Origin of the sequence: Duganella sp. OV510 (assembly GCF_900100205.1) — a bacterium.
Taxonomy (GTDB): Bacteria; Pseudomonadota; Gammaproteobacteria; order Burkholderiales; family Burkholderiaceae_D; genus Rugamonas.
The window spans coordinates 284,010-340,768 of record NZ_FNEQ01000005.1; the positions used below are offsets into that span (position 1 = coordinate 284,010).

The following is a 56,759-nucleotide window of genomic DNA, read 5'->3' on the forward strand; positions in this document are numbered from 1 at the left end:
CGGCGATGCCCATCACGCCGGTGCGCTCGCGCAGGAACAGGAACGACAGCGCAATCGTCAGCACCGGCGACAGTGAAATCAGCGGGAAGATCAGGTAGGCCGGACCGGCCTTCACCGCATAGAACAGCACCATCTGCCCGCCCGCGCCCAGCACGCCGATGGCCAGCCCGTAGGCGATCGAGCGCCCGTCGCGCCGCACGCGCCAGCCATTGCGCGCGAGGACGAACAGCGCCGGCGGCAGCATGGTCAGCGCCCACACCACGTAGATCAGCGTTTCAGGAAAACCGTGCTGGCTGGGCAGGCCGGCAAACGCGCCCCACACGCCCCACAGCAGCGTGGTGGCCAGCGCATAAGCCAGCCAGGTGGCGCGGCGCGTGGAGGTGGTCGGCAAGGTAGTCGTCGTCATAGTCATCCGTTAAAACTTCATGCTGATGCCGGCGGCGTAGGTACGGCCCCAGGTTTCAAAGCCATACAGCGCATCGCTGCGGCCCAGGTTGGAGCGCATCACCGCATCGCCCAGGTTTTTGCCCTCGACGAACAGCGTGACATTCGGCGTGACATCCCACGAAGCCGACGCCGTGATCCAGGTCAGCGAGTCCACCTTGTTCGGGTAGCCGGCCAGCACATTGGTGCTTTGCGTGTAGTCGCCGGTGTAGTCGAACGAGATCGAGGCATTCACGCCGCTTTTCTCATACAGGAAGCCGATCGACGACGCGGTAGGCGCCACACCTTCCAGCTGGCCGACGTAGACGCCGCCCTGGTAGGCCTTGGTCAGCGTCTTGGCGAATTTGGCGTTGAAACCGAAGCCGTTGTCGAACAGGTGCTGGATGCCGAACTCGAAGCCGCGCACGCGCGCCTTGTCGCCATTCACCGGATGGGTCACGGTGTACAGGTAGCCCGGCACGCCGATGTCCACGTGTTCGTCGGTCTGGTAGGTGACGAAATTCTTGATCTGCTTGGCGAAGATGGCGGCGGTGATGGCCGACTTCGGACGGTAGTACCACTCCACCGACAGATCCTGCTGCACCGCTTCGGTCGGTTTCAGCTTGGCGTCGCCGACGATGTTGAGGATGTAGCTGCGGTCCAGCGTATTGTCGGTGCGGGTCGGCGCCAGCTTGTCCAGCGATGGACGGGCCATGACCTTGGCCACCGCGCCGCGCACGACAAAGTCGTCACGCGCCCACCAGCTCAGATTCGCCGATGGCAGGAATTTGGTGTAGCGACCGTCTTCGGACACCGGCACCGCTTCACTGTAGGTGATATTCGGGCTGCTGGTCGGGATGTTCGGCGTCGGATCGTCGATCGCGACGATCTGGTCGATGGCAGTGCGCGAGGTGGTGCGGGTGCGCACCACGCGCGCGCCGACATTGCCGTTCCAGTTATCGCCGGACAGTTCCAGCTGGCCGTACAGCGTATTGGTCTTTTCAGTCACCGCATACGAATCGGTCGGCACGAATACCGGCTGCGAGGCGCTGACGTCATACACGCCGCCATTCGGATTAGGCTGGCCGTCCAGCTTCTTCAGCGCCGCCAGGTAGGCCGGCACATCGAACTTGATGAAGCTGCCAGGGAAGCTGCCGCCAGCGTTGCGCATGTAGTTCGGCAGCGTCATCGGGCTGACCACGTTGGCGCCCAGCGAGGCAAAGGTGGTCGAGTACATATCGCAGTATTGGCAAGCGCCGCCGCTCTTCTCGTTGCCGATCGAATTGCGGTCCTTCTTGCGCGAGGTGGCGCTGGCGCCGAACTGCACGGCGTCGATATGCCAGGCGCCGCTCAGCGACAGGCGGCCATCCAGCGAGGCGCCGTCAATGGTGTCCTTGATGTCGGTACCGGTCAGGCCGGCGAAGTGCACGCCGTAGTCCTTGTTGCCCAGGCGGCCGGCGGCCAGTTCGGTGGCCAGGTCGCGGCCATCTTCCAGCGTCACGCGGATGTCCGGCAGGGCGCCGTTGTTGGCCTTGTAGTAGCCGGTGTTGTGACCGGCGATACCGGCCACCACGAAGGTGTCCTTGCCACCGGAATTACGTTCGGACGTCGAGCGGTACACATCGCCGGTCAGTTTCAGGTCGTTCGACGGACGCCATTCACCGCGCCAGCCGAGCTGCTTGGTATCGACCACACGGTCGGCTGTGACGTTGGACATTTCCGGCACCAGATCCGCAATCTTCATGCTGGTAATCAGGCCGTTCTTGACCACCACATCGGACCAGCGGTCCGGCGCATGCTCGACGTAGTAGGACTGCTGGTAGCCGACCTGCGGCGAATCGAGTCGCGTGGCCAGCGCATCGGCGGTCATCTTGAAGGTCGAAGACACCTTCCATTCAAAGGCGCCGGACAGCGCCGCGCGCTTCTTCTCTTCAAACACGGAACCGAAGGAAATGCAGCAGGGGGCCAGCAAGTTGCTTTCGCCGGCGCCGATCACGCCATCGCCGTTGACATCGAAGCTACCCGGCGAATCGGCATTGTAGGTCTGGTAGCCGAGCGAATCGGTGCGCACCTTGCGCTTGGACAGCACGGCGCCAACCAGCACGCCCATGGTGTTGTTATTGAAGGTGTTGCTGAACACGCCCGACAGCTTGCCGCCGTCCTTGCGCGACAAGTCGTTGTGGTCAGCCTCGAAACGCACCGACCCGTGACGGCCAGGATTATCCATCGGGCGCGCCGAACGCAGGTTGACGGAGCCGCCGATGCTGCCTTCCATTTGCGCCGCGTCGGCCGATTTCATCACGTCCGCGCCGCTGATGACTTCCGATGGCAGCACATCGAAAGCGAAGTCGCGGCCGTCGCCGTCGGTGGCCAGAATGCGCTTGTTCAGGGTGACGATGTTGTAGCCGGAGCCGAGGCCGCGCACATTGATGTACTGGCCTTCGCCGCCACGGGTACGGGATACTGACACGCCTGAAATGTGGGTCAGCGAATCGGCGACGTTATCGTCAGGGAAGCGGCCCAGTTCAGTAGCCGAGATCGAATCCTGGATCACATCCGCATTGCGCTTCAGTTCCAGCGACTTGGCCAGTGCGGCACGCGCGCCGGTCACCACCACTTTCGGCGCCTCGACTTCTTCCTGCACCTGCGGCTGGGCCTGGGCAAACGCCATGCCGCATACCGCCATTTCCACCGCCACCGCGATCAGGCTGCGACGCAGTCCCTTTTCCATTCTGCTACCACTCATGGCAAATCTCCCGTGTGTCCGTGTGTCGTATTGATTGTGTTATTTGCTTATGTTTAGGATAGTAATAAGCAAAGAATCAAAATACAAGTAGCTTTCGATTTATTTCGTTTCAATGTTGTTTTTACGTTTTCTTTCGTTTCAACACAAAACGTTTTTGCTTTTATTTCGAAAGAAAAATATCTGTAAAGCTTGCTTTCACTCGTCCGGCGATCTGTTAAGCTGGCATTTTGACCACAACCACAGCACAAGCCATGCGACTTACCAGTCAACGCCGCGCCGCGATTCTCCAGGCGCTCACCCAACACGGCTCGGTGCAAGTCAACGCGCTCGTAAGCCAGTTAGGCGTTTCTGCGGTGACCATCCGTTCCGACCTTAGCGCCCTCGAATCCCAGGGGCTGGCGACACGCAGCCACGGCGGCGCCACACTGGCGCGCACGCCGCCTCCCGAGCAAACCGTGCCGCAGAAGGACGCCATCAATCACGAACAGAAGGAACGCATCGGCGCCCGTGCGGCGCATCTGGTGCAGCCGGGCGATAACATCATCATCGACTCCGGCACCACCACCATTTCGCTGGCGCGCCATCTGCGCGAGGCGCAAGGCGTGACGGTGATGACCAACGGCCTGAATATCGCCTGGGAACTGGCCGACGCGCCGGGCGTGGACCTGATCCTGACCGGCGGCCTGCTGCGCAAGCAGTCGCTGTCGATCCAGGGGACGCAGGCGGAAGCCTGTTTGCAGGCCTACAGCTTCGACAAGCTGTTCCTCGGCGTCGACGGTTTCGACCTGCAGTTCGGCGTCACCACCCACCATGAGCCGGAGGCCAGCCTGAATCACAAGATGGTGGAACGGGCGAAGAAGATTATCGTGCTGGCCGACGCTTCCAAGTTCGGCCGCGTCAGCCTGCACCGCATCGTCCAGCTGGACCGCGTGGACACGGTGATTACCGACGGCGGCATCAGCCAGGAGTACCGCGACGGCCTGCTGGAAGCAGGCATCGAGCTGCTGGTTGCGGAGTAATGCTGTGCTGAGTGGACGTATCCTTACCCCGCAAGGCTGGATCAATGGCAGCATCAGCTTCGACCAGCGCATCCAGCACATCCGCGAAGACCATGGCGCCGACTCCACGCTGACCATCCTGCCAGGCTTTATCGACCTGCATGTGCACGGCGCGGCTGGCGTCGACATCATGCAGGGCGGCGACGCTGGCGCCACTGTGGCGCGCGCGCATGCGAAGCACGGCACCACCGCCATGCTGGGCACCACGATGACCGCCACCGACAACTCCATACGCCGCGCCTTGCGCGGGCTGGCGCCGACCATCGCGCAGCGTCCCACCGGTAGCGCGCGCATGCTGGGCGTGCACCTGGAGGGGCCGTTCCTCAGCATTCACCGCCTGGGCGCGCAGCCGGCCGACGCGGTAGTCATCGGCAGCATTGATCTGGTGCGCAGCTATCATGCGCTGGCGCCGGTGCGGGCGATCACGCTGGCCACCGAAGTCGATGGCCATCTGGCGCTGATTCCGCAGTTGAACGCGCTGGGCATCCGCGTGCAGATCGGCCATAGCAACGGCACGTATGAAGACGGCGTTGCGGCGTTACAGGCCGGCGCGGCCGGCTTCACGCATCTGTACAACGGCATGACCGGGCTGAATCACTACAAGCCCGGCATCGTCGGCGCGGCGCTGGCACATGCGGAGTATGCCGAGATCATCCCCGATTTGCAGCACGTCGCGCCGGGTGCGATGCGTGCGGCCCTGCGTGCCATTCCGCGCCTGTATGGCGTAACCGACGCCACCTCGGCCACCGGCATGCCGGACGGCGAGTATGGCCTGGGCAGCCAGCGCGTGTACAAATGCCTGGGCTGCGTGCGGCTGGCGACCGGCTCACTGGCCGGCAGCGTGCTGACCATGGATCAAGCCTTGCGCAATTTCGTCGGCCTGGGGCTGGAGCTGGCCGATGCGTCCAACCGCCTGTCGCTGTACCCGGCCGACTATCTGGGCGAGTCTGAACGCGGTCGCCTGGCGCCGGGGGCATGGGCGGATATCGTGGTATTGAACGCAGAATTACAACCGGTGGCCGTCTTCGTTGAAGGTGAAGCCATCGACCTGACCACCAACTAGACGGAGACTCGATGCAAGCACGCGCCATGGCATATCTATTGTTTATTGCGGGGCTGGGTGGCCTGCTGTACGGGATCGACGTCGGCATCATCGCCGGCGCCCTGCCGTATCTGGAGTCCACCGCCTCGGTGGCGTGGCGTTTGAGTGCGCAGCAGTTGAGTTTTATCGTGGCGGCGGTGTTGCTGGGCTCTGTGTTGTCGTCGCTGTTTGCTGGCGCACTGGCCGACTGGATCGGCCGCCGCTGGGCGATGATGTTGGCTGGCGTGCTGTTCACGCTGAGTATTCCGCTGATTGCGCTGTCGGATGGCTATGTGCCGCTGTTGCTGGGGCGCTTGCTGCAAGGCGTCAGCGGCGGATTGATTGGCGTGATCGTGCCGCTGTATCTGGCCGAGTGCCTGCATGCGCGCCAGCGTGGACGTGGTGCGGCGCTGTTCCAGCTGCTGCTGACGCTAGGCCTGGTGGCGGCGGCGCTGATTGGCTTGTTCCAGGCGCAGTCGGTGGAGACGGCGACGGTCGCCGCCCAGCAGTTGGGCGAGGCAGAGCGTGCGGCTGCGGTGTTTGCGGCCAAGGATCATGCCTGGCGCAGCATCTTCTGGTGGTGCCTGACGCCTGGCGTGGTGTTCACAGCGGGCTGCCTGATGCTGGCCGAGTCGCCGCGCTGGCTGGCGCAACGCGGCCGCATCGAAGACGCCCGCGCCGCGCTGCTGCGCACCCGCCCGGCCGATGAAGCCGAAGCCGAACTGCGCGACATCCAGCAAGCCCTCGCTCCCGCCACCGTTGACGCAGGCCGCGCAAGCCCAGTCGCGCACGGCGCGAGCGATGGCGCGGGCGCTGTGAACATGGGCGCCGTGAACGTGGCCCCAGGTGATAGCGTCGGCGCTGCGCGTGGAGCCGCCGCAGCGCGCACGGCGGCCGATCCCTTACTCAGCCGCCGCTATGTGCTGCCCTTCCTGCTGGCCTGCCTGATCCTGGCGCTGAACCAGGCCACCGGCATCAATTCGGTGCTGGCCTACGTGGTCAACATCCTCAATCAGGCCGGCCTGCCCGGCACCACCGCCAACGCTGGCGACGTGGTGCTGAAAGTGCTGAACGCGCTGATGACCATCGTGGCCGTCATCCTGGTCGACCGCAAGGGCCGCAAGTTCCTGCTGATGCTGGGCACCGCCGGCATCGTCATCGCACTGGTCGCCGCAGGCCTGCTGTTCCGCAGCGCCGAAGCCGACCAGCGCGACGTGCGCCCCGCGCTGCAAGCACGCATCCAGTCCGACAGCCTGTCGCTGCAACTGGACGCCGCCACGCTGCAATCCTTCGGCGGCACCGACGGCAAGCCAGTCCAGCTGACAGTCGCCTACTCCTACGGCCCGTTCACCAACGTGCAAACCCGCCGCAGCGACGACGCCGCGCTGCCGGTACTGCACATGAGCCGTGAAGACACTGTGCAGCCGGACAGCGTGATCGGCGTATTCTTCCGCAAGCTGCATCTGAATCCCTTCGCCGATCCCGCCGCAGGCATGAACGCCCCGCTGCACATCGAGCGCGCTGACGTGGCGCCCGTGCCCTCCACTGCGCATGGCTGGAAAGTGGCGCTGACCATGTGCCTGTTCGTCGCCGGCTTCGCGGTCGGCCCAGGCGTGTGTGTATGGCTGGCGCTATCGGAGCTGATGCCAACCCGCATCCGCTCCAACGGCATGAGCATCGCGCTGCTGATCAACCAGTTCGTCTCGACCATGATCGCCGCCACCTTCCTGCCCACTGTTGGGCAGTACGGCTACGCGACCATGTTCTTCTGGTGGGCCGGCGCCACGCTGATCTACTTCCTGGCCGCCGCCTTCCTGCTGCCCGAGACCAAGGGCAAAACGCTGGAAGAAATCGAAGCGCACTTCGCCGGCCGCTAGGATCAAGCCGGCGTGAGGCACGCCTCCAGGGTCAGTTCCAGCAATGGGAAATGGCCTGTCTCCACCTTGAAGAACGCCGCCTGTGGGAAGATCGCCTCCCACACGGCGCGATCCTGCCCGGCGTCGATCATCGGATCGTAAGCGCCAAACAGCACCGACACCGGGCCATCAAAAACACTGCGCACCGGCGAGTGGTCCAGCGCCGAGAAATCGTCCGACGTCGCCACCGACGTCGGACCATCGAAGGCGCCCGGCTGCTGGATCAGTTCCGCAAACGAACGCGCCGCCTCCGGCCCACCGTTCGGGCCGAAGTACAGCTCCGTCACATCCGGCAGCAGCGACAAGGCGCCAAACACATCCCAGAAACGCGGACGGCCCGGATCATCCTCATACATCGCCAACGCGGTGGCCAGCTTGCCGGCATGCTGGTGATCGGTATGCACGCGGAAGGCGCGGCGCGCCAGGCGCAACGCCGCCTGCTCCGGATTGAAGGTTGGCGCCAGCAGTACGATATCCTTGATCAGGGCCGGAACCTGTCGCGCCAGATACACAGCCAGATGCGCGCCGAAGGAACTGGCCATCACGGTCAGCGGCTGGCCGGCTTCGGCGGCCACGCGGCGGAATTCGGTCAGCGTGGCTTCCTGCAGGTCGAGATAGGGACGCGCCGCGCATGGCTTGGCCAGCGGCTGCTGCCACCAATGGACGTGCGTGGCGTCCGGATAGCGGGCGCGCTCGAACACCGGGCCGAGGCCGGGACCGCCGTGCAGATAAAAAACCGAAGGTGCTGCCATGTTCTCTCCTTTGCAAATGCAACGGGCATTATAATCGGTGCATGAAAAAATTCCTTGCCGCCCTTGCCCTGCTCATCGCAGCAGGCGCCCAGGCCCAGGTGCTGTCTGTCCGCGACCAGGCAACGGTCGTCAACGAGCTGCTGGCCGAACGCTTTGACACCATCCTGCCGGCTGCAATGCAGCAGACCGGCATCGATATGTGGATCGTGGTTTCGCGCGAATACAACGAAGACCCGGTCATCAAGACCATGCTGCCGGCGGAATGGCTCAATGCCCGCCGCCGCACCATCCTGGTCTTCCACCGCGACGCCAAAACAGGCAAGGTGGAGCGCCTGGCCGTGGCGCGCTACAGCGTCGGCAAGAGCATCGCGGCGGCGTGGGACATGAAGAAATTCCCCAAGCAATGGGACGCGCTGGTCGACATCGTCAAGACCCGCAATCCAGCGAAAATCGGGCTGAACACCTCCAACCACTTCGGCCACGCGGACGGCATTGACCATACCGACTACAGCGAACTGCTGGCCGCCCTGCCGGCGCAGCTGAAAAGCCGCGTAGTATCCGCCGAGCCGCTGGCGGTGCGCTGGCTGGAAACGCGCACCGCGCGCGAAATGCAGATCTATCCGCAACTGGTCAATGCCACCCACAAGATCATCGAGGAAGGTTTCTCCGAGCGCATCATCACGCCCGGCATCACCACCACCGATGACGTGGTGTGGTGGTTCCGCCAGAAGATCCGCGACCTTGGCTATGACACCTGGTTCCATCCATCGGTGGAAATCCAGCGCCAGGACCAGGGACGCGCCAATCCGGACGTCATCACCCAGGGCGACCTGCTACATGTCGACATCGGCATCACCTACCTGCGCCTGAACACCGACATCCAGCAGCACGCCTACGTGCTGAAGCCCGGCGAGACTGCCGCACCAGCGGCGCTGAACCAGGCCTTCGCCAGCGCCAACCGCCTGCAGGACATCCTGACCGCCAACTTCAAGTCTGGCAGCAGCGGCAACGCGGTGCTGGCGGCATCGCTGCAACAAGCCAAAGCGGAAGGCATCCGTCCGACCATCTACACCCATCCGATCGGCTACCACGGCCATGCGGCCGGCCCGGCAATCGGCATGTGGGATGCGCAAGGCGGCGTGCCCGGCACGGGCGACGATCTGCTGCGTCCAAAGACCGCCTATTCCATCGAACTGAACGCCGCCAGCGAGATCCCAGGCTGGCGCGAGCCGGTGCGCATCATGCTGGAGGAGGATGCCTATTTTGATGAAAGTGGCGTGCGCTACATCGACGGCCGCCAGAAACAGCTGCTGCTCCTGCCACGACGCAGCCCATCCGTTGAATAGGGAAAACAAATAGTTCCAGCAAGCTCTGGAGTGCCGCAATGCGGCGACATTTGCGATGATAGCGGGGCGGACGTCAGGCCAAAACGTCCGCCCCGCGTCATTTTGGCCCCCTACCCCAACAGGAGCACGCTCATGAACTCGTTTGTGGAAACGCTGTCGCCGGCAGCCCGAAACCATGCGGAAGCCCGCATCGACTACTACACCGATCTGTCCCAGGCGGTTCTGCACTCGCTGCGTCAGCTGTCGGAGCTGAACGTCCAGTTCGGCCGCGCGTGGCTGGAGGAATCCGCCAGCTCGCTGCAATACAACCTGCTGACGCCACCTTCCGAACGCCAGGCGCAGAACGCGCCACAGCAAGGCGGCGCGCTGCTACAAAAGCTGCAGCAATACCATCAGCAACTGGCGCAGGTGGCGACCGAATTCCAGTCGGAAATCAACAAGGTGGCGCAGGAGCATGTGCCGCAAGCGGCGCGCACCGCCACCGAACTGGCCGACGCCGGCCGCCAGGCAGCCGGCAAGCACTTTAGCGACGAAGCCAGCCGCTTTGCCAACGTCGCCGCGCAGAACCAGGCTTTCCCGCAAGCTGCCTCGGTGCAAAGCGCACCGGAAGGCAACAAGAACTGATGACAGCCCGCCGCTGCAATGGCGGCGAGGAATCGGGAATCCGATGATGGTCCTTTCTGCTTGGCGAAAGGCCATCATCCCCACATCGCCGCGCGGTTATCATGCGGCATTGCGCTTACAGGAAGCGTTCGGGTATTTCCTGCGCAAATGGATACATCGTGAAGTAAGGCTTGGCCTCCTCCAGCACCTGTTGCACTGAAGGCCGCGTCACCAGGCGCTCGAAGTAGCTCTGCAAATGATGGTACTCCTCCGGGAACGGCAGCAGCGTGACGGCGTAGAACAGCGCCGGCGCCGCCGCGCAATCGGCCAGGCTGAAGGCTTCACCACACAGCCAGCCGCGCGTCGCCATGCGCTTTTCGATCATCTTGTAGGCGGTTTTCAGCTTGGTGCGCTCCTTGGTCTGGTCGCAGCTCAGGCCGGTGAGGTGGGCGCTGACGATGGTTTGCACCGGCCCCTGCACGTAGTTGTCGAAAAAACGGTCCCACAGGCGCACGTCCAGCGCGGCGTCCCAGTCGGCCGGAATCATCGTTTGCGCGCCGGGATAATGGCGGTCCAGGTATTCGATGATGATCGAGGTTTCCGGCACATCGCGCCGCTGCGCGTGGTCGCGCAGCACCGGGAATTTGCACAGCGGCCAGATCGCCTCCAGCTCGGCGCGGTCGGCGTCATCGCCGAGGTTGATGATGCGCTTGTCGAAATCGGTGCCGTTCTCATACAGCGCAATCAGCACCTTGTGGCAGAACGAGGCCAGCGGATGGTAATACAGAGTCAGGGACATGACAGCTCCAGAGGGCGTGTGGCGATACCAAAGATTTCACCAAATGATACTTCAGCGGCAGCGATAGCGGCGGACCTTATTTATTGGGAAACTTCCGCCCGTCTAAAGCCGGGCAATCACGCACCGGCGGACCACTGAACGGGACCTCATACCATGCGCCACGCCATCACCCTGACCCTTCTTTCCCTATGCGCCTTCAGCGGCAAGGTTCTTGCCGAAGAAGCCGCGCCTGCCAACAAAGGCGATAGCCTGACGGCCGGCATCGGCCTGGCGTACGTGCCGGAATACGCCGGCTCCGACAAGAGCCGCGTGCTGCCGCTGCCCTTCCTGGAAAAAACCTATAGCAACGGTATCTTCCTCAGCACCCATCGCGGCATCGGCTACGCCACGGCGCTGGGCGACTTCAAGGTCAGCGCGGCGCTGGGCTATGATGGCGGCCGTGAAGACCACAAGAAAAATTACTTCTCCGGTTCCGATGATCTGAAAGGCATGGGCAAGATCAAGGGCTCGGCGCTAGCGGTGCTGAGCGTCGGCTACCAGCTCGGCAGCGTCGGCCTGAACCTGACCACCAAGCAAAACCTTTCGCACCGTGAATACGGCAACACCTACACGCTGGGCATGGAGACGCCGATCTACTCCACCGCCAGCGACAAGTTCAGCTTTGGCGCCGCAGCCGAGTATGCGGACCGCAAGCACATGCAGACCTACTTCGGCGTGACGCAGCAGCAAAGTACGCTTTATCGTGCAAGCTACACGCCGGGCGGCGGTGGTTTCACCAACGTCTCGGCCGGCGTCAACTGGATGCATGTCATCAATAGCGACTGGGTGGTGCGCAGTGCGCTGGGCGTCAACCACCTGACCGGCAAGGCCGCTGATAGCCCGCTGACACAACACACCAATACGCCGATGGTGATGACCGCCTTCATCTACAAGTTCTAAGCTGCCATGGGGTATCATTGCTGAAAACTCATCGTTAAAACAATGATACTTTCCGCTTTTCTTTTTCTGGCGCTGGCCATCGGCGCGGCCTGGCTGCGGCCGCTGTCGCTGTGGCTGCCGTTATTTGTCATGGCGCTGGCCTGGGGGCTGGTGGGCGGCGTGCTGGAGCCGGTGGCGATCGCCGTGCTGACGGTGCTCACGGCAACAGCCTATGGCTGCGCCAAGGCGCAGCACGCATGGCAGCGGCTGGTGCTGGGCCTGCTGGCCGGCGTGCTATCTCTGGCGCTGGCGATGCACAAGCTTCCCGGCTTTCACAATCCGCTGCTGATCGACCGCGTGGTGCTATCGGCCGGCGCCGCGCCATTCACGCAGTACGCCAACTTCGACAAGGGCGCGGTCGGGCTGATCCTGCTGGCTTTGCTGTGCCGCCGCGTGGCCTCGTGGGCCGAGCTGCGCGAGGTCCTGCGCCGCACGGCGCCGGTGCTGGCGATTACTCTGCTTGCGACGCTGGGCTTCGCCGTTGCCGCCGGTGTGGTCGGCGTCGACCTCAAGTTTCCGCCGCAGACCTGGCGCTTTATTGCGGTCAACCTGCTGTTCACTGTGGTGGCCGAAGAAGCCTTCTTCCGTGGCTTTTTACAGGCACGGCTGGCAGGTGCGCTGGCACGGTTCCACTGGGGCGCGTGGTTGGCCATGGCTGTCTCGGCGCTATTGTTTGGCGCCGCGCACCTGGGCGGCGGATTGCTCTATGGCATACTCGCTACCATTGCCGGCTTCGGCTACGCCTGGGCTTACCAGCGCACGCAACGCATCGAGGCCGCCATACTGGTCCACATCGCACTGAATGTGGTGCATTTTATTGCCTTTACTTATCCTGCCAGGTTACCCGGTGTCTGACTCCCTCACCTCCCGCACTTTGCCCGGCGCCGTCGCCGGCCTGGTCGGCACCGCTACGGTGCTTGCCCTGCTGTACTTTGGACGCGATGTGCTGATCCCCATCACGCTGGCGTTCATCTTCAGTTTCCTGATCGCGCCGTTTGTGCGCGCGCTGCGCCATCTGGGGCTGGGACAGACGCTGTCGGTCTGCACCGGCGTGCTGGTGGTGACCGTGAGTCTGCTGGCGATCGGCGCGGTCATCGTGCAGCAGGTCGGCGCCATGGGCGCCAGCTTGCCGCTGTACCAGGACACCATCGCCGACAAGGTCGAGAAGCTCGATGAGCTGACGCGCGGCACCATTGGCAGCCTGGGAGGCCCGGCGGGCCAGCTGATCGAACACTTCACGCAGGATAACGCCAGCGGCGCGCAGCCAGTGCTGCAAAGCGACGGCAGCGTCAAGACGCCGGTGCTGGTGGAGATCCACGAGCCGGCGCTCAAGCCTTTCCAGTTGCTCGGCAAGATCGCCGCCTCGGTGTGGCCGCCGCTGGAAACCGCCGGCATCGTGTTTGTGGTGCTGATCTTCGTGCTGCTGGAGCATGAATCGCTGCGCGACCGCTTCATCCGCCTGGCCGGAGGCGGCGATTTGCGCGCCACCACCATCGCCGTGAATGACGCCGGCGAGCGCCTGTCGCGCTTCTTTATTTCGCAGTTCCTGGTCAACATCGCTACCGGCCTGGCGGTGTGGCTGGGCCTGAGCCTGATCGGTCTCGGCCAGGCGCTGCTGTGGGGCACGATGACGGCGGTGCTGCGTTTCATTCCCTACGTTGGCGTGTGGATGGCGGCTTTCTGCGCGACGCTGCTGGCGGCCGCCATCGATCCCGGCTGGTCGATGGCGCTGATGACGCTGGGCCTTTTCCTGGCGATTGAAATCATCGTCGCGCAGACCATCGAACCCAAGCTGTATGGCCATACCACCGGGCTGTCGCCGCTGTCGGTGGTGGTGTCGGCGATTTTCTGGAGCTGGATCTGGGGGCCGGTCGGGCTGGTGCTGTCAACACCGCTGACCTTGTGCCTGGTGGTGGCCGGCCGCTATATCCGTGCACTCAAGGTACTGGAAATCATGTTCGGCGAATTGCCGGCGCTGACCATGCCGCAGAATTTTTATCAGCGCGCGCTGTCGGGCGACGCCCATGAAATCATCACCAGCGCCAAGCGCTACATGCAGCACAAGTCGCTGGCCGAATATTGCGACGGCGTGCTGCTGCCGGCGCTGCATCTGGCCAACTTCGACCTGAAAGATCGCGCGATTACTCCGGAGGAAGAGGAAAAAGTCACCTCCTCCATCATCTCGGTGATTGAAGCGCTGAGCGGCAACCAGCGATGGTGGAAAAAGCGCAAGCGCAGCAGCGTGCTGACGGGCGGCGGCATCGGCCGTCAGTTGCGGGCGCAGCGCATCTCTGACAGCGGCGAGTGGCAAGGCTCGTTCGACGTGCCGCCGGGCAGCGTGGTGCTGAGCATCGGCCTGGGCACGCAAGGCGCGGAGCTGGCCACCGAGATTCTGGTGCGCATCCTGCGCGAGCAAAAAATCGATGCGCGCAGCCGCACCGTCGAGGAACTGGATGAGCCGCCACCGCCGGGCGCGACGCCGGAGCTGGTAGCGATTGTGATCCTGGTCAGCGTCGATCCGCTGAACGACTGCGAGCAGATCACGGCCATGCTGGAAGGCGTCCGCGAGCGCGTTCCGCACGCCAAGCAGTTCGCGCTGCTGCTGCCTAGCCCGTTTGAAAATCCAGATTTGAAAACCTGCGTGTTCCCGACCGCCGACCATGTGTCGCGCTCGTATGACGATGTACTCCACAGCTGCCAGGTGGCCATGAAAGGACAAGGTACTGTATGAAACTGATGATCGCCCTGCTGCTGTCGGCCTGCGCCGGCAGCGCTTTTGCGCAGGATTGCAAGAATGCCGTCTCCACGCCCGAGATCAACGAATGCGCATCGGTGGAGCAGAAAAAGGTGGAGGACAAGCTGAACAAGGTCTACCAGCAAGTCATCAAATCCATCGGTGAGGCCGATACCAGGAAGGCGCTGGTTGAAGCGCAGCGCGCCTGGGTCCAGTTCCGCGAAGCCGATTGCAAGGCGATCTATAAGCAATACAAGACCGGCACCATCCGCACCGTCATGTATATCGGCTGCATGCAACAGCACGCGGAAGTCCGCATCAAGAACCTGGAAGATTTTCAAAAATGATGACGAAGGGTGCAAGGCGTGGGCTATCGCGCCTGCCCACGGCGTAGGTGAGCGTTAGGCTGCGAACAGATTAGCCGGACAGGATCGGTTAGCTTCTTCCTATACACAACAAGGAGCTAACATGACTGTCACGACCGATCACACCATCAGCCAACTGTTCTTGCTCGCGAATGCCGGGCAGCGGGCAGATATCGTCAACCGCCTGCTGAGCAACGTCAGTCATGAGATGGTGGTCTCGCTGGCCGCCAGCATAGGCGACTTTGGCGAAGACCAACATCCACAGGTGACGCCGGAGCAGACCGAGCAGATCACCCCGGCACAGGTGGAAGAAATCGCCGCAACTGCGGAGCAGCATGCGCCTGGCGTGGTGGAAAAAGTCACCGCGTTTTTCAATGATGAACTGGCGCGTGCCTGAAGGAACAATCATGGGCATGCTGAGCAACATCTTCCACAAAATTTTCCCGCCATCTCACCCTGCGATCGCGCAAGCGCCACAAGGCACGACCGTGCCACCACCAGCGGCTTCCGAACCTCAGCCGCAGGCACCGGCCACTGTCCATCTCAGCGAAGTCGATGTGGAGCAGATCCTCAACGACAAAGCGCAGCACAGCGGCCAGCCGCTGAACTGGCGCACCTCGATTGTCGACCTGCTGAAGCTGCTGGAACTGGACAGCAGCCTGCAATCGCGAAAGGAGCTGGCACAGGAACTGCACTACTCCGGCGACACCAACAACTCGGCCACCATGAACGTCTGGCTACACCGCCAGGTGATGACCAAACTGGCCCAGAACGGCGGCAAAGTGCCGGCCGATCTGAAGGATTAACAGGCACAATCGCTGACGCAGGTGTTTAGTTGAGCAGCAGTTCCGGCTGCTGCTGGACGATGGCAGTCTTCGGCAGGCAGACGATGAAGCTGCTGCCCTTGCCTGCTTCCGATTTGATCTGCAGCGTGCCGCCATGGCGCAGCAGCACGTGCTTGACAATGGCCAGGCCCAGGCCGGTGCCCTGCGTCTCGCGCGAACGGCTCTTGTCGACCCGGTAGAAACGCTCGGTCAGGCGCGAAATGTGTTCAGGGCTGATGCCGATGCCAGTATCTTCCACCTTGAACTTGATGCCGCCCTCAAACTCGCGCCACGCCAGATGAATCTTGCCGCCGGCCGGCGTGTAGCGCACCGCGTTCGACGCCAGATTGCCAAACGCGCTGTGCAATTCCTCGTACGAGCCCAGCACATCCGGGCCTTCGATCGACATCGTCACCTCATGCTTGCCGGCCGACAGCGCCTTGGCATCGCGCTGCACCTGCTCCATCAACTTGTGCACATCAACTGGCTCCGGCCGCATCGGATAGTCGACCGACTCCAGCCGCGACAAGGTCAGCATGTCCTCGATCAGGTGCTGCATGCGATGGCCCTGCTCGGTCATCAGCTTCAGGTGGGCGGCGCGGGTGGCGGCATCGAGGCCCTCCTGCGCGGCGATTTCCAGGAAGCCGACAATCACTGTCAGCGGCGTACGCAGCTCGTGCGAGGCATTGGCGATGAAGTCACGGCGCATTTCCTCGATGCGCTCGGTTTCGGTGGCATCGTGCGTCACCAGGATCTGGCGGCGGTTTTCAAACGGGATGATATGCACGATCAGCTTGCGCTCGCGGAAGCTGATCGTCAGCGGCTGCTCGTACCGGCCCAGGATGATGTAATCCATGAAGTCCGGATTGCGCACCAGGTTGGTCACGCGCATGCCCTTGTCACGCTCATTGCTCAGGCCCAGATGCTGTTCGGCGGCCGGATTGCACCACTCCAGGAACAGCACGTCGTCCATGATGGCGACGCCGTCCGGCAGCAGATGCATGGCCTGGCGGAAGCGCGCCAGCCATTCGGTCAGCTCAGCCTGGTTTTTTTCGTCCTCGCGGCGCATGCGGTACAGGCGCGAGAAAATATTGGTCCACTCGCCCCAGCCGTCCGGCAGCTTGGCGCTTTGCGGATCATCCATCCAGTTGCTCAGCTGGTAAAGATAGGACAGCTGGACAAATACCAACGCGATCATGCACAGCAGCGCCAGCACCAGGCCGGTGAGCCAGCCGGCAATCCAGCCCGCCAGCGCGCAACCCGCCAGAATAAGAGCGGTACGCAGCGCCGCCGGCACCCAGAACACCAGTTTTGGATTCATTTAAAACTCAGCTTTTTTCCGAAAGCATATAGCCTACACTACGCACGGTCTTGATCAGGTGCTCGGCCTCTTTCAAGGCTTTGCGCAGACGCAGCACATGCACGTCGACGGTACGCTCTTCGATGACCACGTGATCGCCCCATACCTTGTCCAGCAGCTGGCTGCGCGAGAATACCCGTTCCGGATGCGCCAGCAGGAATTTCAGCAGCTTGTACTCGGCGTGACCGATGTCGATCTTCTGCTCGTCCATCGAGACGGTGCAGCTGACCGGGTCCAGCATGATGTTGGCGGCGCGCATGGTCGACTGCGAATGCTCCGGCGCCTTGCGGCGCAGTAGTGCTTTGGCACGCGCCAGCAGCTCGCGCGGCGAGAACGGCTTGGTGATGTAATCATCAGCGCCGCTGTTCAAGCCGGCCAGCTTGTCCTCTTCCATGCTCTTGGCGGTCAGCATGATCACCGGGATGTCGCTGAACTGGCGGTCCGAGCGGATACGTGCCAGCAGCCGCAGACCGGTCGAATCCGGCAACATCCAGTCCAGCAAAATCAATTGCGGGGTCTTGGTCTGGATGAAGTCCCAGGCCTCACCCGCGCTTTGCACGGCGCAGCAATTCCAGCCCGCTTCGCGCAGCGAGAACGTCACCAGCTCGATAATCGCCGGTTCGTCCTCCACGATCAATACAGTTGTTTTATCAGATGCCATGTAGTTTTATTCAGCTTGCGTAGGCTCGTCATCCGGCAGCGGCACGGTCTTGGTGTGGCGGATATCCTTGCCTTCCACCACGTAAATCACATATTCCGCGATGTTTTTGGCGTGGTCGCCAATGCGTTCAATCGCCTTGGCCACCCACAGCGTGTCCAGCGCCGCCGAGATGGTGCGTGGATCTTCCATCATGAAGGTGATCAGGTTGCGCATGATGGAACGGAATTCATGGTCGATCACTGCGTCCTGGGCGATCAGTTGCAGCGCCTGCTTGCCGTCGTTGCGGGCAAAGGCATCCAGCGCGTCGTGCAGCAGGTCGCTGGTGTTGTTGGCGATGTTGCGCACCATTTCATAATGGTTGACGGTCACCGCGCCGCGCGCGTGCAGCTGCTTGGCGGTCCGGGCGATCTTGGTGGCTTCGTCGCCGATGCGCTCCAGGTCGGTGATCACCTTGATGGTGGCCATGATGGTGCGCAGGTCGTTGGCAGCCGGCTGGCGGCGCACGATCAGGTGGCTGCACTGGTCGTCCAACTGGACTTCCAGCTGGTTGACGGCGTCGTCCTCGCGCATCACGCGGTCGGCACGCTCAGGGTTGCCGATGCGGAAGCAGGTCATGGCGTCGAGGAATTGGGTCTCGACGATGCCGCCCATCAGCAGCACTTTGCTGCGGATGGCTTCCAGTTCGTTGTCGTACTGTTTGGATGAATGCTCACCGATCATGCTGCTCTCCAGTTGCGAATTAGTATTATAAGGTCGATCAGCCGAAACGGCCGGTGATGTAATCCTGGGTCTCTTTACGAGCCGGATTCATGAAGATCTGGTCGGTCTCGCCGAATTCCACCAGTTCGCCCAGGTACATATACGCGGTGTAGTCCGAGCAGCGGGCCGCCTGCTGCATATTGTGGGTGACGATGGCGATGGTGTAGTCCTGCTTCAGCTCGGAGATCAGCTCTTCCACTTTCGAGGTCGAGATCGGGTCCAGCGCCGACGTCGGCTCGTCCAGCAGCAGCACGTCAGGCTTGACGGCCACGCCGCGGGCGATGCACAGGCGCTGCTGCTGGCCGCCGGACAGCGACAGGCCGCTCTTGCTCAGCTTGTCCTTGACTTCGGTCCACAGCGCGGCTTTCTTCAGCGCCCATTCGACGCGCTCGTCCATCTCGCCTTTCGACAGGTCTTCATACAGGCGCACGCCGAAGGCGATGTTGTCGTAGATCGACATCGGGAACGGCGTCGGCTTCTGGAACACCATGCCGACCTTGGCGCGCAGCATGTTGACGTCCTGGCCTGGTTCGAGGATGTTACGGTTGCGGTACATGATCGAACCTTCGGCGCGCTGGCCAGGGTACAGATCGTACATGCGGTTCAGCGTGCGTAGCAGCGTCGACTTGCCGCAGCCCGACGGGCCGATGAAGGCAGTCACCTGCTTCTCGTGGATGTCGAGGCTGACGTTGTGCAGGCTCTGGGTCTTGCCGTAGAAGAAGTTCAGGCCCGAAATTTCGATGGTCTTGCGTTTGCCTTGGGTCATGGTGGCGACGTTTTCTTGGCTCAGTTGCGTATTCATGGAGGGATTCGCTTTTATCAATTAGTTCGGGGCTTTTTGGGCAAATACAGTACGGGCAATCACGTTCAGTGCCAGCACGCTGAAGGTCACCAGCAGCGCGCCGCCCCAGGCGAGGTCACGCCAGTTGTCATACGGGCTCATGGCGAAGCCGTAGATCACCACCGGCAGGTTGGCCATCGGCGCGTTCATGTCGGAACTGAAGAACTGATTGTTCAGCGCGGTGAACAGCAGCGGCGCGGTTTCACCGGAGACGCGGGCCACGGCCAGCAGCACACCGGTGATGACGCCGGCCTTGACGGCGCGCAGACGCACCAGCATCGCCACTTTCCAGCGCGGCGCACCCAGTGCGAAAGCCGCTTCCAGCAAGCTGTTCGGCACCAGGCGCAGCATATTGTCGGTGGTGCGCACCACCACCGGGATGGCGATCAGCGCCAGCGCGATCGAACCGGCGTAGCCCGAATAGTGCTTGGTGGTGGCCACGTACAAGGCCCAGACGAACATGCCGATCACGATCGACGGCGCCGACAGCATGATGTCGGTGACAAAGCGGGTGATCGCGGCAACCTTGTTCTCTTCGCCGTATTCGGCCAGGTAGATGCCGGCCAGGATGCCGATCGGAGTCGAGATCAGCGTCGACAGCGAGACGATCAGGAAGCTGCCGAAGATCGCATTGATCAGGCCGCCACCTTCGCTGCCCGGCGCCGGCGTGGTTTGCGTGAACATATTGATGCTCAGCGCGCCGAAGCCCTTGATCAGCAGCGTGGCCAGAATCCAGGCCAGCGCGATCAGGCCGATCGACATTGCCAGCACCGACAGCGAGATGCCGACACGGTGCATCAGCAGACGCTTGCGATAAACCGGGTTCATCGCGGCTTTTTCCAGAGTTGCGCTCATTATTTGACGCCTTCCTTGCGAGACATGCCAGCCAGCATCAGCTTGGCGGCGGACAGAACTATAAAGGTGATGACGAACAGGATCAGTGCCAGCGCGAACAGCGACGAGGTGTGCAGCACGGTATCCGATTCGGCAAATTCATTGGCCAGCGTCGAGGCGATCGAGTTACCTGCCGCGAACATCGACCACGACAGCTTGTTGGCGTTACCGATGACGAAGGTGACCGCCATGGTCTCGCCCAGCGCGCGGCCGAGGCCCAGCATGACGCCGCCGACCACGCCGGTCTTGGTGTACGGCAGCACGATCTTGCGCACCACTTCCCAGCGCGTGCAGCCCAGGCCGTAGGCCGATTCCTTCAGCACCGCCGGCACGATCTCGAACACGTCGCGCATCACCGAGGAGATGAACGGAATGATCATCACCGCCAGGATCAGCGCGGCGGTCAGGATGCCGATGCCCATGGTCGGGCCGCTGAAGAACTGGCCGATCACCGGCAACTGGCCCAGCGTGGCTTTCAGGAAGGGCTGGACGTAATCGCCAAACAGCGGCGCAAAGACGAACAGGCCCCACATGCCGTAGATGATGGACGGGATGCCGGCCAGCAGCTCCACCGCCGTGCCCAGCGGACGGCGCAGGCCGGCCGGGCAGATCTCGGTCAGGAACAGCGCGATGCCGAACGACACCGGGAAAGCGATCAGCAGCGCGATGCCGGACGTAGCCAGCGTGCCGACGATGGCGATCATCGCGCCATACTGGTCATTGACCGGGTCCCACTCGACGCGGGTGATGAAGGCCGGACCGAATTCCTTGAACGCCGGCCAGGCGCCGACCATCAGCGAGAAGATAATCCCCAGCAGCACCGCCAGCACGGACAGCGCAAAGATCATCGTGGTTTTGTGGAAGAAGAAATCCTGGATGCGCTGCTTGCGCATGGTGCGGAGCATCGCCTGCATGGCAGCTTGATCCGCAGCGCTCATTTGCGCGGTGTTGGTGTGCATGGCCGGCTCTGGTTTGGATAGTGGCGTGGAAGTGATATCTGCGCTCATATTTTTTCTCGGTGGATGTAAGCTAGCCTGCGGTGTCCGAATGGGCACCGCAGGCTAACCCCCTCGCCGCCGGACTGCTGCGGCGAAGGGATGGTCCGGGATTAGTACAGCGCTTTGCCCGAAGCGTCTTTCAGGTTGGCTTTCCACGAATCCTGCACCAGCTTGATCACGTTGGCAGGCATTGGCACGTAGTCCAGTTCGGTAGCAGCCTGGCCGCCGTTTTTGAAGGCCCAGTCGAAGAACTTGACCACTTCCTTGCCCTTGTTGGCATCCGCTTGCACTTTGTGCAGCAGGATGAAGGACACGCCGGTGATCGGCCACGAGTTTTTGCCAGCCTGGTCGGTCAGCACCACGCCGAAGCCTGGGGTTTTGGTCCATTCGGCGTTCGACGCAGCAGCTTTGAAGAACTCGTCGTCAGGCTGCAGGAAGTTGCCGTCCTTGTTTTTCAGCTGGGTGTGCGACATCTTGTTCTTTTTGGCGTAGGCCCATTCGACGTAGCCGATCGAACCCTTGATACGCTGCACGTTGGCGGCAACGCCTTCGTTACCTTTGCCGCCGACACCAACCACCCACTTCACAGCGGTAGCAGCGCCAACCTTGGTCTTGAACTCAGGGCTGGTTTTCGACAGGAAGTCGGTGAACAGGAACGAGGTGCCCGAACCGTCAGCGCGGTGAACCACGGTGATGTCGTCCGCTGGCAGTTTCACGCCTGGGTTCAGGGCAGCGATGGCCTGGTCGTTCCACTTGGTGATCTTGCCCAGGTAGATGTCCGCCACGATCGGGCCGGTCAGTTTCAGCTGGCCTGGGGTGATGCCGTCCAGGTTAACCACGGTCACAACGCCACCCATGATGGCAGGGAACTGCATCAGGCCTTCAGCGTCCAGGTCGGCGGCGCTCATTGGCGCATCCGACGCGCCGAAGTCGACGGTCTTGGCTTTGATCTGCTTGATGCCAGCGCCCGAACCGACGGACTGGTAGTTCAGGCCGTTGCCGGTAGCGGCTTTGTACGACTCTGCCCATTTGGCGTAGATTGGGTATGGGAAGGTCGCGCCGGCGCCGGTCATATCGGCGGCGTGAGCGGCCGACGAGAAGGCCATTACAGCCGCTGCGCCAACCATCAGGGAAGAGATCAATTGTTTCAGTCGCATTTCAAGTCCTTTGTTATGACAGGTTAGGATGCTGCGCAGTCTAGCGGCCGAATATGACATGTTTATGACATGGTCAAAATATTTCAAAAATAGTTCGCTTGCCCCTGCCTTCCTGTGAAACCAGGCCAAGTTACCACTCTGCATACCACCCGCTTGTCATAATTGGCGGTCATTTATGACAGCGTTTGTCACAAAGCCGTCATATTTCTTCTTTACACTGTTGCAATCATTCTTGGCTTAAACACGCTAGAATGGAGACAACTGCAAAGTGATTAAAAAGACATGAAGCCTGACTTGCATGCAGACATAAACAAGAACTCGGCCTTTCTGGACCGGGAACTGTCGCAACTGATGTTCAACCGCCGCGTGCTGGCGCAAGCGGAAGACAAAAGCATTCCCTTATTGGAGCGGCTGCGCTATCTGTGCATCGCCAGCAGCAACCTCGACGAATTCTTCGAGGTGCGCGTGGCCAGCCTGCTGGCGGCTGGCGCTGCCGACGGTTCGCTGGCCCACCACCCTGCCCTGGTCGCCACGCTGTCGCGCATCAGCAATGAGTGCCACCTGCTGGTGGCGCACCAATATGAAATCCTGAACAACGAAATCCTGCCCGAGATGGCTGCCAATGGCATCCACCTGGTACGCCACAACGAGCGCAACGATGCGCAGCGCGCCTGGGTCAAGGAATACTTCGACACCGAAGTGCGGCCGCTGCTGACGCCGATCGGCCTCGACCCGGCCCACCCGTTCCCGCAGGTGGTCAACAAGAGCCTGAACTTCATCGTCCAGTTGGGCGGCAAGGATGCGTTCGGCCGCGGCACCGGCATCGCTATCGTCAAGGCGCCGCGCGTGCTGCCGCGCGTGATTCGCCTGCCGGACGAGCTGTCCGGGGATGGCGGCATTTCCTTCTGCCTGCTGTCGTCGGTGATTCACGCACATATTTCCGACCTGTTCGCCAGCCGCGAGGTGATCGGTTACTCGCAGTTCCGCGTCACCCGCGACAGCGACCTGTGGGTCGACGAGGACGAGGTCAAGAACCTGCGGCAGGCGCTGAAGGGCGAGCTGGTCGGCCGCCAGTTCGGCGCCTCGGTGCGGCTGGAGGTGGCGAAGAACTGCCCGCCGGAGCTGTCGCAATTCCTGCTTGACCAGTTCGGCCTGCACCAGAGCCGCCTGTACGCGGTCAACGGTCCGGTCAACCTGGTGCGGCTGAACGAGATCATGGATTATGTGCACAATCCGGAGCTGCGCTTCACGCCGTTCTTCCCCGGCCTGGCGCACAAGCCGGGCAACCACGATATCTTCAGCGCGCTGCGCAAGAACGACATCCTGCTGCACCATCCCTACCAGTCGTTCCAGACGGTGATCGACTTCATCCGCAGCGCCGCGCTGGATCCGGGCGTGGTGGCGATCAAGCAGACGATTTACCGCACCGGCATGAACTCCGACCTGATGGAGTCGCTGATCGCCGCCGCCAGGGCCGGCAAGGAAGTCACTGTCATCGTCGAGCTGAAGGCGCGCTTCGACGAGGAAGCCAACATCAACTGGGCCGACAAGCTGGAACAGGCCGGCGCGCAAGTGGTATACGGCGTGGTCGGCCTGAAGACGCACGCCAAACTGGCGCTGGTGATCCGCCGCGAAGACGGCAAGCTGCGCTATTACGCCCACCTTGGCACCGGCAACTACCATCCGACCACCACCAAGTTCTACACCGACTTCGGGCTGCTGACCTGCCATCCCGGCATCGCCCAGGAGGTCAACGAGGTGTTCATCCATCTGACCTCGCTGACCAAGCCGCACCGGCTTAACCACTTGTGGCTGGCGCCGTTCGCGCTTCAGAACGAAATCATCAAGGCCATACGCAACGAGGCACGCATTGCGCGCGCGGGACGGCCAGGCAGGATTATTGTTAAAATGAATGCGCTGGTGGACGAATCGGTGATACGCGCGTTGTACGCGGCGTCCAAGGACGGCGTCAAGATCGACCTGATCGTGCGCGGCGCCTGCATGCTCAAGCCGGGCGTGCCGGGGCTGTCGGAAAACATCAAGGTGCGCTCGATCATTGGCCGCTTCCTGGAACACAGCCGCATCTACTACTTCCGCAACGACCTGGCGCACGACACTTACCTGGCCAGCGCCGACTGGATGAGCCGCAACCTGTTCCGCCGCATCGAGGTCGCCTTCCCCATCCTGGACAAGGCACTGAAACGCCGCGTCATGGCCGAGGGCCTGACGCCGTACTTGAAGGACAATACCAATGCCTGGGAGCTGGAGGCGGACGGCCACTACCAGCGGCGCCGGGCACGCGGCAAGCAAGCCAGCTTCAGCGCCCAGCAGCATCTGATGGAAACACTGGGTACGCCCAGCGCGCACCTGGGGGATTGACGGGATCTGTTTGCACACATCACTGGGGAGAACAGCATGGATCTCATTTTATGGCGTCACGCCGAGGCCGAAGATGCGGCGCCCGGCATGACCGATCTGGAACGGGCGCTGACCAGCAAGGGGCAGAAGCAGGCGCGGCGCATGGGGCAATGGCTGAATTCGCAACTGCCGGACAGCTGCAAGATCCTGTCCAGCCCCGCCGTGCGCACCTTGCAGACGGTCGAGGCGCTGGGACGCAAATTCAAGATCCACACCGACCTGGCGCCGGGCGCCGATCCGGCCGATATCCTGAAAGCCGTCAACTGGCCGGGCAACAAGGACTCGGTGCTGGTGGTCGGCCATCAGCCGACGCTGGGCCTGGTGGCCTCGCTGCTGCTGACCGGTGACGACCTGGAGTGGGATATCCGCAAAGCCAGCGCCTGGTGGTTTGCGCAGCGCGATCCGGGCGATCCGCTGAGTGTGTATCTGAAAGCCGTCATGGCGGCGGACCTGGTGGTGAAATAACTTGTAAAGCGATGGCCGTCTGCTAGAGTTTAATTGTATCAACTAGGAGGGGGAGGCCATCATGATGTTCACCTTGCTCACCATGGGGATTTTTGGAGGAATGATCTCCCTGGTTGTCTACGAACTCTTCCAGGAAATGCGAGGCAGCAAGCAAAAGCTCCTCGACCGCTATCACGAATAGCATCAGCAAAAGCTCCCGCTTGCGCGGGAGCGATCTGCCGATCTACCTTAAACACCCGTCTTGAATTTCGTATAAATCCGCGTGATGTTGCGGCGGATATCGGCCGGCACCGCCTCTGGCGGCGTCATGCGCTTCTTGTCTTCTTCCGACAAAAATACCGACTTGTTGCTGGCGATATCCTTGCGCACGAACTTGACGCTGGCTGCGTTCGGATTGGCGTAGAACACCTTGTTGGTCAGGCTGGCGTGCACTTCCGGACGCATGATGTAGTTGATCCACAGGTGCGCGTTGTTCGGGTGCGGCGCGTCGGCCGGAATGGCCATGGTGTCGAACACCAGCGCGGCCGAGGTCTTCGGCACCAGCGCTTCGATCACATTGCCGTTCTTGGCGTCGATCGCGCGCTGGCGGGCGATGTTGATGTCGCCGGACCAGCCCAGTGCCACGCAGATGCCGCCATTCGCCAGGTCATTGATATAGCCCGACGAGCTGAACAGCGTGACATAAGGACGGATCGCTTGCAGCACCTTGCCTGCTTCGGCGTAGTCGGCGGCGTTTTTCGAGAAGGCCGGCTTGCCGGCATAGATCAGCGCCGGCGGCAGCACTTCGGATGGCGAATCCAGGAAGGACACGCCGCAGGATTTCAGCTTGGACGCGTACTTCGGATTGAAGATCAGCTCCCATGCGTTATCCGGCATCGGCATGCCACCCAGTGCGGCCTTGACCTTGTTGACGTTGATGCCAACGGTGGTATAGCCCCACATCCAGTCGACCAGGTAATCATTGCCAGGATCGATGGCGGCCAGCTTGGTCTGGATGGCCGGGTCGAGGTTTTTCAGGTTAGGCAGCTTGGACTTGTCCAGCTTGCGCAGCAGCTTGCCATCGATCTGCAGGCGCGCCCACTGGGCGGTCGGCACCACGATGTCGTAGCCGGATTTGCCAGCCACCAGCTTGGAGTTCAGGATTTCGTTGTTATCGAACAGGTCGTAGCGGACCTTGATGCCGGTTTCTTTTTCAAAGTTCTTAACCGTATCCTCGGCGATATAGTCCGACCAGTTATAGATATTGAGGACTTTCTCCTCCTGCGCGACAGCAATTTGCGTCGCGCCTACCATCAAACCAGCCGCCAACAGCGCCGCACCAACGAACTTCCCTGCCATAACACCTCCAGAATGTGGAATTCAAACACAAGCCGTGATGATCGGGCATCCACCGCCCGGATGCAAGGAAATCGTTGAGAAATCTCAGCCCAGCATATCGAACAGCGTGCCGGTGCCCTTGCCTCCCAGGCCGTTGAGGGCGCTGCCGGCGCCGGTCTGGGCCTGGGCGGTGTATAGCGCCGCCAGCGCGGTGGCCTGGGTTGCCATGGCCTTGGACATGCTGGCTTTCTTGTTGCTCAGGTTGGCGATTTCATTGGTGGTCAGCGACGTCTGCTTGGTCAGCACGCTGTTGGTCGAGGTCAGCGCGCCGGCCTTGGACGACAGCAGGTCGGCCAGGCCGCGCTTGTCTTCGGTGGTGAACAGCTTGGCCACCGCCGACGAGTCGGCTTTCAGCGCGGCTTGCAGCTTGGTGTCGTCCAGCTTCAGGTTGCCGTCCTTGTCCTGGCTCAGGCCGATGCCCGCCAGCTTGGTCACAGAGACGGTGCCGCCGCCGGTTTTCAGCAGCATGCTCATCTGGCTGATGGCCTGGTTGAGCGCGGTGTCCGACTTCAGCTCGCCTTTTTGCAGCTTTTGCATTTTGGCGTTCAGGTCGTTGTAAGCGGCGACGAAGGCTTTCAGGTTATCGCCGATCTGGCTGGCCGACTGCGTGATGGTGATGTCGCTCTTACCCTTGCCCACCAGGTTCAGCGTGGCCCCACCGATGGCGCTGTCCTTGATGCTGTTGCTGCTGCTCTTGATTTCCTTGCCGTCCACGGTAAGGATGGCATCCTGCGCGGCAGTGCTTTGCTTGAGCTTTTGCGTGCCGGCCGGATCATAGCCCAGCAGGTTTTTCAGCGTGGCGTCGCCGCTGACGCTGATGCGCATGCTGTTGTCAGCACCCGGCTTGCCGGCGAGCGACAGCGAATACTTGCCATCGTCCCCCTTGACCACGGTGACATCCACACCGGCCGCCTTGAACGCGGCGGCGATGCCTTCGGGCGTGTTGTTGCTGCTGTCGATGGTGACGCTCTTGGCGGCGGCGGTGGTGCTGGCGGCAAATGCTTTCTCGCCGCCGGCGGTGCCGAATTCGATCTTGACGGTGGTGGTAGCGCCGCTGCCCACCTTGCCGTCGGTGCCGGTGGCAAATTCTTCGCTGGTCAGGAACTGGCCCTGGGCCAGTTGCTTGACATCGATGGCGTAAGTGCCGGCCTTGGCCGAGCCGGTCGAGCTGGCGGTCAGCACGGTCTTGGCCGAGCTGGCGGCGCTGGTGCTGAGGCCGTCACCCGTGAGGCTGGCGGCGATCTGCTGGAAGCTGGCCAGTGCGCTCTGCAATTGGCCCAGCGCGGACAGCTTGGTCTGGTCCTTGGTGATGGACGCGTTGATCTTGGCCGCCGCATTGGCTTGCGGGGTCATGGTTTGCAGGACGCGATTGTAGACGTCCGTCGAAACGCCCTGGCTGGTCGAGCCGGTCGTGGAGCTGATAGTAGCCATAATTATGATTCCGCCATGTTGGTACTTACATAGTATGCAACATGGCCGCTTGCACCAATGCGCTGAATAAAGGGGGATTCTACCCCTTATCCGCCGTCCAGCACGCTTGGGAAGAGCCGAGACTGGCCGCCGGGCGCTTCCAGGCCATGGGGGCGCCGTCGATTGACACTGGCGGCCGGTAGCGTCTTCCTGGCCCCCACCCGGTTTGTTCCAGTGCGGCGGCAAAGTCTGGCTCGGCTGCCGGCATGAGTTCCGATGGCATGCCCGCCGGGGCGTCAGTCAGCAGCTTTGCCGTGCGCGCCAGTGACAACCTGGCGTGGAGTGTGTGGCCATCAAGGCGGGAGATCAATGCGCGCACCACGGCGGCAGCCATCAGATAGCCGGTGGCATGATCGAGCGCCTGGGCCGGCAACGGCACCGGCTTGTCGGCGCCCTGCATCAGCATGCCGTGCTGCGCGATGCCGCAACTCATCTGCACCAGACTATCGAAGCCACGCCGGCCGGCCAGCGGTCCCGTCCAGCCGTAGGCGTCCAGCGTAACGTCGATCAGACCCGGATTGTGCTGGCGGCGGAAAGCTGCGCCATAACCCAGCCGCTCCAGCGCATCCGGACGGTAGCCGTGTACCAGCACATCCGCTGTCGCCAGCAGGTGTTCAAAGATGGCGCGGTCGGCCGGCAGCATCAGATCGAGACGGGCGCAACGCTTGCCGAGCGTGACCTCGGGAATCACGCCTGGCTCGTTCCAGTTGGGCGGATCGATGCGCAGCACGTCGGCGCCGTAGCCCGCCAGGAAGCGTGTTGCCACGGGGCCCGCCAGAACGCGGGTCAGGTCCAGCACTTTCAGCCCAGCCAGGGGACGCTGGGGCTTCCAGGCCCAAGTCTTGGCCCAAGCCCACGCGCCGCGTCCAAGGCGCCTGCGCCGCGCTTCCTCATCCGCGCCAGCCACTTCAGCCGTCGAGCGGTCCGCACCTGGGCGCATCGGGCGGTCTGCGCTCGCCGGCGTGAAGGCAATCAGCGGCTCGCTGGCGACGCTGATGCCTTGCGGATGCGCCTGCCACTCGGCCATCGAACGCATCATCGCCGCGCAGCCGCCTTGCGCGACGATGGCTTCTTCCAGCGCCAGCCCGCGCCAACCGGCCACCGCGCGTGCGACCGCTGCGCGATCCTCGCCGCAACCCAGCACCGCCAGCGCGGCGGCGCGGTGATGCGGGGCGTTGGTGTGCAAGCGGATCCAGCCATCGGCGGTGGCGTAATCGCCTGCCACCGCATCCCACGACGGCGGCAGCTCCCAACCTGCCGGATGCAGCGACCAGCCAAACCACATCGACGCCAGCCGGCGATCCACCCTCACGCGCGCAGGCGCCTCGCCCTGCATCCGCATCAATTCACGCACCGCCAGCGCCGCCGCGCCAACCGAGGCGGCCGCCAGTTCGGTGACAGCAAAATACGAGGGCAAAGCGCCCTCGCCCATGACTGTCACGGCATCCAGCGCCGAGGCGGGCAAATCCAGCGCAGACCATACAGTGTTCAACATACCGGCTCCAGATCAGTTAAGCTTGGCCGCAGCTTAGGACTGCCGGTCCACGAGCGTCAATCTTGACTTGATGTGTCAACATAGGGACTGGAAATGGTCTGGATGACCGCCGCAGAAGCCCTGGACGTGCTCAACGTCCGACCGCAAACGCTGTACGCCAACGTCAGCCGGGGCAAGATCCGCGCTCGTCCGGACGACGACGATCCGCGCCGCAGCCTGTATCACCGCGACGATGTATTGCGCATGGCCCGCCGCGCCAATGGCCGGCGCAAGGTGGAAGCGGTCAGCACGCAGGCGATGCAGTATGGCGACCCGGTGCTGCCGTCCGCCATCTCCACCGCCATCGATGGTCGCCTGTACTATCGCGGCCATGACGCCGCCACGCTGGCCGATACCGCCAGCCTCGAAGACATCGCCGCGCTGCTGTGGCAATGCCCGCCAGACGAAGCGGCCGCACTTTGGCCGGCCTGCCCACCTGCCGCCAGCAGCGCCCAACGCCAGCCGATTGCCGACGCGACATCAGCGCAGTTCCTGCGTCCGGGCGGCGCTTGCCCGGCGGCCGGCAAAGCGCTGGCTGCGGGACTGCTCGCCCTCGCCCACCGCAGCGCGAACGATGCGCCCTCGCTGGGCCGGCCAACCGCCGAACTGCGCGCCGAGGCAGCCAGCGTCCTCGCCACGCTGGTCGACGCCCTGGCAGGCGCGCACAGTGGCCGCGCCTCAACGCCAGCCGCCAGAGCGGCCGCAACGCGGGCGGTGCGGACCGACGATCCTGCCAAGAATTCTGCCATCGATCCTGCCAAGGACCCTGCCGCCGATTCTGCCAACGATTCTGCCAACGAACCCGCAAACGATTCTGCCAACGCCCCTGCCAACGAACCCGCAAACGATTCTGCCGATATCTCTGCCGATACTCCTGCCGACACCACGCCGGTCAGCGCCCGCCTCGCTCGTGCCTGGCGCGCCGGACCGCACGAAGACCTGATCCGCCGCACATTGGTGCTGATGGCCGACCACGAACTGAACGCCTCCACCTTCGCCACCCGCGTCGCCATCTCCACCGGCGCCTCGCTGGCGGCAAGCGTGCTGGCGGGCTTCACCACACTGACCGGTCCGCTACACGGTGGCGCCGCCGCCGAATTTGCCCAATTGGTCGCGCAAGCGCAAGCCTGTAGCGCGGGCGAAGCGGTACGCCAATGGCTGGCCAGCCAACGTCCGCTGCCCGCCTTCGGCCACCCGCTCTACCCAGCCGGCGACCCGCGCGCAGCCGCACTGCTCAAACAACTACCGGAAGTTAAACCACATGAAGAACTGGCTGTAGCGGCCGAACAACAGGCCGGCGAGCTACCCAGCATCGACTACGCCCTGTCCGTGCTGACAGCAGCCTGCGGGCTGCCGGACGACGCACCCTTCATCTTGTTTGCTACAGGTCGCTGCGTCGGCTGGCTGGCGCACGCGCTGGAGCAGGTGCAAGCCAACCGCCTGATACGGCCACGCGCCCGTTACACCGGGCCCGCCCCAGTCAACGCAGGAATTTATTGATGGTGGCCATGGTGGCCATGTCTGGATTCATGAACTGGAATCCGATCTTGAAATGGTCGCCGCTGAAAATGCAGTAATTCACCCGTGAGCGGCAGCTCAGAACCTGTGCCTTGCCCTCGACGAACAGCTCAAACGACACCATGCCCATATCGCCAGCCGCCAGCTTGTGATCAAACGTGAGCGACAAGCCACTACCGCTGATATCCAGCGTGCGCCCCTGCATGGGCGGCATGCCATCCATCACCACGACTGCCTTGGAACGCACGATCTTGCGTGCGCCTGACCTTTGATCGACTAACACTTTCCTGTCCTTTAGTTACACAATTGTTACGCAATTAGCCATATTGACTATTACAACACGTAACAATACAGCGTTATTGGATTTCGCGCAGCTTATTGAACGCATCATCGATCCGATCAACACCGATGATGGTCATGCCCTCGATCGGCTGCTTGGGCGCATTGGCGGTCGGTATCATCGCCACCGAGAAACCCAGCTTGGCCGCTTCGCGCAGGCGCTCCTGCCCGCGTGGCGCCGGCCGGATCTCGCCCGCCAGGCCCACCTCGCCAAACACCACGAAGCCGCTCGGCAAGGCCTTGTTGCGCATCGACGAGTTAATCGCCAGCAGCACCGCCAAGTCGACTGCCGGCTCGCTGATCTTGACGCCGCCGACCGCGTTGATGAACACGTCCTGGTCGAACGCCGCGATGCCGGCGTGCCGGTGCAGCACCGCCAGCAGCATCGCCAGCCTGTTTTGCTCCAGGCCAACGGACAGGCGGCGCGCATTCGGCAGGTGGCTGGCGTCGACCAGCGCCTGGATTTCCACCAGCAGCGGCCGCGTGCCCTCCTGCGTCACCATCACACAGGAGCCGGGCACCTGGTTATCGTGTTGCGACAGGAATAAGGCCGACGGGTTGGACACACCCTTCAAGCCCTTCTCGGTCATGGCAAACACGCCCAGTTCATTGACCGCACCAAAACGGTTCTTGATCGCCCGCACCAGGCGGAAGCTGGAATGGCTGTCGCCCTCGAAATACAGCACGGTATCGACGATATGTTCCAGCACGCGCGGACCTGCCAGCGCACCTTCCTTGGTGACGTGGCCGACCAGGATAATCGTGATGCCGGTCTGCTTGGCCACGCGGGTCAGTTGCGCCGCGCATTCGCGTACCTGGGCCACCGAACCTGGCGCGGAGCTGAGCGCGTCCGAATAAAGCGTCTGAATCGAATCGATCACCGCCACCTCAGGCTTGAGGTCGGCCAACGTGCCGAGGATCTTCTCCAGCTGAATCTCGGCCTGCAATTTCAGTTCGCGCGCATCGACCTGCAAGCGTTTGGCGCGCAAGGCGATCTGCGCGCCCGATTCCTCGCCCGACACATACAGCACCTTCTTCAGGTGCGACACATTGGCCAGCGCCTGCAACAGCAAGGTCGACTTGCCGATGCCCGGATCGCCGCCGATCAGCACCACGCCGCCAGCCACCAGGCCACCGCCCAGCACGCGGTCGAATTCCTCGATGCCGGTGCCGAAACGCGGCACGTCGATCGCATCGATATCGGCCAGCGACAGCACCGGCGCCGTCTGCGCCAGCGACATATGCGCCGGCTGCGAGTAGCGGTTGTTGCCGCCCGCCTCGATCACCGTCTCGACCATCGTATTCCACTGCTGGCACGCGGCACACTGGCCGGTCCATTTGGTTGCAGTCGCGCCGCATTCGGTGCAGGTGTAATTGGTTTTTGCCTTTGCCATCCGCTCAGCCCTCAAGCACCGGCACGCGCGGCGCCAGCGCACACATCAGCTCATAGCCGATGGTGCCGGCAGCTGCCGCCACCTCATCAATCGGCAGACCCTTGCCCCAAAGTATCACCTTGCTGCCGATGCGCGCTTGCGGCAGATCAGTCAGGTCAACGGTCAGCATGTCCATCGACACGCGGCCAATCAGGCGGGTGCGCACGCCATCGACCAGCACCGGCGTCCCCAGCGGCGCCACGCGCGGGTAACCATCGGCATAACCGCAGGCCACCACGCCGATGCGCATCGCGCCTTCGGCCTGGAAGCGGCTGCCATAGCCCACCGCCTCGCCGGCGCCGATCTCCTGCACACCGATGATTTCGCTGCTCAAGGTCATGGTTGGCTGCAAGCCGAATTCCTCGGCGCTACCGCCGCCCGGCGTGCCGCCGTACAGCATGATGCCGGGGCGCACCCAGTCATTCGCCAATTCCTGGTGCAGCAGCACGCCGGCCGAATTCGACAGGCTGCGCTGGCCCGGCAAGCCGGCCGCGCCCCGTTCGAAGCGGCGGAGCTGCTCGGCGATCGGCAGCAGCGGATGCTCGACGTCGTCGGCATTGGCAAAGTGAGTCATCAAGGTGATGCTGCCGACGCAGCCAATCGTGCTCAGTCGTGCATGTGCGGCGGCAAACGCCTCAGGCTTGAAGCCGAGACGGTTCATGCCGGTGTTCATCTTCAGGTGCAGGTCAAAGCGGATGCCGCGCGCGCTCAATTGCGCCGCCACCTGTTCCAGCCATTCCAGCTGCTCGTTGCAATGCACAGCCGCCTGAATATCGTAACCGGCCATGGTGTGCAGATCGGCCAAACCGAAGAAACCTTCCAATAACAGGATCGGCTTCTTCCAGCCCAGTTCGCGCAGCTTGACCGCATTGTCGACTTCAATCAGCGCCAGGCCGTCGGCGTCGGCGAAACCGCGCATGGCGCGCTCCAGGCCGTGGCCATAACCATTCGCCTTCAGCACGCCCCAGGCTCTGGCGCCGGGCGATCTGGACTTGGCGAGGGCCAAGTTTTGCTTCATGGAATCAACGTGAATAGTTGCTAATATCGGCCTCGGCATACGTGTCATTTCGGCTGGTTCAACGAAGGCGTTATTTTAACGCCTGGGCGCTGAAACGGGGCTGAAGCGCACGGCTCAATTCTTGGGGATACGATCAAAGCATGGTATAAAGCAAGCCAGATAAGTTTTCCAGGCTATCCCAGAATGAATCGTGGTTTCTATACCATCATGGCAGCGCAGTTCTTTTCGTCCCTCGCGGACAATGCGCTGCTCTTTGTTGCGATTGACCTGCTGGTAAACATGCAATCTCCAGGGTGGATTACGCCACTCCTGAAGCTGTCATTTACCCTCTTTTATGTGCTGTTGGCGGCATTTGTCGGCGCCTTTGCGGATTCGATGCCTAAAGGCAAGGTTATGTTCATCTCCAACCTGATCAAGGTTGGTGGTTGCCTGCTGATCTTCGCGCATGTCCATCCACTGCTGGCCTATGCCATCGTCGGTTTTGGCGCGGCGGTGTACTCGCCAGCCAAATACGGCATCCTGACCGAACTGCTGCCTGCCGAAAAACTCGTCGCCGCCAATGGCTGGGTTGAAGGCCTGACCGTGCTGTCGATCATCTTCGGCACCGTCATGGGCGGTGCGCTGGTGGGCGATCGCCTGTCGTCGGTGCTGCTGGGCTTCGACCTGCCGCTGATCGATACCGGCATCGAGACGCCGACCCAGGCCGCGCTGTGCGTGGTGGTGGGCATCTACATGCTGGCGGCACTGTTCAATACGCGCATTCCTGACACCGGCTGCGTCTACGGCCACCAGGAGCGCAATCCGATCAAGCTGATTTCCGATTTCGCCAACTGCTTCAGCATGCTGTGGAAAGACAAGCTGGGCCAGATCTCGCTGGGCGTCACCACGCTGTTCTGGGGCGCTGCACAGACGCTGCAATTCATCGTGCTGGAATGGGCCAATCGCAAGCTGCACCTGACCTATGAACAGTCGACCAGCCTGGTTGGCGTGGTGGCGATAGGCGTGGCAGTGGGTGCAATTATTTCCGCGCGCAGCATCACCTTGCGCAAGTCGCTGTCAGTGATTCCTGTTGGGATTGCGATGGGCGTCATCGTCATGCTGATGACGCTGGTGGATTCGGTCAAGCTGGCCTATCCGCTGCTGATCCTGGTCGGCCTGCTGGGCGGCTTCTTCCTGGTACCGATGAACGCGCTGCTGCAACACCGCGGCCACGTGCTGATGAGCGCCGGTCACTCGATCGCGGTGCAGAACTTCAATGAGAACCTGTCCATCCTGACGATGTTGGCGATGTACTCGCTGATGCTGCGCATGCACCTGAACCTGGACATCATCATTCTGCTGTTCGGCTTGTTCCTGGCAGGCACCATGCTGTACATCCTGCGCCGTCACCAGCAGAACCAGCGCGAGTTCGATTCGGTTTCGCTGATCGGCGAAGCCAAGCATTAATGCTTAAGCCGGCAGCGCCCCGTCCTGGCGGCGCTGCCTGGCTTGCTGGCGCCAGTCGTCGGGCACGACGAAGCCCCGGCGCTCTTCCACCAGCCAATCGCCCTTTTCGTTCAATGCCGCGATCATGACGGGCGCGCTGTGCGCCTGCAGCGTGGTCAGCAGCGCCTCATGGCTGATGCCTGCACCGGCCGCCAGCTTGAGTGGCGCCAGCCATTGCAGGCGCGGCATGATGGCGTACTGCTGCTGCGCAGGCAGGCTTTGCGCCTGCGTCTGCGTGATCCAGAAGCCATGACAATGCTGCTGCGAGATGCCAGGCATCGGCTGTACACCGTCCGGGTAGAATAGCCAGCCTTTAACCAGTGCTTGTGCCCGCGCGATTTCTTGCGGCACCAGCGCTTGCGCGACGGGATGCTGCGACAGCGATAGTTGCTTGTCGAAGATCTTGCGCATCTTGACGCCCAATGTGTCGGCGAGGTTGGGGCCGATCAGGCCGTTGAAGCCATCGGCGTTATCCAGCAGATAGAACTTGGTGGCGAATTCGATGTGGACCAGGTGCGCGTCCTCGCGCAGCAGGAAATCGAATTCGCCGATGGTGTCGGTGCGGTCGGCGCGGACTTGCAGGCCGTGGGCGTAGAGCTGGCCTTGCTCGGCAAAGTAGAAAGCCATCAGCTTTTCAGCGTACAGGCCGAGACGCGAGTAGTGCTTGTCGCCAAGCGCGGCTTGCAGCGGCGACGGATCGTGCTCCAGCGCGGTCAGCCAGTCGGCGGTGGCCGGTGACAGCGCGCCCAGCGAGGCGATGCGGCCTTGCCAGTGTGGCGCTTGCGGATCGAGCAGATCCGGCGCATCCAGCAGCCAGGCCAGCGCGCGGACGTGCGGATTGCTCAGCTGCGGCCAGCGGCTTTCAAACTGCGCCTGATAATTGCTGATGCGGGCTGCGGCGGTGGCGGTGGCAGTCGGCCCGGCGGCGCCTGGCAGCACCTCGGCGGGTGCGCCGGGCGGCTGGTCAGGCATGACTGGCTTTCGCCAGGCACAGATCAGCCCAGGCCTTTGCCTTGTCTTCCGGCTTGCGCAGCAGGTCGTCGGGATGATACGTGGCCACCACCTGCAACTGCTTGTAGCGCATCACCTGGCCGCGCGCGGCCGGCCCCATCATCAGGCCCTTGGCGGCGAACTGGCCGAAGGTCATGGCCATGGTGGCGCCGGTCAGCGCCAGCTCGCGGTCCAGGTATGGACGACAGGCGACGACTTCCTCGCCACTCGGATTGCGCTCAGGCGGACGGCACTTGACCACATTGGTCACGTAGACGTCGGACTCCGGCGTCAGTTCGATGGCCTTCAGCATATTGTGCAGTAGCTGACCGGCTTCGCCGGTGACGGCTTGCACGTCCTGCTCATCGGCTGATGAGGGTGCGGCGGCGAAGGCGATCCAGGTGGCGTTTTCCGCGCCACGACCGTTGACGGCGGCGATCCGCGTTTCGCACAGCGTACAGCGCGTGCAGGACGAAACGGCAGCGCGCAGCGCCGGCCAATCCATCTGGGCGATCGCTTCATCGCTAACCGGGCCGGCCGGCAGCGCCGGTTCGGCAACTGGGCGATGTGCACGGGCCGGGTCCCCATGTGCCGGCTCGGCGGCTGGTCGCTGTGCGGGGGCGGCAGTTGGCGGCGGCATCGGCGCGTCGTCAAACCAGGCGGTATCCTCTTCCGGCGCAGGTGCCTCGGACGCCGTGCGTGAGACAGGTGCCGGCGCTGGGCGAGGTGGCGCCGGACGTGACGCAGGCGCGGCAGCGGGCGCCGGTGCGGGCGCATCGTCGAACCACGCGGTCGAATCATCATCCGTCGGCGCAGCGGCCGGCGACGCGGGAGGCGCTGGCCGCTCTGCAACCGGCGCCACTGGCAGACGCTCCGTCTGCGAGACGTTTGGCTGGAAGACGCCTGGTTCCGGGACGACAGGCTGCGGCGCCATCACTACTGGCGCTGGCGCCTCAACCACATCGCCATCGGCCAGCGCCTGAACCGCCTCAGCAAAACCATCGGACTCGGACGCATTGCGCAACTTCCATTGCACGCCTACCCCCATCTCCTGCAGAAACACCGCACTACGTGCCGACGACTGACTCATATCCCAAATCGCATAACGATTGCGTCCTCGCGTTGCTGGTCAGCCGCCGGGTAATAACCCTTGCGCCGGCCTATCTGTTTGAATCCATAGCGCTCATAAATCTGCAGCGCCCGCGTATTCGACGGACGCACTTCCAGCAACACCGACTCCATGCCCAGGCCGCGCGAACAAGCCACCGCCTGATTCAGCAGGAAGCGTCCGAGCCCCTGCCCCTGCTTCGCCGCCGACACCGCGACATTCAGCAGGTGCGACTCATCCACCACCGCCATCAGCAGGAAATAGCCGAGCAGCGTGCCATCGCGGTCGCGCAGCACCCAGGCCTCGTAATTGCTGCTGAGCGAATCGACAAAATTGGCCATGCTCCACGGGTGCGGATACACGCTCTGCTCCAGCGCAAACACATCCTCCAGATCCGACGCCTGCATCGGCTCGTAATTGAGCCTGGCCAGATCCCACACCGGAGCCGTCATGCGCCACCGTCCTTGGCGGCGGCCATGTCGCGGCGCTCGGCCTGCGTGTACGCCACCTTGTTACGCAGGTACAGAGGCTGCGCCTCGGCCGCCGTCACCGTGCGGCCGGCGGCAAAATCGATCGCCGCCAGTTGCGCGATCTGCTCCGCATGCGGCATCACCTCGGCAAAGCCGCCGACCGGGAAAGCTTCTGCATAGGCCGACAAACCATTCCCGCACAGAACCGGCGCGCCTTGCGGCTTGACGTCGGCCGGCGCGGTCAGGACCGCCGGCAGCACCGCCACCGGCGCGCCATTTTCAAAGCGATACTGCGCCCAATAGACTTCGCTCATGCGCGCATCCAGCACCACCAGCACCTCGCTGGCGCCGTGCTGCTGATGGCAAGCCAGCGCCATCGCATCCAGGGTCATCACCGGCACCGCCGGCAGCTTGCCGCCAAACGCCAGCCCCTGCGCCACGCCGCATGCCGTGCGCACGCCGGTGAACGAGCCGGGACCAGAACCAAACGCGACGGCATCGCAATCGGCCAGTGCAATGCCGGCTTCGGCCAGCAGTTCCTGAATCATCGGCAGCACGGCCTGGGAATGGGTACGGACGCCGCTGGAGACACGGCTAATGACGGCATCGCCCCGCAGCAAGGCGCAGGAGGCGGTTTCGGACGAGGTTTCAATGGCAAGAATAATAGGCATCCCGTATTTTAACCCGGCGCGCTAACAGGCGCGAGTCTGCGCGGAAGGGTAGAATACGCGCTTTGACGCTGAGCGCGCTATTTGACCTCACCCATGGCCAGTTTGACCCTGAACTCCGAAAACCGCGAAGAAGTGGCTGCCGCCCTGGCTGGCGACCGCTGGATCGTAGCGTGCCTGTGCGCCGCCTGGTGCGGCACCTGCGCCACCTACCGCGCCACCTTCGACGAGCTGGCGGCGCGCCACCCGGACAAATTCTTCCTCTGGATCGACATCGAAGACCAGGCCGACGTAGTGGGCGACCTGGACGTGGAAAACTTCCCGACCTTGCTGATCCAGCACCACGAGCTGGTGGCCTTCTTCGGCACCATGCTGCCGGACGCCGGCGTCGCCCACCGCCTGCTGCAATCGACATGCGCGCAAAGCGACGAGGAACTGCAACAAATCACCGCCAACAACGCCGAGCGCGCCGCCTGGCAGCGCACCAGCAACCTGCGCACCCTGCTCCGCTAAAGTTTTAGCGGCAGGCTGCGCAGGCGCTTGCCGGTGAGTTTGAAGACGGCGTTGGCCACCGCCGGGGCGATTGGCGGCGTCGCCGGTTCGCCCATGCCTTCGGGATGCGCAGTGCTGGCGATGATGATGGTTTCCACTTCCGGCGCCTGGTTCAAGCGCACCACCGTATAGTCGTGGAAGTTGCTCTGCTCGATCTTGCCATCCTTGATCGTGGCGGCGCCGTACAGTGCTGCCGACAGGCCAAAGATCACGCCCGATTCGGCCTGCTGCGCGATGATGTTGGGATTCACCGCCAGCCCGCAATCCACCGCGCACACCACCCGGTGTACGCGGATTTCCGTCCCATCCACCGACACTTCCGCCACCTGCGCGACAATCGTGCCGAACGACTGGTGCAGCGCCACGCCGTGCGCCCGGCCTGCCGGCGCGACACCGGCCTTCTTCACTGCGGCATCCAGCACTGCCTGATGGCGCGGATGCTGGCGCAGCAGTTCGCGGCGAAACGCCACGCTGTCCTTGCCCGCCGCATGCGCCAGCTCGTCGATGAAGCTCTCCTTGAAGAAGGCATTGTGCGAATGCCCGACCGAACGCCAATACCCCAGCGGCACCGCGCTATCCACAATCACATGGCGGATGCGCTGGTTGGCGAAGTGGTACTGCATGTCGAACTCGCCCTCGGCGGTGGTCTTGTCCGGCCCGCCAGCCGGCAGGCCAAGGTTACGCTTGAAGAACTGGTGCGAGATCGAACCGCTGGCCGACTTGTTGTCGTAGCCAAGCACATTGCCCGTCGCATCCAGCGTGGCGCTGAAGCGCGCCAGTGCCGCCGGGCGGTACACGTCGTGCGTGGTGTCGTCCTCGCGCGACCAGATCATCTGCACCGGATGGCCATCCGCCTGCTTCGCAATCGCTACCGCCTGCGCGACCATGTCGACATCCAGCCGCCGCCCGAAGCCGCCGCCCAGCAGCGTGACCTGTAGTTCAACGTCTTTTGCCGCCACACCGCCAACCTTGGCCGCCGCATCCACCGCGAAGCCCGGCGATTGCGTCGGTGCCCATACGCGCACCTTGCCGTCCTTGACTTGCGCAGTGCAGTTGACCGGCTCCATCGCCGCATGCGCCAGATAAGGTGCGCGGTATTCCGCCTTCACGCTTTGGGCGACTCCAGCCGCCCGGCCTTCCACCGCATCCATATCGCCCGCCTTGTAGTAGGCGTAGCCGTCTTCCCGATCCAGCTTCGCGGCGAAATCCGTATAAATGGCGTCATTCGACAAACCGGCCAGCGGGCCGTCATGCCATTGGATCTCCAGCGCCAGCGCGGCCTGCTTCGCCTGCCAGTAGCTGTGCGCGATCACCGCGACGCCAGCACCGGCGCCAGTCTGCGCCGGCAACGCATGCGAATAATCGACCACCTTGACCACGCCCGGCATTTTCAAGGCCGTCACGCTGTTGACACTGGCGACCGTGCCGCCTATCACCGGCGACATGCGCACCGCCGCATACAGCATGCCCTGCGGCCGCACATCGATGCCGAAGATGGCCGAGCCATTCACCTTGGACGGCGTATCGCGGCGCGGCTGCGGCTGGCCGATCAGGCGGAATTCCTGCGGCGTCTTGAGGCGCACCGCGTCCGGCCTGGCGTCGACCGCACGCGCGGCCAGCGCGCCATAAGCCAGCCTGCGGCCATCGGCATGCACCACGAATCCCGCTTCGGTGCGGCAATCGGCCGGACGTGCCGACCATTCGGCGGCAGCAGCAGCAACCAGCATGGCACGCGCAGTGGCGCCGGCTTCGCGCATCGGCTCCCACGCATCCTTCACGCTGGACGAGCCGCCAGTAATAATCAATCCCAGTTCGCGCGCGACCTTGCCGACGATCCAGCTGACCGTGGCTTTCAAGCGTCCCGTATCATCAGGGTGGAACGGTAGCCCGTCCTTGAGCATGGCGATATTGCCGAAGATTTTGTCGATCGGCGCCTGCATCACGCGCACAGCGGACAGCGGCACATCCATCTCTTCCGCCACCAGCATCGGCAAGGCGGTGTAGACGCCCTGCCCCATTTCGCTGCGCGGCACAGCAACGGTGACCGTGCCATCCGGCGCCAGTCCCACCCAGCCATTCAGCGCGACACTGCCGCCGCTGAGCGGCAACGGCTCGGATGAATTCAGGCGCTGGCGCGGCGGCATCACGCCCCAGCCGACCACCAGCGCCCCCGTCACCGCCAGGCCGCCCAAGATAAAGCGGCGGCGCGATGTGCTCTTCGCTCTTTGCATACGCGTCTCCTGCTATTTTTATTTCTGCCAGCGGCTGAATATATCGTCCGCCAGCAGCGGACGGCTATAGAAATAGCCTTGTGCCAGGTTGCAGCCATGGCGCAGCAGGAACGCCGCCTGCTCCTCGGTCTCCACGCCTTCCGCAATCACCGACAGATTCATGCTCTTGCCCAGCTGGATAATCGCGATGGCGATCGCCTCGTCATTGACATCCGTGGAGATGTCCTTGATGAAGGAGCGGTCAATCTTCAGCGTCTGCACTGGCAACTGCTTCAAGTAAGCCAGCGACGAATAGCCGGTACCGAAATCGTCAATCGCCAGCGCCACGCCGATCGAGTGCAGGTCATTGATGAAGACCATGGCGTCGCCGGTATTCATGATCACCGACTCGGTCACTTCCAGTTGCAGGCGTTGCGGCTCCAGGCCGGTGTCGCGCAGGATATCGGCCACCATGTTGACGATGGAGCCACGCTCGAACTGCTTGGCCGACAGGTTGACTGCAATCTTCGGCACATGCAGGCCGGCCTCCTGCCAGCGCACCATCTGGCGGCAGGCTTCGTGCAGCACCCACTTGCCCAGCTGGTTGATGAAGCCTGTGTCCTCGGCCAGCGGGATGAAACGGATCGGCGGGATCAGGCCCAGCTCCGGATGGTTCCAGCGCACCAGCGCCTCCACGCCCACGAGGCGGCCGGTGTCGATTTCCACCTGCGGCTGATAATTAAGGAAGATTTCTTCCTTCTCGATCGAGCGGCGCAGATAGGTTTCCAATCGCAGGCGCTCGACGCCCTCGCCCATCATGAACGGCGCGTAGAAACTGAAACCATTGCGGCCGCGCGCCTTGGCCTGGTACATGGCCACGTCGGCGTTACGGATCAACATATTCAGGTCGGTCGCATCATCCGGGAACAGCGAGATGCCGACGCTACAGGTGACGAACAATTCGTGGCCGGCCACCATGAATGGCTGCTCGAACATCTGCACCAGTTTTTCGGCGACCTGGCTGGCGCCGTACTGGTTTTCGATATTCTCCAGCAGCACGATGAATTCATCGCCACCGAGGCGCGCCAGTGTATCGCCTTCGCGGAGGCGGTCCTGCAGCGCCTTGGCCACCTGCTTCAGCAGCTCGTCGCCGATATGGTGGCCGAGCGTGTCGTTGACGTTCTTGAAGCGGTCCAGGTCAATGAACAGCAGCGCCAGCTGCTCGCCTTCGCGCGAGGAGCGTTGCAGCGCGTGTTGCAGGCGGTCGTTGAACAGCAGGCGGTTCGGCAGCGCAGTCAATGGATCGTGGTGCGCCAGGTGGTCCAGCTTCTCCTGCGATTCCTTGACCTTGGTGATGTCGCTGAATACGCCGACGTAGTGCGTGGCCTTGCCGCGCGGGTCGCGCACCGCGCTGACCGTCAGGAATTCCAGATACAGTTCGCCGTTCTTGCGCAGGCTCCACAGCTCGCCGCGCCAGAAGCCCTGGTCCAGCTGCTCCTGCCACATCGCTTCGTAGAACGATGGTTCGTGGCGGCCGGAGCGCGTCAAGGTGCGGTCCTTGCCCAGCGCCTCGGCCTCGGTGTAGCCGGTGATCTGCGTGAAGGCCGGGTTGACGGCAACGATGGTGCCGCTGGCGTCCAGTACCACCACGCCATCGGCAATGTGCTCGATGACGGTGGCCGACAGGCGCAGCTTTTCTTCCGCTTCCTTGCGCGCGGTGATGTCGGCAAATACCCAGATGCTGCCCTCGTTGGCGCGGCTGTGGTCGAGCGCATAGCCGCTGACCAGGCACCAGAACACGCTGCCGTCCTTGCGGCGGTACAGCCGCTCTTCATTGAAGTACTCGCCGCCCGACAGCGACGGATACTGGCGCGCGCCAGACGATTCAAAGTCGAAGGTGTCGAGGAACATGATGGCGGTCGAGGCGCCGGACATCTCGCCTGGTTCATAGCCGAACAGTTCCTCGCAACGGCGATTGACCGACACGATGCTGCGGTTACGCACGAACATCACGCCAAACATCACGTTGTCCAGAATCGCGCTCTGCTCGGCCAGCAAGGCTTCGATGCGCATTTCATTGTGCTTGCGCTGGCTGATGTCGGAGATGATGCCATCCACCCACGGCGCGTTGCGCTCGCCGTCCGGCGGCTGCGGCTGGCCGTTCTCCTGCACCCAGCGCTCGCCGCCGCCGGCGTCCTGGATGCGGTATTCAACTTCATACGACTGGCCGTCGCGGATCGCCTGCGTCACCACGCGGCGCTGCTTCTTGCGGTCTTCCGGCGCAATCAGGTTGGTCCACGAGTGGGTGGTGCTGCGCATGAACTGCGTCGCCGAATAGCCGGAAATGTCCTCGATCGCATCGGAGACAAAATCGATCGGGCCATCCGGGCGGAAGCGGAACACCGCGCCCGGCACCTGCGTGACGATGGTGCGGAAGCGCTCTTCGCGCTGGCCGATGTCCTCGAACAGGCGCTTGATCGCCACCCGCATCTGCTCCAGCTGCTGCGCCAGGCGGCCCAGTTCATCCGTGCCCTTGACGTCCAGCCGCGTTTCAAAGTCGCCGTGCGACAGGCGGTCGGAGAAGCGCATCAGCTTGCGCAGCGGTTTGATCAACCGCGAATTCAGGAACAGCACGATCAGCAGCAGCGACACCATCAGCTGCGCCGCCAGCACGAACACATACGACAGCTGCTTCTCGCGCAGCTCCTGCTGGCTGCGGGCGTCATCCATTTCGACCATGATGCGGCCGATGCGCTCACCGCGCACCAGGATCTCGCGCTCGGCACGATACACGTTACCACTGGCCACGCGCGGCGAACGCACGTGCATGAACTGGGTATCGGCCTGGCCGACCACCTGCACCTGCAACACCGAACGGTCGCGCATCACCGATTCGACCAGCGAATGGGCCGATTCGGCATTCATATTCCACAGGGATTCCTGCATGCCCAGCGCCAGAATGTCGGCATTGCGCTGCAACGATTCATTCAGGGCGACGCGCGCCGACTGCTGCTCGTGCACGCCGATCAGCAGATAGCTGCCGATGATGGCCGGGATCACCAGGCCGCCAAAGACCACCAATAACAAGGCCCCATAGATGGACAGACCGTACAACGCACTGAGGCGGGTGCGCAGTTTCTGGTAAATCGTGCTAGTCATGCACCGGCACAGCGTAGTGTTTATATTGCATTATCGGTCTGAGGTTGTTACTTGATAGGAATTATGCCCGTAAACATCTGCGAAAAGTTACGCATCGAGCAAAAATCCCGCAGGCACGCTATGATCGCGGCTCTTTTCCCACACATAGGAATTCGCCATGACCACTTTCTCGATGTACACCGCCTCTATTCCTGTGTTCAAGCAGATCCTGAACAGCCTGCACGCCATCCTGGACAAGGCCGAAGCGCATGCCGCCGACAAGAAAATCGATCCGGCCGCGCTGCTGAATTTCCGCCTGTTCCCTGACATGCTGCCGTTCACCCGCCAGATCCAGATCGCCTGCGATTTCGCCAAGGGTGCGGCCGCGCGCCTGGGTGGCCAGGAAGTGCCGTCGTATGAAGACAAGGAAGTGACGTTTGCCGACCTGAAAGCGCGCATCGTCAAGACGCTGGCCTACATCGACAGCGTGCCGCAGGCGTCGATCGAAGGCAGCGAAGGCCGCGCCATCACCACCGGCAGCGGCGAGAAGACCAAGCACTTCGTCGGCCAGACCTATCTGTTCCACTACGCGCTGCCGCACTTCTACTTCCACGCCACCACCGCCTACGACATCCTGCGCCACAACGGCCTGGAAATCGGCAAGAAAGACTTTATCGGTTCGTACTGATCGTTCAGGTATTCCGGCGCGGGTAGCCCTGCGCCAGGATGCGCTGCCACACCAGTTCCTTGGCCTCCGGCGTCATCGACACCCAGTGCGCCACCTCGACCACCGTGCGGCCGCAGCCGCGGCAGACTTCATCAAAGGTGGTCGAGCATACCGCCACGCACGGGGTATCCGGGCGGACCGGCAAATCGCTCATGGCTTCTCCATCAACTTGTCCCAACCGTCGCGGCCAAGTTTCTCCAGCGTCTCGATATTCTTGTCAAAAATATCCGCAGCCTCAGGGAAAGCCTCGACCGCGCGGTCGATGCTGTCCTCGCGCAGCAGGTGCAGGGTGGGATACGGCGAGCGGTTGGTGTAGTTGCTGATATCGTTGGCGTCGGTGTCGGCGAACTGGTATTGCGGGTGGAAGCTGGCCACCTGCAGGAAACCGTCCAGGCCCAGGTCTTCCAGCGCGGCGTCGGCCACATCGAGGAATTCGTTGTAATCGAAGAAATCGGTGAGCACCTGCGGATGGATCAGCAGCGTGGTGTCCAGCTTTTCCGGATCGGCATCGGCCAGGTGTTGCAGCTCTTCCATCAGCTTTTCCAGCAACTCTTCCGGCGTTTCAGCCTCGCTGACCACGTAGCGCACCTGTTTCTTCACATGCACCGACTTGGCGAATGGGCACAGGTTCAGGCCGATGACGGCTTTTTCCAGCCAATGCACGGTGTCGGCGATGACCACATCGCGGTCGATGGCGGGGGTACTCATATTGCGCTTCCTTAATCACTGCTACAAAAGCAGAATTGTACGCACTCTTGGCCGCGCCGCCTACTTCCACCCATCTGCGCCGATCTCGCACTTATTTCACTGGAATTATTGCTTATAAGAATTTGTCATAAGGCCGACATATTTCTTGACTCACCCGGATGACCTTCGTACACTCCACGTTTATTCATAGTCCACGCGATGTTTCTTTTCGCCAACTCACGGAAAACTATGCAAACACGCATTCTGAATACCGCAGTCCTGGCCGCCCTGGCAGCGCTACTCGCGCCGGCACTGGTCCAGGCCTACGATCACGACATGGATCACGCGCTGACCTCCACCGCGCTGTCCCCGCTGCCGAAAAATCCCATTCCCGACTTTTCCTCCCTGAAAATCGCCAAGCCGGCCAAACTGGCCGAGGAAGATGCGTTTCGCGAGAAAGACGTCTGGGGCCGCATCCGCAGCGGCTATGCCATTCCGGATGTGAATAACGACCTGGTCGCCAAGCACGCCAACTGGTACGCCACCCGCCCGGACTACATCGCCCGCACCACCGCGCGCGCCTCGCTGTACCTGTTCCACGTTGTCTCCGAACTGGAAAAGCGCGGCATGCCGACCGAACTGGCGCTGCTGCCGTTCATCGAATCCGCTTTCAACCCGAACGCACTGTCAAGCGCCAATGCCGCCGGCATGTGGCAGTTTGTGCCGGGCACCGGCCGCGACTTCAATCTGAAGCAGGACGCCTTCAAGGATGAGCGCCGTGGCATCCTGGCCTCGACCGATGCCGCCCTGACCTATCTGCAACGCCTGTACGATATGTTTGGTGACTGGCAACTGGCGCTGGCCGCCTACAACTGGGGCGAAGGCTCGGTGCAGAAAGCCATCAAGCGCAACCAGGCTGCCGGCAAGCCAACCGACTTCGAAAGCCTGGCCGACCTGATGCCGGCCGAAACCCGCAACTACGTGCCCAAGCTGCAAGCGGTGAAGAACATCGTCGCCAATCCGCAGCAGTTCGGCCTGAGCCTGCCGCTGATCGACAACACGCCGTACTTCACCGCAGTCGACAAGACCAGCGATATCGACCTGACGGTCGCCGCCCACCTGGCCGAGCTGTCGGTGGACGAGTTCAAGGCGCTGAACCCGCAGTTCAAGCGCCCGGTCATCGTTGGCGGCGAGGACACCAAGATCCTGCTGCCGAAGGAAAACGCCGAGAAATTCCACCTCAACCTGGCGCAATGGTCGAAGGAACTGTCGACCTGGAGCACGCACAAGATCACCAGCGCACGCGAATCGATCCGTTCGCTGGCCTCGCGTTTCCACACCTCGCCCGAGGTGATCCGCCAGGCCAACAACATCCCGCAAAACTCGGTGCTGAAAGCCGGCTCCACCATCCTGGTGCCGAAGATTTCCGCCTCGGCCGACACCAATATCGGCGCGGACATCGCCGACAAGGCCACGCTAGACTTCGAAACCGAACGCGCCACCACCGGCAAGTCGGGCTACAAGCTGGCTAAAGCCACCAAATCGAACAAGTCGGCCCCGGTGTCGCTGGTCAAGGCGCGTGTTCCGCGCGACGCCGCCAAGAACAAGAAACACCGCAAAGCCAACTAAAACCCGGTCCAGGCCCGCTGCGGCGGGCCTGTCGCCGCGATTCAGAGGTTGCGGATGCGGCTTACACGTCCTACAATCTTGGTCTTGCGTGTCGGGCAAGTCTCGGACACTAAAAAAACATAACCACCACTGACGTCGCCAGCCAGCTCGATGGGCTAGCCTGGGCACGCAGTTGCAATCGGAGTCCCTATGGCGTTCTTGCAAGGCAAAAAAATCCTCATCACTGGTTTGCTGTCGAACCGTTCCATCGCCTACGGCATCGCCCAGGCCTGCAAACGCGAAGGCGCGGAGCTGGCGTTCACCTATGTCGGTGAGCGCTTCAAAGACCGCATCACTGAATTCGCTGCCGAATTCGGCAGCAAGCTGGTCTTCGACTGCGACGTCGGCAGCGACGAACAGATTGAAGCGCTGTTCACCGATCTGGCCAAGAGCTGGGATCGCCTGGACGGCCTGGTGCACGCGATCGGCTTTGCGCCGCGCGAAGCCATCGCCGGCGACTTCCTGGACGGCCTGACCCGCGAAAACTTCCGCGTCGCCCACGACATCTCGGCCTACAGCTTCCCGGCGCTGACCAAGGCTGCGCTGCCGCTGCTGAAAGAAGGTTCGTCGGTGCTGACCCTGTCCTACCTGGGCGCCATCCGCGCTATTCCTTACTACAACACCATGGGCCTGGCGAAAGCCTCGCTGGAAGCGTCGGTGCGCTACCTGGCGGAAAACCTGGGCAAGCAAGGCATCCGTTCGAACGGCATCTCGGCCGGCCCGATCAAGACGCTGGCCGCCTCGGGCATCAAGGACTTCGGCAAGCTGCTGGGCTTTGCCGCCTCGCACGCGCCGCTGCGCCGCAACGTCACCATCGAAGAAGTCGGCAACACCGCCGCCTTCCTGCTGTCGGACCTGGCGTCGGGTATCACCGGTGAAATCACCTACGTCGACGGCGGCTTCTCGCACGTCATGGGCCTGAACGCGGAAGACTACCAATAAGTCTTGCCGTCCTCAGCGACCAAACGCCCTGCGGGGCGTTTTTTTTCGCCCATGTGTCAATGACATTTCCCATTGGAAATAATGTAAACTTGCGGCATGAGAATACTGACGACCGTGGCGCTGTGCGCCCTGCTGAGCGCCAACGCCGCCGCCCAGGAACAGCCCGAAGCCGGCAAACCGTTCACCATCAACGGCGAACAAGTAACGCTGCCGGTGCCCAAGTTCTGGAAACTGGCATGGATGGAAGGCACGCCGGATGGCGCCAATGTGCTTGAGTACATTCCCCCGGACGAAGACATCAAGAGTTGGCGCGGCGGCTATCTGCAAATCTCGCGCTCCGCCTATCCCGCTCCCGAACTGCTGGCCCAACTGGAGCAGGCCAAGGCCAACATCACCGATGTCGCGCTGGCCCAGAACACCCGCGATGCCGCCAAAGGATGTGGCGGCAAATACCAGGCCATGCCGCAACACGCCCTCACCTTCAACAATGTCCGCTTTGCCGTGGGCGGCGGTTTTTGCGACCTCTACGGCCCAGCCGCGCCGCTGGGAGAAGGTGCATTTGTGGCATTTATCCAAGGCAAGGACTACCTGTTCCGCATCCACTATGGCTGGCGCCCCGCGACGCCCGAGGAACAAAAAAGCCACCTGCCATGGCGCATCACGCCGGCCGCCAGCCTGCGCTACCTGGAATCGATCAAGGCGGCCACGCTGTGCGGCGGCAAGGATCAGGCCGCCTGCCCTGCGCGCTGAACAAGCCTGATGGAAAACGTTTTTTCATTTCGCCAAAATTGAAAAGTAGTTATACTTTCTATAGTTAATTACAATATTCAAGCTAGGGTAGCAAGTGAACAGAACCTCCAAGGCGGAACAACTGATCGCGCCGGATCAGACGCGCATGCGCAAAGTGCTCTTCATCCTCAGCGAGCTGGAGGATGAAGATGTTGAATGGATCGCCAATGCTGGCGACCGCCTGCGCTATCCGGTCGGCGCCGAGATCATTGGCTATGACTCACAGCCTGATTGCGTCTATTTTGTCCTGGACGGCAGCTTCTCCGTGCTCAACCAAAACGGCGAACTGATCGTCGAGCTGCACACTGGCGAAATCGTCGGCGAAATGTCGCTGGTCGACCCGGCCCGCACCACCGCCGCCGTACGTGCCAACGAAGGCGCGTCGGTACTGCGCCTGTCGCACCACCGCCTGCGCGACAAGCTGGCCGCCGACGCCCCGTTTGCCGCCCGCTTCTACCGCGCGCTGTCGGTTTTCCTGGCGGCGCGCATGCGCGAAACCACGCGCCGCCTCGGCTACGGCCAGCCCAACCAGCCAGTCGAGACGCAGCTCGACCAGATCAGCGAGGAGCTGCTGGGCAAAGCCCATCTGGCCAGTCTGCGCTTTGATCGCCTGCTGCGCCGCATGGCCAGTTAAAGGTCGTGACAAAGGAAACAAACTAAGGCATAATAGCTGCCTTGCGCTAGAGTCCATGTATCGAAGCATAGCAAATCGATACCGACTATTCAGCCAGTGATATTTTTTAGCAGCTTCGCAAGCCTCACAGCGGCATCATTCGGATGCCCTTATAAAGCCCTCCCGCCTCAGGTGTTGTTCCTTGACACCGTCCCGGCGCAAAGCTTTTGTGCCGAAATTTCTTTCGATTTTGATTGAGTCATTTCGTTTTGGTAGGCGTTGCTATTTCGCGTTCCGCGTGTGCGGGCCGCTGGTTTTTACGAAAGAAAAGCATGACATTTGAAGCACTTGGTCTCAACACGTCCATCATCAAAGCCCTGACCGACGCCGGCTACACCGCGCCGACCCCAGTTCAGCAGCAGGCAATCCCTGCAGCGATCGCAGGCAAGGACTTGTTGGTTTCCTCCCAGACCGGTTCCGGCAAAACTGCAGCCTTCATGCTGCCGTCGCTGCACCGTCTGTTCGCTATCGAGCCGGCCCCTGCCGGTAAAACCCCGAATCAAGAAATGCAAGCCGCCCGTGCCCGTAACGAGCGCCCGCGTTTCAAAGCTGCACAGCCAAAAATGCTGGTGTTGACCCCAACCCGCGAACTGGCCCTGCAAGTCACCACCAATACCGACAAATACAGCGTCAACCTGCGCCGCATCAAGGCCGTGTCGATCCTGGGCGGTATGCCTTACCCTAAGCAGATGCAACTGCTGGCCAAGAATCCTGAGATCCTGGTAGCCACCCCTGGCCGCCTGATCGACCACATGGAATCGGGCAAGATCGACTTCTCGCAACTGGAAATCCTGGTACTGGACGAAGCCGACCGCATGCTGGACATGGGCTTCATCGACGACATCGAAAAAATCGTTGCCGCCACCCCGGACAACCGCCAGACCATGCTGTTCTCGGCCACGCTGGACGGCGTAGTCGGCAACATGGCGCGCCGCATCACCAAGGATCCGCAGGTCATCCAGATCATGTCGGCCGCCAACAAGCATGAAAACATCACCCAGCGCGTGCACTTCGTCGACGACCTGTCGCACAAGAACCGCCTGCTGGACCACCTGCTGCGTGACGAGTCGCTGGACCAGGCCGTCGTGTTCACCGCCACCAAGCGTGACGCCGACACCATCGCCGACCGCCTGAACATCGCCGGTTTCTCGGCTGCCGCACTGCACGGCGACATGCACCAGGGCGCGCGTAACCGCACGCTGGACAGCCTGCGTCGCGGCTCGGTGAAGATCCTGATCGCCACCGACGTTGCCGCTCGCGGTATCGACGTGCCGACCATCACCCACGTGTTCAACTACGATCTGCCGAAGTTCCCGGAAGACTATGTACACCGCATCGGCCGTACTGGCCGCGCCGGCCGCAACGGTCACGCGATCTCGCTGGTGAACCACGCTGAAGGCATGAACGTCAAGCGCATCGAGCGTTTCACCAAGCAGCTGATTCCGGTGAACGTGGTCGAAGGCTACGAGCCGAAGAAAACCGGTTCGGCGCCACGCTCGTCGGCCCGTCCAGGCGGCTGGAAACCAGGTGACAACCGTGGCGGCGCCAAGCCAGGCCAGCGTTCGTTCAGCAAGCCAGGCAGCAGCAGCGGCGCACCACGCCGTGAAGGCAGCAGCACCGGCGGCGGCTACAAAGGCAGCAACCCACGCAGCGCCGACGGCCAGCGTCGTAGCTACGGCGACCGTTAATCCGGTTCCGGTCTGAATGACAACGGCCACCAGAGCGATCTGGTGGCCGTTTTACATTCTCTTGTCACATTGACCGGCTAACATCAACAGCTTCTCTGCCCTGAAGATCCCTGCCGATGTCGATCAACCGCCGCCAATTTCTCCGCTATACGGGCGGTGCCGCCCTGTTCCCGAACCTGATCCGCGATGCGCTGGCGGTGCCCGCCAATAACCGCACCGGCACGCTGGCGGACGTCGAACACGTCGTCATCTTCATGCAGGAGAATCGCTCGTTCGATCATTACTTCGGCACCCTGTCCGGCGTGCGCGGCTTTGATGACCCGCGCGCGATTCGGCTACCGACCGGGCTGCCGGTGTGGTATCAGCCCGACGGCGCCGGCGGCTACGTGCTGCCGTTCCACTTTGACGCAAAAAACACCAGCGCCCTCTCGCTCGGCACCGATCACACGTGGAAAGGCGCACAAGCCACCTGGCAAGGCTGGGACGCATGGGTGCCGAAGAAGACAGCGCAGTCGATGGGCTACTTCGACCGTGGCGACCTGCCGTTCTACTACGCGCTGGCAGACGCCTTCACCATCTGCGATGCCTATCACTGCTCGATCTTCGGTGCGACCGATCCGAACCGCCTGTACGCGCTGACCGGCAGCAACCAGGGCTGGATCGGCACCATGGGCAAGCTGTACAACATGGACGCGGGCGGCTTCTTCAACGGCGATCCGGCGCTGGACAATATCGCGCCCGAAGTCACTGCCACCGCGCCCAACTGGCGCACTTACGCCGAAGTCTTGGAGGCCAACCAGGTCAGCTGGAAGGTCTATCAGGAATGGGACAACTACGGCGACAACTATCTCGCCTACTTCCGCAACTACCGCGTCAATGCGGATGGCACCCGGCTCTCGCCGGAAGCGCCGCTGTACCGCAAGGCGCGCACCTTGGCGCCAGGCTCGAATGCCGACAATGCGCGCAGCAGCACCGCCGACTGGCTCATCAACGACTTCGCCGAAGATGTCCGCAACAACCGCCTGCCGCAAGTGTCGTGGATCTGCTCGCCGAACGACTACACCGAGCACTCGCCGAACTCCCCCAATGCCGGCGAGCAGATCACCGCGCGCCTGCTGGCCGCGCTGGTGGCCAATCCGGAAGTCTGGTCGAAAACCGTGCTGCTGTTGATGTACGACGAGAACGACGGCTTCTTCGACCACATGCCGCCCAACCTGGCGCCGCTGAACCCGTCAATGGGCAAGACCACCTTGGCCGATATCGGCGCGCATGAAACCTACCAAGGCGAGCCAGTCGGCCTCGGGCCACGCGTGCCGATGCTGGTGATTTCGCCGTGGAGCCGTGGCGGCAAAGTCTGCTCGCAATTGTTCGACCACACCTCGCAACTGCGCTTCCTCGAAGAGTGGCTGGTGCAAGGCCTCGGCAAGCAACGCGCCAGCGTGAGCTGCGATCTGATATCGCCATGGCGCCGTGCCGTCTGCGGCGACCTCACCTCCGCCTTCGACTTCAGCGCGCCCAACAACGGCTGGCCCGCCAGCGTTCCGTCCACCGCCGCATATGCCCGCGTGTCGGGCAAGCCCTACCCTCAGCCGCCGGCAATGCAGTCGGTCCCACGCCAGGAAGCAGGCACGCGCATCGCCTGCCCGCTGCCATACCAATTATCGGTCAGCGGCCGCGTAGCCGGTCCCCGTCAGTTTGCGCTGAGCTTCGCCAACAGCGGCCAAGCTGGCGCAGCGTTTATCGTCTACTCCAGCCTGCGCAAAGACGGCCCGTGGTACTACACCGTCGAAGCAGGCAAGCGCATCGACAACGAACCCTGGCAATGGCAAGGCGATGCCTACGACCTGACCGTCCACGGCGCCAACGGTTTCCTGCGCCAATTCACCGGACGACTAGCAGATACCGCGCCCGAACTGGAAACCCGCTACGACAACGGCAATCTCATCCTGCTGCTATCCAACCGCGATGCATGCCGCTTCACGGTAAAAGATAATGCCTACGGCGCCGCCACCACGATCCACACCGTGCAAGCCGGGCAGGTCGAAAAAGTATCATGCAATTTATCGAACAGCGATAGCTGGTACGATTTCAGCATCACCTGCGCCGACAATCCCCACTGGCTGCGCCGCATCGCCGGCCACGTAGAAACAGGCCGCCCCAGCCGCACAGATCCATCCTCCGGAGCAAAATCGCCGATTAGTGACAAAGCGTGAGCCTTCGTATCCAACAGCAAAGTACACTTACACTTTCGCAAGAAATCAGAAGTCGTTCAGACAACAATGAAAAGCAAGGTGTGGAGTGAAAATGCAGCGGTTTGTAAAATTGATTTTAACTGGCCTCGGCTTCGTGCTTCTCACCAACTCCGCGAAGGCGCTAACGACAGATGAGGATATGTGTCGTAATGGCCTGTTCCCACAGCTACTGAAAGACAGTCGCTTGGCCATGGTGGCAGGTGAGGCGAAGTCACGCCTCCACTTTTTTGAAGACATGGATGGCTGCCCATCGCGCGGCGCAGAATGCCAGTCAAAAAGCTATGTCGTGCCAGGGGATCAACTCATCGTCGGAAAACAGCGCGGTGAGTGGAGCTGCGTTTGGTACGCCGGTAAATCGCACGAGACTGTGGGTTGGGTACGCAACCAGCATCTTCAGTATGAAAAAGTGAACGAGCATCCCGATTGGCAAGGAAAGTGGAAGCAGTATGCTTATCCCGGCTATATCAGCATAGTCAGCAAGGCAGGACGTTACTATGTTCTGGGCAACACGAAGTGGATTGGTGCGCAACTGCCCGATGGCACGCGTGTAGAACACCTGGGCGAATTAGAAGGTGAACTCAGCGTAGAGAAAAACCTCGCGCACAGCGGCCCCGCAGCTTCTGATGCCGATGCACAGTACACCTGCATAGCAGACTATGTGCGTTTAGGGCGATTTCTGATCGTTCATGATAATGGCCAGTGCGGCGGCATGAATGTGCGCTTCGACGGGGTTTACACTATGTCGACAAAAAGCCATTAATCGGCTACTACGCCGCCGTTCAGGAATGTGAAAGTGAAGCATCGCTTCTCCAATTCTTGGAGTTATTATTTTGGACAAGATGATTGTTCTGCGAATTTCCGATAACGATGGTATAGAGTTGAATGGCGTCAAACTACGGTCAACAGGCGAGGTCGCGGAAGCTCTTGAGAAAATTCGTGCCGGAAGTTCTGATACGACTGTTTCTGTCGAGGCCAGCGACTCCACATTCTACGAGTCAATCGGCAAAGCTATTTACGGTAGCCAGCGGGCCGGTTTTTCTGGCAAACGATTCCGCATACTCGTCAATGGCAAGATTTTGGAAGACTAACCGCAATCGACGTCGCTCGATCGCTTGCCGCTGACCGCTAATACGGACATCAATTCTAAAAATCTCTCGTTATTTCTCTGCAAATAGTCGCCGAGCGTGCGACATTTCGAGTCGATAGCGTTTTCTGGCTTTGCCAGGTTTGAAGGGCGTCCGCCGTTTCTAGGACCATAGATGAAAATTCGTTCTCGCCTCAAGCATGGCGCTTCGGGCCTCCTTGCCAGATTCATCAGCCGCAACAATGACTATCAAGGTTTCTGGACATTAGGTGTGCTCTACAGCAGTCTACGCGTAGCACCATGGCGCGTTGAGTTCAATCTCATCTCTGAGGATGCTTATCCAAGTAATGAAATCGCAGCCGGCATCGCTACCGAGCAATCGGCATTCTTGCGTGCCGCTCTGTCAAAACAGCACGTTGCCTGGGATTTCGTAAAACGAGCGACGCTCACTGTGCAGTTTAATGCTGACGTACGGGTAGACTGTATCGGTACAATAGGCGAGCCCTTTATATGTACTGTCGAACTTGAGTCCGTAGCAGGGCATAGCGTAACTTTCAGCCGCGTTGGCCGTTGCGCAGCGTGGAAGCCAGGCCTTTTTTCGGGACGGGCTGGCTACCTATTTCCTCAACTTTAAGTAATGTAGCGCAGCGCGTAGGCCCCATCCTTCATAAGCGAAGTTCTTTACAATATTCAGGATTCCGGACCGTCTCCAGTGCATGACCGCACCCATAACAACAACTGAGCAAGATCAAGCCATCACGGAAACGGTGCTGAAGGAGCGTTCGCGTCTGTGGAATTTCATCCGCCGGCGGGTGGCCGACCAGACCGACGCCGACGATATCCTGCAAGACGTGTTCTACGAATTCACCCAGGCCTATCACCTGCCTCAGCCGATCGAACAGGTCAGCGCCTGGTTGTTCCGCGTCGCCCGCAACCGTATCATCGACCGCTTCCGCAAGAAGAAGGAAGTAGCGCTGGAGGATCTCGGCGGCAGCGACGATGAAGACGGCTGCCGTCTCGACCTGATGCTGCCCTCGCCCGACGCCGGCCCCGAGGCCGCCTATACCCGCGCCATGCTGCTGGAGGAACTACAGCATGCGCTGGAGGAATTACCCGCCAACCAGCGCGAAGTGTTCATCGCGCACGAACTGGATGGCGTCAGTTTCAAGGAGATGGCCGCCCAGAGCGGCGTCTCGATCAACACTTTATTGGCCCGCAAGCGCTATGCCGTGCTGTTTCTGCGCGAACGCCTGCAAGCCCTGTACGAAGAATGAAAGGAAATACCGAAATGCGCCCCGAAAACATGAGCTACAAAAAATTCAAGCTGATCAAAGGACTATGGATACTCGCCGGCGCCGCCGCGCTTGGCGCCATCGTGATGTGGCTGTGGAATTGTCTGATTCCGACCATCTTCCCCGGCGCCAATGCCGTCAATTATTGGCAAGCCCTGGGATTGCTGCTACTCTGCCGCATCCTGTTCGGCGGCTTCCGCGGCCATCACCGCGACTGGCACGAAAAGCGTGAACACTGGCAGCGCTGGCAGGCGATGACGCCGGAAGAGCGCGCGCAGTTCTTCAAGCAGCGCGAACAATTCTTCCAGCACCGCGCGCCGTTCTGCCGCCCAGAAAAGAAAGACACGGAATGAAGAAAACCCAGGCGCCGCCTTTCAGCGGCTATCAAAAAACCGTGGTGGCGATGCTGGCCTTCCTGCAATTCGCCGTCATCCTCGATTTCATGATCATGTCGCCGCTGGGCGCCGTC

The 56,759-nt window shown here is 62.1% G+C and carries 54 protein-coding genes (2 of these 54 cut by a window edge); 29 read left to right on the top strand and 25 right to left on the bottom strand.

Annotated elements, in window-relative coordinates; genetic code table 11:
• Window positions 1-406, bottom strand: partial view of an EamA family transporter gene (locus BLS51_RS15770; RefSeq protein ID WP_090183918.1) — the start only. 512 nt of this gene lie to the left of the window's left edge; 406 of the gene's 918 nt are visible here — the first part of the coding sequence; the start codon lies at window positions 404-406; its stop codon lies beyond the left edge, outside the window.
• 9 nt (window positions 407-415) lie between these two features.
• Window positions 416-3,169, bottom strand: coding sequence for a TonB-dependent receptor (locus BLS51_RS15775; protein WP_090183915.1), 2,754 nt, complete (start codon window positions 3,167-3,169; stop codon window positions 416-418).
• Window positions 3,170-3,420: 251 nt separating this feature from the next.
• On the opposite strand from BLS51_RS15775, the gene BLS51_RS15780 reads away from it, so the two are divergent.
• Genes BLS51_RS15780 through BLS51_RS15790 form a run of 3 tightly spaced genes read left to right on the top strand, consistent with a single transcriptional unit; the run spans window position 3,421 to window position 7,185 of the window.
• Entirely contained in the window at window positions 3,421-4,188 is a 768-nt protein-coding gene (locus tag BLS51_RS15780; protein ID WP_090183912.1) for a DeoR family transcriptional regulator, read from the top strand.
• Between the two features lie 4 nt (window positions 4,189-4,192).
• Window positions 4,193-5,290, top strand: a complete 1,098-nt coding sequence (locus tag BLS51_RS15785) for an N-acetylglucosamine-6-phosphate deacetylase (RefSeq protein WP_090183910.1) — start codon at window positions 4,193-4,195, stop codon at window positions 5,288-5,290.
• An 11-nt stretch (window positions 5,291-5,301) separates the two neighbouring features.
• The gene (locus tag BLS51_RS15790) at window positions 5,302-7,185 is read left to right on the top strand and encodes an MFS transporter (RefSeq protein ID WP_229207585.1); all 1,884 of its coding nucleotides are present in this window, start codon (window positions 5,302-5,304) and stop codon (window positions 7,183-7,185) included.
• Between the two features lie 2 nt (window positions 7,186-7,187).
• On the opposite strand, the gene BLS51_RS15795 is transcribed toward BLS51_RS15790, so the two are convergent.
• A complete protein-coding gene (locus BLS51_RS15795) occupies window positions 7,188-7,976 on the bottom strand; it encodes an alpha/beta fold hydrolase (protein WP_229207584.1) in 789 nt (262 codons plus the stop codon).
• Window positions 7,977-8,017: 41 nt separating this feature from the next.
• Between BLS51_RS15795 and BLS51_RS15800 the strand changes: the two genes are divergently transcribed.
• Window positions 8,018-9,322, top strand: coding sequence for a M24 family metallopeptidase (locus BLS51_RS15800; protein WP_090183905.1), 1,305 nt, complete (start codon window positions 8,018-8,020; stop codon window positions 9,320-9,322).
• Between the two features lie 132 nt (window positions 9,323-9,454).
• Window positions 9,455-9,946 carry a phasin family protein gene (locus tag BLS51_RS15805; protein ID WP_090183901.1) on the top strand — a complete coding sequence of 164 codons (492 nt, stop codon included), beginning with the start codon at window positions 9,455-9,457 and terminating at the stop codon, window positions 9,944-9,946.
• A 115-nt stretch (window positions 9,947-10,061) separates the two neighbouring features.
• Here BLS51_RS15805 and BLS51_RS15810 read toward each other — a convergent pair whose 3' ends face one another.
• Window positions 10,062-10,724, bottom strand: coding sequence for a glutathione S-transferase family protein (locus tag BLS51_RS15810; RefSeq protein WP_090183898.1), 663 nt, complete (start codon window positions 10,722-10,724; stop codon window positions 10,062-10,064).
• A 153-nt stretch (window positions 10,725-10,877) separates the two neighbouring features.
• Between BLS51_RS15810 and BLS51_RS15815 the strand changes: the two genes are divergently transcribed.
• From BLS51_RS15815 to BLS51_RS15840, 6 genes are all read left to right on the top strand, one after another.
• Window positions 10,878-11,663, top strand: a complete 786-nt coding sequence (locus BLS51_RS15815) for a MipA/OmpV family protein (protein ID WP_090183895.1) — start codon at window positions 10,878-10,880, stop codon at window positions 11,661-11,663.
• Between the two features lie 42 nt (window positions 11,664-11,705).
• A complete protein-coding gene (locus BLS51_RS15820; protein ID WP_090183892.1) occupies window positions 11,706-12,557 on the top strand; it encodes a CPBP family intramembrane glutamic endopeptidase in 852 nt (283 codons plus the stop codon).
• Window positions 12,550-14,433, top strand: a complete 1,884-nt coding sequence (locus tag BLS51_RS15825) for an AI-2E family transporter (RefSeq protein WP_229207583.1) — start codon at window positions 12,550-12,552, stop codon at window positions 14,431-14,433. Before BLS51_RS15820 ends, BLS51_RS15825 begins: the two co-directional genes overlap by 8 nt.
• A complete protein-coding gene (locus tag BLS51_RS15830) occupies window positions 14,430-14,783 on the top strand; it encodes a lysozyme inhibitor LprI family protein (protein WP_090183883.1) in 354 nt (117 codons plus the stop codon). Before BLS51_RS15825 ends, BLS51_RS15830 begins: the two co-directional genes overlap by 4 nt.
• A 121-nt stretch (window positions 14,784-14,904) precedes the next feature.
• A complete protein-coding gene (locus tag BLS51_RS15835) occupies window positions 14,905-15,198 on the top strand; it encodes a hypothetical protein (RefSeq protein ID WP_090183880.1) in 294 nt (97 codons plus the stop codon).
• Between the two features lie 10 nt (window positions 15,199-15,208).
• The gene (locus tag BLS51_RS15840; protein WP_090183877.1) at window positions 15,209-15,607 is read left to right on the top strand and encodes a DUF3597 domain-containing protein; all 399 of its coding nucleotides are present in this window, start codon (window positions 15,209-15,211) and stop codon (window positions 15,605-15,607) included.
• 25 nt (window positions 15,608-15,632) lie between these two features.
• Here the strand turns inward: BLS51_RS15840 and phoR are convergent, their stop codons facing one another.
• The 7 genes from phoR to pstS form a co-directional block, all read right to left on the bottom strand.
• Window positions 15,633-16,946, bottom strand: a complete 1,314-nt coding sequence (gene phoR, locus BLS51_RS15845; protein WP_090183873.1) for a phosphate regulon sensor histidine kinase PhoR — start codon at window positions 16,944-16,946, stop codon at window positions 15,633-15,635.
• A gap of 7 nt (window positions 16,947-16,953) precedes the next feature.
• Entirely contained in the window at window positions 16,954-17,646 is a 693-nt protein-coding gene (locus BLS51_RS15850; RefSeq protein ID WP_090183869.1) for a response regulator, read from the bottom strand.
• Window positions 17,647-17,652: 6 nt separating this feature from the next.
• Window positions 17,653-18,366, bottom strand: coding sequence for a phosphate signaling complex protein PhoU (phoU, locus tag BLS51_RS15855; RefSeq protein WP_090183866.1), 714 nt, complete (start codon window positions 18,364-18,366; stop codon window positions 17,653-17,655).
• 37 nt (window positions 18,367-18,403) lie between these two features.
• A complete protein-coding gene (gene pstB / locus BLS51_RS15860; RefSeq protein ID WP_175472592.1) occupies window positions 18,404-19,207 on the bottom strand; it encodes a phosphate ABC transporter ATP-binding protein PstB in 804 nt (267 codons plus the stop codon).
• A 21-nt stretch (window positions 19,208-19,228) separates the two neighbouring features.
• Window positions 19,229-20,101, bottom strand: a complete 873-nt coding sequence (gene pstA / locus BLS51_RS15865; RefSeq protein WP_090183863.1) for a phosphate ABC transporter permease PstA — start codon at window positions 20,099-20,101, stop codon at window positions 19,229-19,231.
• On the bottom strand, window positions 20,101-21,099 hold the full coding sequence (gene pstC, locus BLS51_RS15870; protein WP_090184655.1) for a phosphate ABC transporter permease subunit PstC: 999 nt from the start codon (window positions 21,097-21,099) through the stop codon (window positions 20,101-20,103). Before pstC ends, pstA begins: the two co-directional genes overlap by 1 nt.
• A gap of 149 nt (window positions 21,100-21,248) precedes the next feature.
• Window positions 21,249-22,295 (bottom strand): phosphate ABC transporter substrate-binding protein PstS, encoded by a 1,047-nt coding sequence (gene pstS, locus BLS51_RS15875; RefSeq protein WP_090183858.1) that lies wholly within the window; start codon window positions 22,293-22,295, stop codon window positions 21,249-21,251.
• Window positions 22,296-22,577: 282 nt separating this feature from the next.
• Here pstS and ppk1 point away from each other — a divergent pair, with 282 nt between their 5' ends.
• Together ppk1 and BLS51_RS15885 are read left to right on the top strand one after the other, a co-directional pair.
• Complete coding sequence (gene ppk1 / locus BLS51_RS15880; RefSeq protein WP_090183855.1) at window positions 22,578-24,674, top strand: polyphosphate kinase 1; 2,097 nt, start codon at window positions 22,578-22,580, stop codon at window positions 24,672-24,674.
• Window positions 24,675-24,710: 36 nt separating this feature from the next.
• Window positions 24,711-25,178 (top strand): SixA phosphatase family protein, encoded by a 468-nt coding sequence (locus BLS51_RS15885; protein ID WP_090183851.1) that lies wholly within the window; start codon window positions 24,711-24,713, stop codon window positions 25,176-25,178.
• A gap of 228 nt (window positions 25,179-25,406) precedes the next feature.
• On the opposite strand, the gene BLS51_RS15890 is transcribed toward BLS51_RS15885, so the two are convergent.
• From BLS51_RS15890 to BLS51_RS15900, 3 genes are all read right to left on the bottom strand, one after another.
• On the bottom strand, window positions 25,407-26,516 hold the full coding sequence (locus tag BLS51_RS15890; protein ID WP_090183847.1) for a polyamine ABC transporter substrate-binding protein: 1,110 nt from the start codon (window positions 26,514-26,516) through the stop codon (window positions 25,407-25,409).
• Between the two features lie 84 nt (window positions 26,517-26,600).
• On the bottom strand, window positions 26,601-27,986 hold the full coding sequence (gene fliD, locus BLS51_RS15895; protein WP_090183839.1) for a flagellar filament capping protein FliD: 1,386 nt from the start codon (window positions 27,984-27,986) through the stop codon (window positions 26,601-26,603).
• Window positions 27,987-28,065: 79 nt separating this feature from the next.
• The gene (locus BLS51_RS15900; RefSeq protein WP_090183836.1) at window positions 28,066-29,520 is read right to left on the bottom strand and encodes a CoA transferase; all 1,455 of its coding nucleotides are present in this window, start codon (window positions 29,518-29,520) and stop codon (window positions 28,066-28,068) included.
• Window positions 29,521-29,622: 102 nt separating this feature from the next.
• On the opposite strand from BLS51_RS15900, the gene BLS51_RS15905 reads away from it, so the two are divergent.
• Complete coding sequence (locus BLS51_RS15905; RefSeq protein ID WP_229207582.1) at window positions 29,623-31,059, top strand: citrate synthase family protein; 1,437 nt, start codon at window positions 29,623-29,625, stop codon at window positions 31,057-31,059.
• Here the strand turns inward: BLS51_RS15905 and BLS51_RS15910 are convergent.
• The 3 genes from BLS51_RS15910 to alr form a co-directional block, all read right to left on the bottom strand.
• Complete coding sequence (locus BLS51_RS15910; protein ID WP_090183833.1) at window positions 31,040-31,360, bottom strand: PilZ domain-containing protein; 321 nt, start codon at window positions 31,358-31,360, stop codon at window positions 31,040-31,042. The genes BLS51_RS15905 and BLS51_RS15910 overlap by 20 nt on opposite strands.
• A 73-nt stretch (window positions 31,361-31,433) precedes the next feature.
• Complete coding sequence (gene radA / locus BLS51_RS15915) at window positions 31,434-32,810, bottom strand: DNA repair protein RadA (protein ID WP_090183830.1); 1,377 nt, start codon at window positions 32,808-32,810, stop codon at window positions 31,434-31,436.
• 4 nt (window positions 32,811-32,814) lie between these two features.
• On the bottom strand, window positions 32,815-33,906 hold the full coding sequence (gene alr, locus BLS51_RS15920) for an alanine racemase (RefSeq protein WP_090183828.1): 1,092 nt from the start codon (window positions 33,904-33,906) through the stop codon (window positions 32,815-32,817).
• Between the two features lie 144 nt (window positions 33,907-34,050).
• On the opposite strand from alr, the gene lplT reads away from it, so the two are divergent.
• On the top strand, window positions 34,051-35,313 hold the full coding sequence (lplT, locus tag BLS51_RS15925; RefSeq protein WP_090183825.1) for a lysophospholipid transporter LplT: 1,263 nt from the start codon (window positions 34,051-34,053) through the stop codon (window positions 35,311-35,313).
• 3 nt (window positions 35,314-35,316) lie between these two features.
• On the opposite strand, the gene BLS51_RS15930 is transcribed toward lplT, so the two are convergent.
• The 4 genes from BLS51_RS15930 to tsaB are packed head-to-tail and all read right to left on the bottom strand — an operon-like array spanning window position 35,317 to window position 38,591.
• Entirely contained in the window at window positions 35,317-36,324 is a 1,008-nt protein-coding gene (locus BLS51_RS15930) for a DUF1853 family protein (protein ID WP_090183822.1), read from the bottom strand.
• Window positions 36,317-37,432 (bottom strand): uracil-DNA glycosylase, encoded by a 1,116-nt coding sequence (locus tag BLS51_RS15935; RefSeq protein WP_090183818.1) that lies wholly within the window; start codon window positions 37,430-37,432, stop codon window positions 36,317-36,319. Before BLS51_RS15935 ends, BLS51_RS15930 begins: the two co-directional genes overlap by 8 nt.
• Window positions 37,429-37,902, bottom strand: coding sequence for a ribosomal protein S18-alanine N-acetyltransferase (rimI, locus tag BLS51_RS15940; protein ID WP_090183815.1), 474 nt, complete (start codon window positions 37,900-37,902; stop codon window positions 37,429-37,431). Before rimI ends, BLS51_RS15935 begins: the two co-directional genes overlap by 4 nt.
• Window positions 37,899-38,591 (bottom strand): tRNA (adenosine(37)-N6)-threonylcarbamoyltransferase complex dimerization subunit type 1 TsaB, encoded by a 693-nt coding sequence (tsaB, locus tag BLS51_RS15945; RefSeq protein ID WP_090183812.1) that lies wholly within the window; start codon window positions 38,589-38,591, stop codon window positions 37,899-37,901. Before tsaB ends, rimI begins: the two co-directional genes overlap by 4 nt.
• 93 nt (window positions 38,592-38,684) lie before the next feature.
• Here tsaB and BLS51_RS15950 point away from each other — a divergent pair, with 93 nt between their 5' ends.
• Window positions 38,685-39,101 (top strand): thioredoxin family protein, encoded by a 417-nt coding sequence (locus BLS51_RS15950; RefSeq protein WP_090183809.1) that lies wholly within the window; start codon window positions 38,685-38,687, stop codon window positions 39,099-39,101.
• Here the strand turns inward: BLS51_RS15950 and BLS51_RS15955 are convergent.
• The gene (locus BLS51_RS15955) at window positions 39,098-41,371 is read right to left on the bottom strand and encodes a xanthine dehydrogenase family protein molybdopterin-binding subunit (RefSeq protein WP_090183806.1); all 2,274 of its coding nucleotides are present in this window, start codon (window positions 41,369-41,371) and stop codon (window positions 39,098-39,100) included. The genes BLS51_RS15950 and BLS51_RS15955 overlap by 4 nt on opposite strands.
• 18 nt (window positions 41,372-41,389) lie before the next feature.
• Window positions 41,390-44,509, bottom strand: a complete 3,120-nt coding sequence (locus tag BLS51_RS15960) for a bifunctional diguanylate cyclase/phosphodiesterase (RefSeq protein ID WP_090183804.1) — start codon at window positions 44,507-44,509, stop codon at window positions 41,390-41,392.
• Window positions 44,510-44,666: 157 nt separating this feature from the next.
• On the opposite strand from BLS51_RS15960, the gene BLS51_RS15965 reads away from it, so the two are divergent.
• Window positions 44,667-45,176, top strand: a complete 510-nt coding sequence (locus tag BLS51_RS15965; protein ID WP_090183801.1) for a DUF1993 domain-containing protein — start codon at window positions 44,667-44,669, stop codon at window positions 45,174-45,176.
• A 4-nt stretch (window positions 45,177-45,180) separates the two neighbouring features.
• Here the strand turns inward: BLS51_RS15965 and BLS51_RS15970 are convergent, their stop codons facing one another.
• The gene (locus BLS51_RS15970) at window positions 45,181-45,369 is read right to left on the bottom strand and encodes a DUF1289 domain-containing protein (protein ID WP_090183798.1); all 189 of its coding nucleotides are present in this window, start codon (window positions 45,367-45,369) and stop codon (window positions 45,181-45,183) included.
• The gene (locus BLS51_RS15975) at window positions 45,366-45,923 is read right to left on the bottom strand and encodes a DUF1415 domain-containing protein (RefSeq protein WP_090183795.1); all 558 of its coding nucleotides are present in this window, start codon (window positions 45,921-45,923) and stop codon (window positions 45,366-45,368) included. The genes BLS51_RS15970 and BLS51_RS15975 overlap by 4 nt, the downstream gene beginning before the upstream one ends.
• 228 nt (window positions 45,924-46,151) lie before the next feature.
• Here BLS51_RS15975 and BLS51_RS15980 point away from each other — a divergent pair, with 228 nt between their 5' ends.
• The 12 genes from BLS51_RS15980 to BLS51_RS16030 all read left to right on the top strand — a co-directional run.
• Complete coding sequence (locus BLS51_RS15980; protein ID WP_090183793.1) at window positions 46,152-47,531, top strand: transglycosylase SLT domain-containing protein; 1,380 nt, start codon at window positions 46,152-46,154, stop codon at window positions 47,529-47,531.
• Between the two features lie 189 nt (window positions 47,532-47,720).
• Entirely contained in the window at window positions 47,721-48,512 is a 792-nt protein-coding gene (gene fabI / locus BLS51_RS15985; RefSeq protein WP_090183791.1) for an enoyl-ACP reductase FabI, read from the top strand.
• Between the two features lie 96 nt (window positions 48,513-48,608).
• Entirely contained in the window at window positions 48,609-49,262 is a 654-nt protein-coding gene (locus BLS51_RS15990) for a hypothetical protein (protein ID WP_090183789.1), read from the top strand.
• Window positions 49,263-49,356: 94 nt separating this feature from the next.
• Window positions 49,357-49,935 carry a cyclic nucleotide-binding domain-containing protein gene (locus tag BLS51_RS15995; RefSeq protein WP_090183787.1) on the top strand — a complete coding sequence of 193 codons (579 nt, stop codon included), beginning with the start codon at window positions 49,357-49,359 and terminating at the stop codon, window positions 49,933-49,935.
• A gap of 311 nt (window positions 49,936-50,246) precedes the next feature.
• Complete coding sequence (locus tag BLS51_RS16000) at window positions 50,247-51,662, top strand: DEAD/DEAH box helicase (RefSeq protein WP_090285774.1); 1,416 nt, start codon at window positions 50,247-50,249, stop codon at window positions 51,660-51,662.
• Between the two features lie 116 nt (window positions 51,663-51,778).
• Entirely contained in the window at window positions 51,779-53,875 is a 2,097-nt protein-coding gene (locus tag BLS51_RS16005; RefSeq protein WP_090183782.1) for a phosphocholine-specific phospholipase C, read from the top strand.
• Window positions 53,876-53,966: 91 nt separating this feature from the next.
• Complete coding sequence (locus tag BLS51_RS16010) at window positions 53,967-54,674, top strand: hypothetical protein (protein ID WP_090183780.1); 708 nt, start codon at window positions 53,967-53,969, stop codon at window positions 54,672-54,674.
• A gap of 70 nt (window positions 54,675-54,744) precedes the next feature.
• Window positions 54,745-55,002 carry a hypothetical protein gene (locus tag BLS51_RS16015; protein WP_090183777.1) on the top strand — a complete coding sequence of 86 codons (258 nt, stop codon included), beginning with the start codon at window positions 54,745-54,747 and terminating at the stop codon, window positions 55,000-55,002.
• Between the two features lie 171 nt (window positions 55,003-55,173).
• Window positions 55,174-55,632 carry a hypothetical protein gene (locus BLS51_RS29345; protein WP_139168710.1) on the top strand — a complete coding sequence of 153 codons (459 nt, stop codon included), beginning with the start codon at window positions 55,174-55,176 and terminating at the stop codon, window positions 55,630-55,632.
• Between the two features lie 82 nt (window positions 55,633-55,714).
• On the top strand, window positions 55,715-56,272 hold the full coding sequence (locus BLS51_RS16020; RefSeq protein WP_090183775.1) for an RNA polymerase sigma factor: 558 nt from the start codon (window positions 55,715-55,717) through the stop codon (window positions 56,270-56,272).
• 14 nt (window positions 56,273-56,286) lie between these two features.
• Window positions 56,287-56,643, top strand: coding sequence for a hypothetical protein (locus tag BLS51_RS16025; protein ID WP_373994330.1), 357 nt, complete (start codon window positions 56,287-56,289; stop codon window positions 56,641-56,643).
• Window positions 56,640-56,759, top strand: the start of a protein-coding gene (locus BLS51_RS16030) for an MFS transporter (RefSeq protein WP_090183772.1). 1,119 nt of this gene lie beyond the right edge of the window; 120 of the gene's 1,239 nt are visible here — the first part of the coding sequence; its start codon is at window positions 56,640-56,642; its stop codon lies off the right edge, out of view. Before BLS51_RS16025 ends, BLS51_RS16030 begins: the two co-directional genes overlap by 4 nt.

Bases quoted from the DNA above. Each gene is read 5' to 3' on its own strand.
- BLS51_RS15775 (WP_090183915.1), bottom strand. From the start codon at position 3,169: ATGAGTGGTAGCAGAATGGAAAAGGGACTGCGTCGCAGCCTGATCGCG.
- BLS51_RS15780 (WP_090183912.1), top strand. From the start codon at position 3,421: ATGCGACTTACCAGTCAACGCCGCGCCGCGATTCTCCAGGCGCTCACC.
- BLS51_RS15790 (WP_229207585.1), top strand. From the start codon at position 5,302: ATGCAAGCACGCGCCATGGCATATCTATTGTTTATTGCGGGGCTGGGT.
- BLS51_RS15795 (WP_229207584.1), bottom strand. From the start codon at position 7,976: ATGGCAGCACCTTCGGTTTTTTATCTGCACGGCGGTCCCGGCCTCGGC.
- BLS51_RS15800 (WP_090183905.1), top strand. From the start codon at position 8,018: ATGAAAAAATTCCTTGCCGCCCTTGCCCTGCTCATCGCAGCAGGCGCC.
- BLS51_RS15805 (WP_090183901.1), top strand. From the start codon at position 9,455: ATGAACTCGTTTGTGGAAACGCTGTCGCCGGCAGCCCGAAACCATGCG.
- BLS51_RS15810 (WP_090183898.1), bottom strand. From the start codon at position 10,724: ATGTCCCTGACTCTGTATTACCATCCGCTGGCCTCGTTCTGCCACAAG.
- BLS51_RS15815 (WP_090183895.1), top strand. From the start codon at position 10,878: ATGCGCCACGCCATCACCCTGACCCTTCTTTCCCTATGCGCCTTCAGC.
- BLS51_RS15820 (WP_090183892.1), top strand. From the start codon at position 11,706: ATGATACTTTCCGCTTTTCTTTTTCTGGCGCTGGCCATCGGCGCGGCC.
- BLS51_RS15830 (WP_090183883.1), top strand. From the start codon at position 14,430: ATGAAACTGATGATCGCCCTGCTGCTGTCGGCCTGCGCCGGCAGCGCT.
- BLS51_RS15835 (WP_090183880.1), top strand. From the start codon at position 14,905: ATGACTGTCACGACCGATCACACCATCAGCCAACTGTTCTTGCTCGCG.
- BLS51_RS15840 (WP_090183877.1), top strand. From the start codon at position 15,209: ATGGGCATGCTGAGCAACATCTTCCACAAAATTTTCCCGCCATCTCAC.
- phoR (WP_090183873.1), bottom strand. From the start codon at position 16,946: ATGAATCCAAAACTGGTGTTCTGGGTGCCGGCGGCGCTGCGTACCGCT.
- BLS51_RS15850 (WP_090183869.1), bottom strand. From the start codon at position 17,646: ATGGCATCTGATAAAACAACTGTATTGATCGTGGAGGACGAACCGGCG.
- phoU (WP_090183866.1), bottom strand. From the start codon at position 18,366: ATGATCGGTGAGCATTCATCCAAACAGTACGACAACGAACTGGAAGCC.
- pstB (WP_175472592.1), bottom strand. From the start codon at position 19,207: ATGAATACGCAACTGAGCCAAGAAAACGTCGCCACCATGACCCAAGGC.
- pstA (WP_090183863.1), bottom strand. From the start codon at position 20,101: ATGAGCGCAACTCTGGAAAAAGCCGCGATGAACCCGGTTTATCGCAAG.
- pstC (WP_090184655.1), bottom strand. From the start codon at position 21,099: ATGCACACCAACACCGCGCAAATGAGCGCTGCGGATCAAGCTGCCATG.
- pstS (WP_090183858.1), bottom strand. From the start codon at position 22,295: ATGCGACTGAAACAATTGATCTCTTCCCTGATGGTTGGCGCAGCGGCT.
- ppk1 (WP_090183855.1), top strand. From the start codon at position 22,578: ATGAAGCCTGACTTGCATGCAGACATAAACAAGAACTCGGCCTTTCTG.
- BLS51_RS15885 (WP_090183851.1), top strand. From the start codon at position 24,711: ATGGATCTCATTTTATGGCGTCACGCCGAGGCCGAAGATGCGGCGCCC.
- BLS51_RS15890 (WP_090183847.1), bottom strand. From the start codon at position 26,516: ATGGCAGGGAAGTTCGTTGGTGCGGCGCTGTTGGCGGCTGGTTTGATG.
- fliD (WP_090183839.1), bottom strand. From the start codon at position 27,986: ATGGCTACTATCAGCTCCACGACCGGCTCGACCAGCCAGGGCGTTTCG.
- BLS51_RS15900 (WP_090183836.1), bottom strand. From the start codon at position 29,520: ATGTTGAACACTGTATGGTCTGCGCTGGATTTGCCCGCCTCGGCGCTG.
- BLS51_RS15905 (WP_229207582.1), top strand. From the start codon at position 29,623: ATGACCGCCGCAGAAGCCCTGGACGTGCTCAACGTCCGACCGCAAACG.
- radA (WP_090183830.1), bottom strand. From the start codon at position 32,810: ATGGCAAAGGCAAAAACCAATTACACCTGCACCGAATGCGGCGCGACT.
- alr (WP_090183828.1), bottom strand. From the start codon at position 33,906: ATGCCGAGGCCGATATTAGCAACTATTCACGTTGATTCCATGAAGCAA.
- lplT (WP_090183825.1), top strand. From the start codon at position 34,051: ATGAATCGTGGTTTCTATACCATCATGGCAGCGCAGTTCTTTTCGTCC.
- BLS51_RS15930 (WP_090183822.1), bottom strand. From the start codon at position 36,324: ATGCCTGACCAGCCGCCCGGCGCACCCGCCGAGGTGCTGCCAGGCGCC.
- BLS51_RS15935 (WP_090183818.1), bottom strand. From the start codon at position 37,432: ATGAGTCAGTCGTCGGCACGTAGTGCGGTGTTTCTGCAGGAGATGGGG.
- rimI (WP_090183815.1), bottom strand. From the start codon at position 37,902: ATGACGGCTCCGGTGTGGGATCTGGCCAGGCTCAATTACGAGCCGATG.
- tsaB (WP_090183812.1), bottom strand. From the start codon at position 38,591: ATGCCTATTATTCTTGCCATTGAAACCTCGTCCGAAACCGCCTCCTGC.
- BLS51_RS15950 (WP_090183809.1), top strand. From the start codon at position 38,685: ATGGCCAGTTTGACCCTGAACTCCGAAAACCGCGAAGAAGTGGCTGCC.
- BLS51_RS15955 (WP_090183806.1), bottom strand. From the start codon at position 41,371: ATGCAAAGAGCGAAGAGCACATCGCGCCGCCGCTTTATCTTGGGCGGC.
- BLS51_RS15960 (WP_090183804.1), bottom strand. From the start codon at position 44,509: ATGACTAGCACGATTTACCAGAAACTGCGCACCCGCCTCAGTGCGTTG.
- BLS51_RS15965 (WP_090183801.1), top strand. From the start codon at position 44,667: ATGACCACTTTCTCGATGTACACCGCCTCTATTCCTGTGTTCAAGCAG.
- BLS51_RS15970 (WP_090183798.1), bottom strand. From the start codon at position 45,369: ATGAGCGATTTGCCGGTCCGCCCGGATACCCCGTGCGTGGCGGTATGC.
- BLS51_RS15975 (WP_090183795.1), bottom strand. From the start codon at position 45,923: ATGAGTACCCCCGCCATCGACCGCGATGTGGTCATCGCCGACACCGTG.
- BLS51_RS15980 (WP_090183793.1), top strand. From the start codon at position 46,152: ATGCAAACACGCATTCTGAATACCGCAGTCCTGGCCGCCCTGGCAGCG.
- fabI (WP_090183791.1), top strand. From the start codon at position 47,721: ATGGCGTTCTTGCAAGGCAAAAAAATCCTCATCACTGGTTTGCTGTCG.
- BLS51_RS15990 (WP_090183789.1), top strand. From the start codon at position 48,609: ATGAGAATACTGACGACCGTGGCGCTGTGCGCCCTGCTGAGCGCCAAC.
- BLS51_RS16000 (WP_090285774.1), top strand. From the start codon at position 50,247: ATGACATTTGAAGCACTTGGTCTCAACACGTCCATCATCAAAGCCCTG.
- BLS51_RS16005 (WP_090183782.1), top strand. From the start codon at position 51,779: ATGTCGATCAACCGCCGCCAATTTCTCCGCTATACGGGCGGTGCCGCC.
- BLS51_RS16010 (WP_090183780.1), top strand. From the start codon at position 53,967: ATGCAGCGGTTTGTAAAATTGATTTTAACTGGCCTCGGCTTCGTGCTT.
- BLS51_RS29345 (WP_139168710.1), top strand. From the start codon at position 55,174: ATGAAAATTCGTTCTCGCCTCAAGCATGGCGCTTCGGGCCTCCTTGCC.
- BLS51_RS16020 (WP_090183775.1), top strand. From the start codon at position 55,715: ATGACCGCACCCATAACAACAACTGAGCAAGATCAAGCCATCACGGAA.
- BLS51_RS16025 (WP_373994330.1), top strand. From the start codon at position 56,287: ATGCGCCCCGAAAACATGAGCTACAAAAAATTCAAGCTGATCAAAGGA.